The organism is Reinekea thalattae (assembly GCF_008041945.1).
GTDB classification, from domain to species: Bacteria; Pseudomonadota; Gammaproteobacteria; order Pseudomonadales; family Natronospirillaceae; genus Reinekea; species Reinekea thalattae.
The window spans coordinates 865,073-922,743 of sequence record NZ_VKAD01000001.1; the positions used below are offsets into that span (position 1 = coordinate 865,073).

Annotated in this window: 46 protein-coding genes and 1 pseudogene (1 of these 47 cut by a window edge); 27 read left to right on the forward strand and 20 right to left on the reverse strand. The window is 46.2% G+C overall.

Annotation, left to right across the window (positions count from 1 at the left end; genetic code table 11):
- The 10 genes and pseudogenes from smc to ccmA all read right to left on the reverse strand — a co-directional run.
- Positions 1-2,776, reverse strand: the 5' portion of a protein-coding gene (gene smc, locus FME95_RS03960; protein WP_147713123.1) for a chromosome segregation protein SMC. Its footprint begins 722 nt before the window's first position; the window shows 2,776 of its 3,498 coding nt (coding positions 1-2,776); its start codon is at positions 2,774-2,776; the stop codon falls past the left edge of the window.
- Between the two features lie 215 nt (positions 2,777-2,991).
- Positions 2,992-4,215 carry a c-type cytochrome biogenesis protein CcmI gene (ccmI, locus tag FME95_RS03965; RefSeq protein ID WP_147713124.1) on the reverse strand — a complete coding sequence of 408 codons (1,224 nt, stop codon included), beginning with the start codon at positions 4,213-4,215 and terminating at the stop codon, positions 2,992-2,994.
- Positions 4,215-4,697 (reverse strand): cytochrome c-type biogenesis protein, encoded by a 483-nt coding sequence (locus FME95_RS03970; protein WP_222709902.1) that lies wholly within the window; start codon positions 4,695-4,697, stop codon positions 4,215-4,217. Before FME95_RS03970 ends, ccmI begins: the two co-directional genes overlap by 1 nt.
- Entirely contained in the window at positions 4,684-5,217 is a 534-nt protein-coding gene (locus FME95_RS03975; RefSeq protein ID WP_147713125.1) for a DsbE family thiol:disulfide interchange protein, read from the reverse strand. The genes FME95_RS03970 and FME95_RS03975 overlap by 14 nt, the downstream gene beginning before the upstream one ends.
- A 9-nt stretch (positions 5,218-5,226) precedes the next feature.
- Positions 5,227-7,263 (reverse strand): heme lyase CcmF/NrfE family subunit, encoded by a 2,037-nt coding sequence (locus FME95_RS03980; protein ID WP_147713126.1) that lies wholly within the window; start codon positions 7,261-7,263, stop codon positions 5,227-5,229.
- A gap of 19 nt (positions 7,264-7,282) precedes the next feature.
- The gene (ccmE, locus tag FME95_RS03985) at positions 7,283-7,717 is read right to left on the reverse strand and encodes a cytochrome c maturation protein CcmE (protein WP_147713127.1); all 435 of its coding nucleotides are present in this window, start codon (positions 7,715-7,717) and stop codon (positions 7,283-7,285) included.
- Positions 7,714-7,887 (reverse strand): heme exporter protein CcmD, encoded by a 174-nt coding sequence (gene ccmD / locus FME95_RS03990; protein WP_147713128.1) that lies wholly within the window; start codon positions 7,885-7,887, stop codon positions 7,714-7,716. The genes ccmE and ccmD overlap by 4 nt, the downstream gene beginning before the upstream one ends.
- A gap of 4 nt (positions 7,888-7,891) precedes the next feature.
- Positions 7,892-8,689: pseudogene (gene ccmC, locus FME95_RS03995) on the reverse strand (heme ABC transporter permease CcmC); the annotation flags it as partial.
- 53 nt (positions 8,690-8,742) lie between these two features.
- Positions 8,743-9,417: a heme exporter protein CcmB gene (gene ccmB / locus FME95_RS04000; protein WP_147713130.1), complete on the reverse strand. Its 675-nt coding sequence runs from the start codon at positions 9,415-9,417 to the stop codon at positions 8,743-8,745.
- Entirely contained in the window at positions 9,408-10,073 is a 666-nt protein-coding gene (gene ccmA / locus FME95_RS04005; RefSeq protein WP_147713131.1) for a cytochrome c biogenesis heme-transporting ATPase CcmA, read from the reverse strand. The genes ccmB and ccmA overlap by 10 nt, the downstream gene beginning before the upstream one ends.
- Before the next feature lie 140 nt (positions 10,074-10,213).
- Here ccmA and FME95_RS04010 point away from each other — a divergent pair, with 140 nt between their 5' ends.
- The 3 genes from FME95_RS04010 (at position 10,214) to lnt (ending at position 14,560) form a co-directional block, all read left to right on the forward strand.
- Entirely contained in the window at positions 10,214-12,439 is a 2,226-nt protein-coding gene (locus FME95_RS04010) for a hypothetical protein (protein ID WP_147713132.1), read from the forward strand.
- Complete coding sequence (locus FME95_RS04015) at positions 12,436-12,768, forward strand: EscU/YscU/HrcU family type III secretion system export apparatus switch protein (RefSeq protein ID WP_147713133.1); 333 nt, start codon at positions 12,436-12,438, stop codon at positions 12,766-12,768. Before FME95_RS04010 ends, FME95_RS04015 begins: the two co-directional genes overlap by 4 nt.
- 235 nt (positions 12,769-13,003) lie before the next feature.
- On the forward strand, positions 13,004-14,560 hold the full coding sequence (lnt, locus tag FME95_RS04020) for an apolipoprotein N-acyltransferase (RefSeq protein ID WP_147713134.1): 1,557 nt from the start codon (positions 13,004-13,006) through the stop codon (positions 14,558-14,560).
- 13 nt (positions 14,561-14,573) lie between these two features.
- Here lnt and FME95_RS04025 read toward each other — a convergent pair whose 3' ends face one another.
- The gene (locus FME95_RS04025) at positions 14,574-15,374 is read right to left on the reverse strand and encodes a M48 family metallopeptidase (protein WP_147713135.1); all 801 of its coding nucleotides are present in this window, start codon (positions 15,372-15,374) and stop codon (positions 14,574-14,576) included.
- Between the two features lie 408 nt (positions 15,375-15,782).
- Between FME95_RS04025 and FME95_RS04030 the strand changes: the two genes are divergently transcribed.
- From FME95_RS04030 to FME95_RS04045, 4 genes are read left to right on the forward strand one after another with little or no spacing between them, the layout of a single operon-like run.
- The gene (locus FME95_RS04030) at positions 15,783-16,556 is read left to right on the forward strand and encodes an ABC transporter ATP-binding protein (protein ID WP_147713136.1); all 774 of its coding nucleotides are present in this window, start codon (positions 15,783-15,785) and stop codon (positions 16,554-16,556) included.
- A gap of 15 nt (positions 16,557-16,571) precedes the next feature.
- Positions 16,572-17,276, forward strand: a complete 705-nt coding sequence (locus FME95_RS04035; RefSeq protein WP_147713137.1) for an ABC transporter ATP-binding protein — start codon at positions 16,572-16,574, stop codon at positions 17,274-17,276.
- A gap of 17 nt (positions 17,277-17,293) precedes the next feature.
- The gene (locus FME95_RS04040; RefSeq protein WP_147713138.1) at positions 17,294-18,292 is read left to right on the forward strand and encodes a branched-chain amino acid ABC transporter permease; all 999 of its coding nucleotides are present in this window, start codon (positions 17,294-17,296) and stop codon (positions 18,290-18,292) included.
- Positions 18,289-19,569 carry a branched-chain amino acid ABC transporter permease gene (locus FME95_RS04045; RefSeq protein WP_147713139.1) on the forward strand — a complete coding sequence of 427 codons (1,281 nt, stop codon included), beginning with the start codon at positions 18,289-18,291 and terminating at the stop codon, positions 19,567-19,569. The genes FME95_RS04040 and FME95_RS04045 overlap by 4 nt, the downstream gene beginning before the upstream one ends.
- Positions 19,570-19,737: 168 nt before the next feature.
- Here the strand turns inward: FME95_RS04045 and FME95_RS04050 are convergent, their stop codons facing one another.
- Positions 19,738-20,925, reverse strand: coding sequence for an ABC transporter substrate-binding protein (locus tag FME95_RS04050; protein ID WP_147713140.1), 1,188 nt, complete (start codon positions 20,923-20,925; stop codon positions 19,738-19,740).
- Between the two features lie 540 nt (positions 20,926-21,465).
- Between FME95_RS04050 and FME95_RS04055 the strand changes: the two genes are divergently transcribed.
- The 5 genes from FME95_RS04055 (at position 21,466) to FME95_RS04075 (ending at position 29,908) form a co-directional block, all read left to right on the forward strand.
- A complete protein-coding gene (locus FME95_RS04055) occupies positions 21,466-22,644 on the forward strand; it encodes an acetate/propionate family kinase (RefSeq protein WP_147713141.1) in 1,179 nt (392 codons plus the stop codon).
- Positions 22,645-22,663: 19 nt separating this feature from the next.
- Positions 22,664-24,823, forward strand: coding sequence for a phosphate acetyltransferase (gene pta / locus FME95_RS04060; protein ID WP_147713142.1), 2,160 nt, complete (start codon positions 22,664-22,666; stop codon positions 24,821-24,823).
- 471 nt (positions 24,824-25,294) lie between these two features.
- On the forward strand, positions 25,295-25,987 hold the full coding sequence (locus FME95_RS04065) for a MaoC family dehydratase (RefSeq protein ID WP_147713143.1): 693 nt from the start codon (positions 25,295-25,297) through the stop codon (positions 25,985-25,987).
- Positions 25,988-26,479: 492 nt separating this feature from the next.
- Positions 26,480-28,504, forward strand: coding sequence for a HAMP domain-containing methyl-accepting chemotaxis protein (locus FME95_RS04070; protein ID WP_147713144.1), 2,025 nt, complete (start codon positions 26,480-26,482; stop codon positions 28,502-28,504).
- Between the two features lie 210 nt (positions 28,505-28,714).
- A complete protein-coding gene (locus tag FME95_RS04075; protein WP_342783513.1) occupies positions 28,715-29,908 on the forward strand; it encodes an ABC transporter substrate-binding protein in 1,194 nt (397 codons plus the stop codon).
- A 115-nt stretch (positions 29,909-30,023) separates the two neighbouring features.
- Here FME95_RS04075 and prmC read toward each other — a convergent pair whose 3' ends face one another.
- Genes prmC through hemA form a run of 3 tightly spaced genes read right to left on the reverse strand, consistent with a single transcriptional unit; the run spans position 30,024 to position 33,194 of the window.
- Positions 30,024-30,845 carry a peptide chain release factor N(5)-glutamine methyltransferase gene (gene prmC / locus FME95_RS04080; protein WP_147713146.1) on the reverse strand — a complete coding sequence of 274 codons (822 nt, stop codon included), beginning with the start codon at positions 30,843-30,845 and terminating at the stop codon, positions 30,024-30,026.
- The gene (gene prfA / locus FME95_RS04085; protein ID WP_147713147.1) at positions 30,842-31,927 is read right to left on the reverse strand and encodes a peptide chain release factor 1; all 1,086 of its coding nucleotides are present in this window, start codon (positions 31,925-31,927) and stop codon (positions 30,842-30,844) included. Before prfA ends, prmC begins: the two co-directional genes overlap by 4 nt.
- Positions 31,928-31,934: 7 nt before the next feature.
- Positions 31,935-33,194: a glutamyl-tRNA reductase gene (gene hemA / locus FME95_RS04090; protein WP_147713148.1), complete on the reverse strand. Its 1,260-nt coding sequence runs from the start codon at positions 33,192-33,194 to the stop codon at positions 31,935-31,937.
- Between the two features lie 169 nt (positions 33,195-33,363).
- On the opposite strand from hemA, the gene FME95_RS04095 reads away from it, so the two are divergent.
- The 11 genes from FME95_RS04095 (at position 33,364) to FME95_RS04145 (ending at position 44,412) form a co-directional block, all read left to right on the forward strand.
- Complete coding sequence (locus FME95_RS04095) at positions 33,364-35,070, forward strand: tetratricopeptide repeat protein (RefSeq protein WP_187265433.1); 1,707 nt, start codon at positions 33,364-33,366, stop codon at positions 35,068-35,070.
- Between the two features lie 53 nt (positions 35,071-35,123).
- Positions 35,124-35,609: a lipoprotein insertase outer membrane protein LolB gene (gene lolB, locus FME95_RS04100; RefSeq protein WP_147713150.1), complete on the forward strand. Its 486-nt coding sequence runs from the start codon at positions 35,124-35,126 to the stop codon at positions 35,607-35,609.
- Positions 35,610-35,708: 99 nt separating this feature from the next.
- Positions 35,709-36,569, forward strand: a complete 861-nt coding sequence (gene ispE / locus FME95_RS04105; RefSeq protein ID WP_147713151.1) for a 4-(cytidine 5'-diphospho)-2-C-methyl-D-erythritol kinase — start codon at positions 35,709-35,711, stop codon at positions 36,567-36,569.
- A 103-nt stretch (positions 36,570-36,672) separates the two neighbouring features.
- Positions 36,673-37,611: a ribose-phosphate pyrophosphokinase gene (locus tag FME95_RS04110; RefSeq protein ID WP_187265434.1), complete on the forward strand. Its 939-nt coding sequence runs from the start codon at positions 36,673-36,675 to the stop codon at positions 37,609-37,611.
- A gap of 156 nt (positions 37,612-37,767) precedes the next feature.
- Positions 37,768-38,382 (forward strand): 50S ribosomal protein L25/general stress protein Ctc, encoded by a 615-nt coding sequence (locus FME95_RS04115; protein ID WP_147713152.1) that lies wholly within the window; start codon positions 37,768-37,770, stop codon positions 38,380-38,382.
- 62 nt (positions 38,383-38,444) lie between these two features.
- Complete coding sequence (pth, locus tag FME95_RS04120; protein WP_147713153.1) at positions 38,445-39,038, forward strand: aminoacyl-tRNA hydrolase; 594 nt, start codon at positions 38,445-38,447, stop codon at positions 39,036-39,038.
- Between the two features lie 96 nt (positions 39,039-39,134).
- Complete coding sequence (gene ychF, locus FME95_RS04125; protein ID WP_147713154.1) at positions 39,135-40,226, forward strand: redox-regulated ATPase YchF; 1,092 nt, start codon at positions 39,135-39,137, stop codon at positions 40,224-40,226.
- A 239-nt stretch (positions 40,227-40,465) separates the two neighbouring features.
- A complete protein-coding gene (locus FME95_RS04130; RefSeq protein WP_246109317.1) occupies positions 40,466-41,587 on the forward strand; it encodes an ATP-grasp domain-containing protein in 1,122 nt (373 codons plus the stop codon).
- Between the two features lie 126 nt (positions 41,588-41,713).
- Positions 41,714-43,504 (forward strand): bifunctional lysophospholipid acyltransferase family protein/GNAT family N-acetyltransferase, encoded by a 1,791-nt coding sequence (locus tag FME95_RS04135; RefSeq protein WP_147713155.1) that lies wholly within the window; start codon positions 41,714-41,716, stop codon positions 43,502-43,504.
- Positions 43,455-43,961, forward strand: a complete 507-nt coding sequence (locus FME95_RS04140) for a DinB family protein (RefSeq protein ID WP_147713156.1) — start codon at positions 43,455-43,457, stop codon at positions 43,959-43,961. The genes FME95_RS04135 and FME95_RS04140 overlap by 50 nt, the downstream gene beginning before the upstream one ends.
- Before the next feature lies 1 nt (position 43,962).
- Entirely contained in the window at positions 43,963-44,412 is a 450-nt protein-coding gene (locus FME95_RS04145; protein WP_147713157.1) for a YHS domain-containing (seleno)protein, read from the forward strand.
- A 163-nt stretch (positions 44,413-44,575) separates the two neighbouring features.
- On the opposite strand, the gene nfuA is transcribed toward FME95_RS04145, so the two are convergent.
- A complete protein-coding gene (gene nfuA / locus FME95_RS04150; protein ID WP_147713158.1) occupies positions 44,576-45,166 on the reverse strand; it encodes a Fe-S biogenesis protein NfuA in 591 nt (196 codons plus the stop codon).
- 259 nt (positions 45,167-45,425) lie between these two features.
- Here nfuA and metH point away from each other — a divergent pair, with 259 nt between their 5' ends.
- On the forward strand, positions 45,426-49,109 hold the full coding sequence (metH, locus tag FME95_RS04155; protein WP_147713159.1) for a methionine synthase: 3,684 nt from the start codon (positions 45,426-45,428) through the stop codon (positions 49,107-49,109).
- Positions 49,110-49,218: 109 nt separating this feature from the next.
- Here metH and FME95_RS04160 read toward each other — a convergent pair whose 3' ends face one another.
- Positions 49,219-49,839, reverse strand: a complete 621-nt coding sequence (locus FME95_RS04160; RefSeq protein ID WP_187265435.1) for a biosynthetic peptidoglycan transglycosylase — start codon at positions 49,837-49,839, stop codon at positions 49,219-49,221.
- 566 nt (positions 49,840-50,405) lie between these two features.
- On the opposite strand from FME95_RS04160, the gene FME95_RS13605 reads away from it, so the two are divergent.
- The gene (locus FME95_RS13605) at positions 50,406-52,280 is read left to right on the forward strand and encodes a methyl-accepting chemotaxis protein (RefSeq protein WP_187265436.1); all 1,875 of its coding nucleotides are present in this window, start codon (positions 50,406-50,408) and stop codon (positions 52,278-52,280) included.
- A 103-nt stretch (positions 52,281-52,383) separates the two neighbouring features.
- Here FME95_RS13605 and tyrR read toward each other — a convergent pair whose 3' ends face one another.
- The 3 genes from tyrR to FME95_RS04180 all read right to left on the reverse strand — a co-directional run bounded on the left by tyrR (position 52,384) and on the right by FME95_RS04180 (position 55,834).
- Complete coding sequence (gene tyrR / locus FME95_RS04170) at positions 52,384-53,916, reverse strand: transcriptional regulator TyrR (RefSeq protein ID WP_147713161.1); 1,533 nt, start codon at positions 53,914-53,916, stop codon at positions 52,384-52,386.
- A gap of 329 nt (positions 53,917-54,245) precedes the next feature.
- Positions 54,246-55,307 carry an MJ1255/VC2487 family glycosyltransferase gene (locus tag FME95_RS04175; protein WP_147713162.1) on the reverse strand — a complete coding sequence of 354 codons (1,062 nt, stop codon included), beginning with the start codon at positions 55,305-55,307 and terminating at the stop codon, positions 54,246-54,248.
- Positions 55,304-55,834: a phosphatase PAP2 family protein gene (locus tag FME95_RS04180; protein ID WP_147713163.1), complete on the reverse strand. Its 531-nt coding sequence runs from the start codon at positions 55,832-55,834 to the stop codon at positions 55,304-55,306. The genes FME95_RS04175 and FME95_RS04180 overlap by 4 nt, the downstream gene beginning before the upstream one ends.
- 216 nt (positions 55,835-56,050) lie before the next feature.
- On the opposite strand from FME95_RS04180, the gene FME95_RS04185 reads away from it, so the two are divergent.
- Positions 56,051-57,139, forward strand: a complete 1,089-nt coding sequence (locus FME95_RS04185; protein WP_187265437.1) for a GNAT family N-acetyltransferase — start codon at positions 56,051-56,053, stop codon at positions 57,137-57,139.
- A 50-nt stretch (positions 57,140-57,189) separates the two neighbouring features.
- Entirely contained in the window at positions 57,190-57,609 is a 420-nt protein-coding gene (locus FME95_RS04190) for a VOC family protein (protein ID WP_147713165.1), read from the forward strand.
- Positions 57,610-57,671: the final 62 nt, after the last annotated feature.

A 57,671-nucleotide genomic window follows, 5' to 3' on the forward strand; every position in this document is an offset into this window, starting at 1 on the left:
GTAACTGTTCTTGCAGGGTTGTGCGTCGTGTCATAACCGCTTGCGCTGCCATACGGCTTTGCTCTAATTCACTACGCACTGTCATGGCTTGCTGGTCGAGCGAATGACGACTTTGTTCCATGTCTCGCATTTTGGCATCTGCAGTTTCTACCACAATACGCTTTTCACCTAATTGACCTTCCAGCTCGACGCGCTGTTCTAACTTTGCTTCCAGTTCTAACTGAATATCGTCATCAGGATCGTCTTTTTGTTGCAGCTGAGCTTTCAGTTTTTCAACTCGTTCAGCGGCACGATTTTTTTGATTTTTGGCACGTTCAAGTGAAGTTTGGAAACTGTTCACTTCCGACTGTAACTGCTGCTGTTTTAACTGTAGCTGATGCTGAGCATCACGTGCTTGGCGTACCAAATCTCGCTGCTCATCGATTGCGATACGGCTTTGTTCACGCGCCGCCAATAAGGCTTCGCGTTCTTCGACATCGTCTTCCATTGAGTCGAGCGATTGCTGCAGTTCTTCGCGCGTCATGGCTAAGGCTTCACGCTCTTCAAGCATTTGCGCTTCTAGCTCTTCGATGTCTTGATCGAGGCGAGCTTTACGCGCTTTAAGCTCTTCTGCCTGAACACGCTTACCGCTAAGCTGTGCTTTCACTTCGGCCTGTTCGCGGCTCAGCTGTTGGAATTCCGCTTGGCGCTGCTCACGTTCGTTTTCGATGGTTTTAAGCTGCAATTGCACGGCGTCGAGGTCGACCGATAAATCTTCTTCGGCGACTTCTAGCTCGTCTACCAACTCTTCCAGTGTTTCTAGTTCTTGCTGCAAACTCAGCAGACCGTTTTGGCTGTCTTCGCCGCTGCGCATACGCAGCCAGTTAGCACCCAACCAAATGCCTTCGGGCGTGATTAGGCTTTCGCCGGCTTTTAGTGTGGCGCGCTTATCCAAGGCTTGCTGTAGGTTTTCGGCAAGGTAAACACTGCCTAACCAACCGCTGAGGTCTGTCGAACTGGTTACCTTAGTTAACAGCGTATCGGCAGTCGCTGCACCGCTATTGCCACGATCTATTAAGGCTAATTCACCGTCTTTAAAACGCGCTAAAGCATCTGGCAATTCCGCAATATTGTCGACCTGAATGGCTTGTAATGAACCGCCAAGCACCATTTCGACGGCTTGCTCCCAGCCTGCTTCGACCTGTAGGTCTTGCGCTAGGCGTTTGGCTTCACGTAATTGATGACTGCTCAACCAGTTTTGCACGCCTTCGGATTCTTCTGCCATTGAGGCTTTAATCAAGGCTTTTACCGTGCTGTGGCGCGCCGACTTTTGTTGCAGTTGGTTTTTTGCTTGCTCTAATTCGCTGCGCTTTTGCTCTACTAATTCTCGGTATTGATGCTGACGCTGCGTCAACTCTTCAAGCTGAGCTTGCACTTGCTCGGCTTTATCGTCGAGCATTTCGGATTCTTCGATCAGCTGAGTTAACACTTCCGATTCTGGGTTCGCTTCAATCTGTTGGCGCTCTTGATGCAACGTTTCTTGCCGACGATGGTATTGGTCGAGCACTCGCTCTAAATGCTGAATACGCGACTGAGCAACTTCGGCTTGGCGCTTAGGGCCTTGTGCATTTTGGTTAAAGGCATCCCAACGGGTTTGCCATTGCGCTTGCTTCTCTTCCAGTTCGGTTAGCTGCTCAGTGAGCTGCTCAGATTTTTCTGCCGCGGCTTCAATTTCGGGCTCTAAAAACTCCAGCGTTTCGCGCTTCTCTTCGACCAGCTCATTGTCTGACTGAGATTCAATTGAAGCCTCATGCAAGACTCGTTCAGCGTCTTGAATGTCTTGCAGCAATTGCGCTGACTGCTCTTGGCGGTGCGCAATGGTTTGCTCAAAGCGAGCGATTTCATTGCCGAGCTGATAAAAGCGCTCTTGCACCTGATTGAAGGCTTCGGAGGCTTCGTGGTGTTGTTCGCGTACCACTTCCATTTCGGTATCGATATGGCGCTGCTGAGTGACAAAGGATTCGTACTTGGTTTCTAGCTCGCTGATGGCAAGTTCGTGTTCACTGACTTCGTTATTCAAACGCTGCCAGCGTAAGGCTGACAGTTGCGCCTTGGTGGTTCGTTCTTCTTGCTTTAGCTTTTTGTATTTTTCGGCCGATTGCGCTTGGCGATGCAAATGTTGCAGCTGACGGTCCAGCTCTTCGCGGATGTCGGTTAAACGCTCTAGGTTTTCATGTGTGCGGCGCATGCGGTTTTCGGTTTCGCGGCGGCGCTCTTTATAGCGTGAAATACCGGCGGCTTCTTCAATGTAAACTCGCAGCTCTTCAGGTTTGGATTCGATCAAGCGAGAAATCATGCCCTGCTCGATAATGGAGTAAGAGCGCGGGCCAAGGCCGGTACCTAAAAACAGGTCGGTAACGTCTTTACGGCGGCATTTGGTGCCGTTTAGAAAATAGCTGGAGTCACCATCACGAGTAACGCGACGGCGAATAGAAACTTCGTTATAGGCGGCAAATTCACCGCGTAAGGTGTGATCTGAGTTATCGAACACCAATTCAACGTTACACTGACTCACCGGTTTACGCGAATTACTGCCGTTGAAGATAACGTCGGTTTTCGATTCACCACGCAAATGCTTCGCTGAAGACTCCCCCATAACCCAACGTACGGCGTCGATGGTATTGGACTTACCACAGCCGTTTGGCCCAACAATGGCCGAAAGGTTGGTCGGGAATGGAATTCTGGTGGAATCGACAAAGGATTTAAAACCAGAAAGTTTGATACTTTTTAAGCGCATTCGGTGTTCTTCTGTGCTGCATAAGAGGTTGATTCTAGCGTCAATCTTACCCGCTGAAAACCTTAAGCAAAAGAGACTTTTCTTTTCAGAAACAACAACTTAAATAATGACGTCAGTAAAATGACAACTGCACCACATTAATGCCCTCTGTCGTACGCTCTCACATACAAACCAGCATGTACTGAAGCAGCAGCTTCTGCCAAATAAATCGCCCACTAGGGTTGGCGAATTGTTAGCTGTAAAACCGCTGGCTGATTTTGCGGAGCAACTAATACCGGTTCGGCTTGCCAGTCTCCCGCGCTGGGGCTTGCAGAGCCAGACAGCGAAATACGGGCAAGCACTTCCAGCTCGCTGAAATCGCCCATTTGCGCACCGGTCATGCTGTCGTTATCGCTCAACAGTATCGACATCTGTTGCGCCGTCACCGCCAAACGCTTTACCGCAATAGGCTGCCGCTCACCCGGGACTCGGGCATAAACAAACAGCGCCGCCTGTGGCGTTAAGCCTTGCCAAGCCTCGGGCAGCAACAGTTTTAATTGCAGCCGTGTCTGTTCGCTGAGCTGGTAATCGATGCCTTGCGCCGCTAAAGCTGCAATGGAGGTTTCGATAAAGCCATCGATTAGGCTCATATCTGCCTCAGGATTAGCATTTTTTAATTGCAGCCAGTAGTCGATTGACTGCTCGTACTGGCCTAATTCATAACTGACGCGGCCAGCTAAGCCTAAGGCTGTGTTGGTTTGAGCCAGCTGTAATGATTGCTCGAACGCTGCCAATGCTTCTGGCCGTTGCGCTAAGAAAAAGTGCATCTCTCCGATTGAAGACAGCAAGCTGGCTTCATCGAGCACATTGTGCTCCACCCTGCGTATTTGGTTTAACAGATGCTGGAAGCTGGCCAGCGCAGGCTGATACAGCTGCAAGTCTTTTTGTAAATTCGCCAGCTGAAACCAACCTTCTAGGTTTTCTGGCTGTGTTTGCAAGAGAGCTTGGTAATCGCTGATGGCGCGATACACCGCTTCGGCGTCGAACTCATCGGCATTGGCAAGCTCGGCAAACTGCTGCTGCACCTTAACCGCACTGGCAGAACCCAACTGCTGGTAAGCGACAAAAGCAGCACTGCAAACCAGCAGCGATAAACCCAACCACCAGCCATAGCCCAAACGACGACTTTGCTGTACTGCTTTATTATTTTGTGGCGCAACACTGAGTGCACTGTCGGCTAACAGAGCGCGTTGCTGCTCTTGCTTAAGCGCATGGTAATCCGCTTCGTTGAGCTGACCTTGCTGATACTGCTGTTCTAGCTGAGCCAACTGTTCACGATGAATATCGATGGCTCGAATGGTGGAATCTTGCGCGCTGATCAGCTGCTTTCTGAGCCGCACGGCAAACAATAAAAATAACAGCGCCGGTAGTAACAACAGTAACATCCATAGGTAAAGCATCAGTCGCGCTCCTCAAGTACCGGCTTCGATAACAGCTCGTCCAACCGTGCTTGCTCAGCGGCACTAAAATCGGTTTGCGGTGTTTGTTTACCGCGCACCGATAAGCGAACCACCAAAATAGAACCCAGCACCAGCAAAGCCAACGGTAACAGCCACAACCAAACCGTAATGAAAGACAGCTGCGGTTTATAAATAACAAATTCGGTATAGCGCTCGACCATGAAATCGATAATTTCTTGGTCGCTATAGCCCTCGCGTATCAGCTGATAGGTTCTTGTACGGATATCTTCGGCAATGGGCGCGTTGGAGTCGGCGACATTTTGGTTCTGGCACTTTGGGCACCGCAGTTCAAAGGTCAGCTGCAAATAGCGCTGTCGTTGCTGCTCATTATCGAATTGCAATAACTCTTCGGCCGACCAAGCCGTACCTTGGCAAAAAAACATCAGCAATAGGCTGCTGATTAAAACTTTAGACCATGTCATCATAAATCGACTTCAGTTGCTCTTGCCAAAGGGTCTCTGTAATGGGCCCTTGAAAGCGATATTGAATGTAACCTTTGGAGTCGATAAAGAAGGTTTCTGGTGCTCCGGTAACACCCAAATCAAACCCTAAACTGCCATTAATATCGTAAATATCGACCGCGTAAGGGTCGGCATAATCACGCAACCAGTTAAGTGCATAATCGCGATGATCTTTATAATTCAAGCCAACTATTTTAACGCCATCGGCAGCAAGCGAATTTAAAACCGGATGTTCGTATTTACAGGCTCGACACCAGGTTGCCCAAACATTCAATAAAAACGGCTCACCGAGCAATTCTTTTCTGGTTACCGAGCTCTGCTCATCTTGCAACATCGGTAGCGAGAATTTTGGCAGCCGCTTGCCCATGAGTGCCGATGGCACTTCATTAGGATTAACGCCAGTGACCAAAGCAAAACCAAACAAGCCCAACAACGTGGCAACAAAAACTAAGGGCAATAAATAAATCATTCTAATTTTCATGGTGTCATCTCACTCTGTTTCTTGTTTGGTGCTTCTTTCGTTTAGCGCTGTTTGTATTGAGCTGTCTTGTATTGCACTTTCTTGTGCTGCACTGCCTTGCATTGTAGTGACGCGCTTACGGTAACGGCGATCGCTAGCAGCAAGCACAGCACCTAAAGACATAATAGCCGCTCCCCACCAAATCCAACTAACAAAGGGTTTTACCTGCACACGCACAGCCCAAACTCTGGCGCTGTTATTCAACGGTTCGGCCATCGAAACATAAATATCACGCAGTAAATTACTATCGATTCCGGCTTCGGTCATAACGCTGCCCTGCACATTGTAATAACGCTTTTCTGGCATCACTAGAGCCACCTGTTGCTGGTCTTTAAACACCGAAACGATGCCTAGTTCCGATACATAGTTTGGCCCTTCAACCGACATAAAGCGATCTACATCGAAGCGGTACGGCGGTAATTCGATAGACTCACCCTGAGCAACGCGGAAGTCTTTTTCAATATCGAAATTAGAAACCAACACCACGCCGGTTGTCGAAACAACAAGACCTAAGTGCGCCAACCACATACCCCAAAAACCCAGTTCGATTTTTTTAATACCAGCCCATAAGGATTGACTGTGCTTAAGCCGGTTCATCAGTAACTGGAACAGGCTGGCGACAGTCCAAAATACCAACGCCATACCTAACCATACTTGCCAATGCAGTTGGCCTGAAATCGTCCAAGGCAGAATCAACGCAACAATAACGGCAAAAGATGCCATCACTAATAAGGTCTTTAGCCAACCCTGTTGGCGATGTTTTTTCCAGCGTAACAGCTGGCCAATACCTAACAGGCTAAGCAGCAATACCATCAACGTATTAAATACACTATTAAAATAGGGTGCGCCCACAGAAAGCTTTCGCCAACCAAAGGCATCTGCCAGAAGTGGCAGTAGCGTGCCAAACAAAACAGCAAAGGTTATGACTAGCAGCAAAGTATTGTTCATCAACAAAAAGGCTTCACGCGAGACTAACTGAAACTGGCCACTGCTTTTTATTTTATGAGATTGCACAGCATAGAGCAGCAAACTACCGCCAATGGTAACGGCAAGAATCATCAGCATAAACAGGCCGCGTTCAGGGTCAGAAGCAAAGGCATGCACGCTGGTTAACACGCCAGAGCGAACTAAAAAAGTACCTAACAAGCTGAACGAAAACGCAAAGATCGCCAACAGAATCGACCAGCTCTTAAACAGGTTGCGCTTTTCTGTCGCTGCTTGCGAATGAATCAGTGCGGTGCCAACTAACCAAGGCATAAAGGAAGCGTTTTCAACCGGGTCCCAAAACCACCAGCCGCCCCAGCCGAGTTCGTAATAAGCCCACCAGCTGCCTAAGGCGATACCCAGCGTTAAAAACGCCCAAGCCATGTTGGTCCAAGGTCGTGACCAACGCACCCATGCCGAATCGAAACGGCCGGTAATCAGCGCTGCGACAGCAAAAGCAAAAGCCACCGAAAAGCCAACGTAGCCCATATAAAGCATCGGTGGATGCAGAATCAAACCGATATCTTGCAGCAATGGATTAAGGTCGGCACCGTCCGGCGGTACATTCGGTAAAATCCGCTCAAACGGATTAGATGTAAACAGTAAGAAGGTCGCAAAACTGACACTCACGATACCCAGCACAGCTAACACGGCAGCTTTTAATTCGATCGTTAGGCTGCGGGCAAAAACTACAACGGCCAATGTCCAAGTTGAAAGCATCAACAACCAAAGCAACATCGAACCTTCATGATTACCCCAACTGGCAGATAATTTGAAATACCAGGGTAAGGCACTATTGGAATTGGCCGCCACTACAGCCACTGAAAAATCGTCGTGATAAAAGGCGTGTAACAACATCGCAAAGGCGAGCATTAAAAAAAAGAAATTGGCGCACGCAAAGGCACTGGCGGTTTGCTGTAAGGCCGGTTTTTTTTGTACTACACCAAGCAGCGGTATCGCCGCAAGTAAAGCCGAAAATAGCCAAGCTAGGATAAGAGAAAACAGTCCAATTTCAGGAATCATAAAGGGTAAAAGCCTTAAATTATTTTGCCGATTCAGCTTGCTCTAATGCGTGGGTAACTTCAGGCGGCATATAGCTTTCATCGTGTTTGGCTAAAACGGATTCTGCCATGAACAACCCGCTTGTTTGCAGCTGCCCCATCACGACTACGCCCTGCCCCTCTTGAAAAAGATCGGGCAGAACACCCTCGTAGCGAACATCAATGGTGGCAGCATAATCGGTGACTTTAAAGTCGACCCTCAGTGAGTCGGCATGGCGCACAACTGAGCCTGGCAACACCATCCCTCCGGCCCGAATGGCTTTATTTTGGGGTGCTAACTGAGCCGAAATTTCTGTCGGAGTATAAAAATAATTCAGATTTTGTCGCAGTGCATAAAGCAACAAAAAGACGGCAATCGCCAAACCAATCACGCCTAATAAAATTAACACTAGCCGCTGTTTTCTTTTTGGGTTCATCCCCGCTCCCGACGCAACTGCCGTTGATATTGTTGAACCAGCTTTTTCTTGGACAGACGCAATGCCAATAAATTCATCACAATCACCAAAGCGCTGATACCATAAGCAAGCCAAACGTATACGCCATGACCGTCCATAAAAATAAATTCACTGAGGTTATTAAATGGCATCGCTCTATTCCCCTTTGCCTTGGCTTTTGACAACGCCATACACTAACTGTGCTATTTCTTGTTGCGCCCAAGCAGCCTTAGTTTCGCGGTGTAATATTTCTAGCCGAGTACGAATAAACAACAAGGCTAAAAAGGATAAATAAAAACCTAAAATCGATAACAACAAGGGTATTAGCATACTGATGTGCATGGGCGCTTTTTCTGTCAGCTTTAACGTTGCTGGCTGATGCAAGGTTGTTACTAGGTTGACCGAAAACTTAATCACCGGAATATTCACCACGCCAACCAAGGCTAAAATGGCTGCGGCTTTATCGGCGCTGGCACTGTGTTCAATGGCGTTATGCAACGCCCACAAACCAACATAAAGCAGCAATAAAATCAGCATAGAGGTAATTCGCATATCCCATACCCACCATTGGCCCCAAGTCGGTTTTCCCCAAATAGCACCGGTGACCAATGCCACAAATGCCATGCTAATGCCTAAACCAATGGCGGCTTTTGCGACATAAAAAGCCAACTTTATACGCCAGATCAAACCTATAGCACCGGCAACCGCAATGCCGATGTATATTGCCTGAGAAAGAAACGCGCTTGGCACATGAATAAAAATAATACGATAACTATTCCCTTGCAGTCGTTCTTCTGGCGCGAAGCCTAAACCCCAGACAATGGCAATAAGGCTAATTAATGCGCCTAAACAGCCAAGCCAAAAACTCCAAGGCTGGGAGATTTGATAAAACCATTTTGGTGAGCTCCAGCGATGAAACCCTTTAACCAACGAGCGCCACATGTAAATACCAAACTCCCAAAAATAGACCTAGGTTAACGAACCGAACCAGCCTAACGAACAAAACACTAAGCCGAATCCGATAGGGTAATTTTTAATGCTGCCACAACCAGCCAAGGCACAATCGCAAACGCCGCTGCGGTATAGGCAGCTAAAAAAGCCAAGTAACCGTTCCACGGTAAATTCAGCGAAGCGGCTTGCAAGGTTGTGGTGGCAAAAATAAGCACCGGCACTAATAACGGCAATATCAAAATCGCCAATAACAGGCCGCCATTACCTAAAGCCACGGTCAGCGCAGCACCAATACTACCAATAAGACTCAAAGCAAAGGTGCTTAATAATAACGTCAACACCAACAAACCGATCGTGTCACCGGGTAAAGCCAGCATCATAGCAAGTAACGGCGAAACAAGAGCCAACGGAACGCCTGTTAGCAACCAATGGCTAACTATTTTACACAGTACAATCATTTGGCTGGAAGCATTGGCTATGAGCATCTGCTCTAACGAGCCGTCTTGGTAGTCGCTACGAAACAATAAATCGAGCGACAGCAAGGCTGCCAACAATGCACAAACCGACAAGATACCAGCGGCGATTTCGGAAAGCTTTGAGGCCTCGGTGCTAATGCCTAATGGGAACAGGCTGACCACCAAAACAAAAAAATAGATTGGGTTTAACAGCTGCGCTCGACGTCGATAAGCCAGTGTAAGCTCACGCCTAAAGGTTGCAGTTATCACAGACATGGTCGCTGCTCTTTTTTAACCGACTGATTAGCTTGACCAATCACCAATTCTTGTACCGACGCATGGTTAAACTCATGATGGCTAATTAAAATGACACTGCCGCCACCTTCAACAAACCTCAACATGTTAACTTCGAGCTGAGCACTAGCGTTAGCGTCGAGCGCATTAAAGGGTTCGTCTAGCAGCCACAATTTGACGTCTGGCAAAGGCAAATAAAGCCGCGCTAATGCGATTCTCTGTTGCTGCCCAGATGAAAGCCGATGCGCAGGCACATCTTCATAACCGGCTAAACCGACATCGGCCAGTGCTTGCCAATAGGCTGAACGGGTTAATGTTTGTTGTTGCAATGCAACGGCATAACGTAGATTTTCTAGCGCTGTTTGCGCAAGCGTTACCGCCGGCCGATGCGCCAAATACCAAAAGCGCTGACCGTCGATACGCTGGCCACGCTCAGAAACTGAAGGATGGAATTGAACATCGCCTTCGACAAAAGAATTCAGCCCCACCAAGCGCCGCAGTAGCGTCGTTTTACCGGCACCATTAGCGCCTTTGATATGCAGAATGTCACCTTGCGAGACGCTAAAGGATAAGTCTGCAAATAAACAGCGATCGTCGCGTTCACAGCGGAGCTTTGTGGCCACGGCCAGCGTTGTCATAGCAACCTTCCTTAAGACGTATGATTCATTATAAACACAGCTTTTCATGCTTATCGAGTATCGACATTCGCACCCAATTCAAATTTGTGCTGCAATATCGATAATTGAGTAAAAACCATTACAGCAAAGGTTGTGTCAGCATGGCTTCAGACGGAATCAAACTTCCAAGTGACAGCACAGTAATAAGCCAGCGAATTAATACCGGTCAGCAAAGCTCGGCCAACCATTCTACGCCGACGCAAACACAAACCAGCGTGCCGCTGACAACGCCATTAGCGACTGTGGTATTAGAGGCAAAAACCATTATCGAAGGTGCCAAAGGTAGCCTGTTTGAGCTGGTGTTACAGAATGACCCCAAGAGCCAGCCTCCCATTACGGTGCAATCAGACAGCTATGTTAAACCTGGCACAACAATGCTGCTAGAGCTTGATGAACAGCAAAATTATCGCAGTACCGAGAAGCCATCGAACGACCAACTAACCAAACTGGTATCTATTGAGTTGGACTATTGGCGCGCTCACGTGTTGCCCAAAGCCGACAACCAAGCCCAGCAAGCACCAACGTTAAACCCTCAACAACTGCAACAGCTCGCCACTCGTTATCCACCATTACAGCCATTGGTTAACTGGCTGACGCAACAGCCAGAAAGTTTAAACGGCAACCAACTGCAACAGTGGATTAGCCAATTCACACCGCTCAGTTCAGAAAAGCCTTGGCCGCAACCTCAGCCAGTACAAGCACCCGCTCAACCGGCTGCGACTGCACCGCCAACAGGTACAGGTACAGAAAAAGGCAGCCAAACGACAGTGCCTGCGCAAACCCCGTTAGCGCAAACAGCCAACCAAACACAACAAAGTACTAGCACTAACAGTACCGCCAACAATGCAGCGGCAACCGCAAACACACCATTAAAGCCAGAGCTGAGCGTGCCTGCAGGTTCGAAAACACCACTGCAACAGCCCATAGCTCCTGAAGCAGCCAAACCTGAGGCTGCAACAAAACCAATCGCTCATGCCTCAGGCACCACTAGCAATAACAGCGCTAACGTACCGCCAGCTGCCTCGACAACAGCAAGCACGCAACCAGCCTTACCACGAACAGTATTTATTCCATTAACGGCCCTCAAACCTGAGAGCAGTGCAACGGCAACCTCGACATCATCCAACACTCAGGTTTCGGCAACACCACAAAATACGGTGCCAGCTGCCGTGCCACCGGCACAAAATACGCAAGCTGGTTTGGCAGCATCGGCATTGCAGCCAACAAAAAATGAGCCGCCCGTACCTGTGCCCAATCCAGCCACGGCAACAAACACGAACACGAACACGAACACGAACACGAACACGAACAGCTCACAGTCTGTGGTTAATCAGACCACGACTGAAGCCAATAAACCGATGCCTGCTAATACTCAACTGAATACTCAGCCAAATACAGCACCCAGTAGCTCTTTAGCGAGTTCTTCAAATAGTACTTTAAATGGCTCTTTGAAGCGTTCTCCAAGCAACTCGCCCAATACCCCATTAAGCAACAGTCAGCTTGAGCCGCCTAAAACCGCCAATAGTCATAACCCTGCACCAAGCCGTGCTGATAAAGCCGAGCCGAGCCAAACACAGAGCCAACAAAAGCCTGTACCACTGGAAATTACGCTCAGCCAATGGATCAACACCCTAAACCAGTTGATGAAATCATCACCCAACGACATGCAAGCTCTGTTAAAACAGGCAGCTGCGGCACAACTCAATAAGGCTGGCGAAAGTCGCGTAACCGACTCTCCTGTGCCTAATGACCAAGCATCACCGAACAACCAAGCCACGTCTAACAATTCGGTGAATACAGCCCAAGCAAACGAGGCGAACGAAGAAAGCGCTCAGCTGCTTAACTTGCGTAATTGGCTAGAAAACAGCCAAGCACGGTTGCAAAACATGGCGATTCAAACCACGGCTTACCAGTGGAGCGCACCAGATCAGCCTCCGGTACAACAAATGCAGTTGCCCCTTATTTGGTTAGGCTTAACCAGCTGGGCCGATATTGAATGGTGGCAAGAACGACCGAAAAAGAAATCGTCACAACAATCAAACGATGAAGAGTCACAGCAACATTGGCGTATGCGTATCTATTTAAAAATGGATCCTTTGGCGCGTGTCTGTGCCGATATCGACTACCACAGCAGCCACACCAACCTGACCTTTTGGAGTGAAGATAGAGCGACGCTGGCGCACATGAATACACTGCTAGGTCACTTAGAGCAATGGACAGCAGGACTCGGTGAGCGCACCTTGCAAACCAAGCATGGCATGCCGAAAAAGGTCGAAACCGAACAACAACATTATCGCGACAATCATCTAGTGGATGTAAGAACATGACCGATGTCAGCAAGGCAGCAACGCTAAAATATCGAGATCGAAAAACACCGATTGTTTCGGCCGTCGGTGAAAACCAACAAGCCGAAGCTATTCTAGCCTTAGCCAAAGAGCATCAGGTGCCAGTTTATGAAGACCCAGAACTGGTTAACCTACTGTGCCAAATCGATGTCGGTAGAGCAGTGCCTGCCGAGCTGTTTGAATGGGTGGCCAGCGCAATCGCCTTTTCTTTTTTTGCTCGTAATGAAGTGCCAGAAGGCTTTTCACCAACGGCGACAAAAACCGCCTACGATCGTGTTAAAAAAACCTACACAGACAACCAGCAGCCCTAAAGCTTAACCTAATTAACGAAACGAGTTAGCATCAAAAAATTAGTATTAACAAAACGAACGGCATCAACGGAATAAATAGCATTGACAGCAATCTCGGCACGCTAAAATAAGTGACCTGATGCAGCTTTAAGTAAATTTGACAAACAATGATGCCAAAACACAACGAATGTCACTTGGGTTCGTTTTCATTCTTCGGTAAAGTGCAGCCGATTCTTTTTTAGGCAGACTTCTGGCCATGACGTTAAAAAAATCCCTACCCTTTGCTGCACTTCTTTTTGGTTTATTACCGCCATTGGCACTTGCGCCTTTCAACTATTGGCCATTGATGGTGGTCGGCATTGCTGGCGCTATCTGGCTCAGTTATTCAGCTCGCTCTACTAAACAGGCGCTATGGCTGGGCTGGCTATTCGGCGTGAGTTTTTTTGGTGTTGGGGTTTCTTGGGTTTATGGCAGCATGCAAACGGTGGATACGCCAGTACTGCTCGCCATTTTGCTAACACTGATTTTCTGCTGTTCTTTAGCGCTGTTTTTTGCGTTTCAATTTTGGTTCTTCAATCGTTTTTTAAAAAATCTGCCATGGGCATTGAGTCTAATCGCACCTCTATGGTGGCTGATCAATGAATGGCTACGCGAATGGGTTCTCACAGGGCTGCCTTGGTTATATGCCGGTTACGCCGCCTTGCCGTTGGCAATGAGTCAACTGGCTGCAGTGATTGGCGTTTATGGCTTGGGCTTGGTGTTCGCCTTTTGCGCCAGCTGGTTAGTCTTGGCGGTGCGCCGGTTTCGATCCGGTGATAACCCCATTGCCAGCAAACCGCTAATTGCGGCACTGCTGTTATTTGTTATCACTAATCTATTGGGCGCACTACTTCCTGCTACTTTATGGACAAAAGACGACCAAGTACTGAAAGTTGCCGCGATCCAATCAAATATCGATCAAAAAACAAAATGGTCTAACAGCCAACAGGCCGATACGTTGAAATTCTACGCTGAAGCGCTGACGCACACAGAACGAGTCGACCTGATGCTCTGGCCAGAAGCTGCTATGACCCGGCTTGAGCAAGATATTTTTAGCTTTATTACCAGCATTGATTCTTACGCTGAATTGCAGGATACCGCGCTATTACTCGGTATTGTCAGCACCGATGGCGAACATTATTTCAACAGCCTAAAAGCCTATGGCCGCGCTGACGGTGAATACCTGAAGCAACATTTGGTGCCGTTTGGTGAATATGTACCGCTTGAGCGTTACTTGCGTGGCTTGATCCAATTTTTTGATTTACCGATGTCGACCATGCAGCCAGCACTGACGACTCAGACTCCGATCTTAGCTGAATCACGTAATGGGCCTTACTTTATTGCGCCAGTGATTTGCTATGAAGCGGCTTACCCGAACTTGGTCAGAAAGTTAGCAAAAGATGCCAATATCATCAGCGTAGTCAGTAACGATGCTTGGTTTGGCGACTCGATTGGGCCGCATCAGCACTTACAAATTACCCAGATGCGAGCGATCGAAAATGCGCGTCCAATGGTACGCGCAACCCAAAATGGTATTTCTGCCATTATTGATGCCAACGGCAATATTTTAAGCCGTTCCGCACAGTTTGTTGAAGCAACGCTGACCGGTGAGATTACCCTGCAGCAAGGCAAGACACCCTTTCAGCACTACAGTACACACAGCTTACCGATACTGGCGATGATGATATTGGTGCTGATCTATTTCCGCCATTCTACGCCGGTTCAGCGACTGGCAGCGTTGAGTTTGCAACTGGTTCAGCGCTTCAAGCGTTAGCCCGTTAGAAAAGTTAGGGCTTGACGCAGTTAGGTCGCTGACCTGCTTCAACCACTTGCAAATAACGCGAATAATATTCGTCTTGTGCTGCCTGTAAATCGCTGATGCGAGTATCGTGCGATGGGTGCGTAGACAACAATTCAGGTGTCGAGCTGCTGGCGTTTTCGCTCATACGAACCCAAAGCTGAGCCGCCTGCCGAGGATCGAAACCGGCGTCGGCCATCAGCTCTTGGCCAATCAAGTCGGCTTCAGACTCATGACTACGACCGTAGGGTAAAATCAATAACACCTGACTGGTGATACCCAAGCCTGCCACCCAAGCCTGCTGGTTCTCGTTCTCAGCCAGCGCCAAGCCCGCCACCATTAAACCTAGCGCAGTCATTTGTTGTGAGCTCAGCCGAGCATTGGAATGATTTGCCAATACATGCCCAACCTCGTGACCAACAACCGCCGCCAGCTGATCGGCATTATCCGCCAACTCAATAAGCCCGGTGTAGATACCAATTTTTGCACCCGGCAAGGCAAAGGCATTAACCGCTTCACTGTCAAAAACCACCACTTCCCATTCTTCAGGCGCATAGCCATACTCTTCTGGCACGACCGAAACAATGGCTTGTGATATGCACTGAGCATAGGCATTGATAGCTTCGTTACGACTTACCTCAAGGTTTTGCTTAAGCTCTTCAAAGGATTGTTCACCTTTGGCAGCCATGCTGGATCGATCATAGAACAGCAATTGCTTTTGCCCTGTCGGCGAAGTCGCGCAACCTGAAATGACTGCAACACAGAATAAGCAGAACAGTTTTACCTTCATGTCACCCTAAACCCTAAATAGAAAAGAGCCTCAATTATTGATGATCGTCGTCATAATTCAACCGTAATCAGCAATTCATAAGCCGCCGATCATGAACTGCAATTGATAATAAATAATCCAAAACAACCAACAAACGCGCAATCTACAACGCCCTAATCATTAAATTCCCCCAAGAACGACAGCCAAGGCGAATAAATTTTATAAAAAGCCAGATCACTAACAAATTATCGTGACAGATTGCTGACCCGCTCTGCGATACAGGGTAAAATCGACGGCCTTTTACGCAGGCATATGAATAGCAACCGCGACAGCGGTATAGCGCATCGTCAGCAAAGGCCAAACCATCCTTTGCGCTCGTCGCTGCTGCACTTTTATATCTGCCAAACGCTTTAATGGGGAACCTAGCAGATGTCATCGATGATCGAAGTAAAGTCGGTCGGTAAGTCCTTTGGCCAGTTAGCGGTCATAAACGACTGTAGCTTTAGCATAGAAAAAGGCTCTATCACCGGCATGATCGGCCCAAACGGGGCAGGTAAATCAACCATATTCAATATTATTGCCGGCACCCTGCCGCTCGACAGCGGCAACATTATTTTAGACGGCGAAGATGTCACCAATCTCAGTGCCGATCGACTCTTCAGTAAAGGTCTATTGCGCACCTTCCAAATCGCACATGAGTTCTCGCACATGACCGCGTTGGAAAACCTAATGATGGTGCCGCCAAAACAGGTCGGTGAAAATCTATTCAGCACCTGGTTTCAACCAAGCAAAGTCGCTAAACAAGAAGCTCGCAATAAGCGAAAAGCGCTTGAAGTGATTGACTACATTGGCCTTAGCCACGTCAAAAACGAACTGGCCGGTAACCTTTCTGGTGGTCAAAAGAAATTACTCGAGCTGGGTCGAACTATGATGACCGACGCCAAAGTGGTGCTACTCGATGAAGTCGCTGCCGGTGTTAACCGAACGCTATTGAAAGGGTTGACCGATAACATTTTACGTATGAACCGCGACTTCGGTGTCACCTTCTTGGTGATCGAACACGACATGGACATGATCGCCAAGCTGTGCGATCCGGTGATTGTCATGGCGCAAGGCAGCGTTATGGTCGAAGGCAAAATTGAAGACATTCAGAACAATCCTCGCGTTATCGAAGCCTATTTTGGCAGTAGCGACATCGCCTAATAGACTGGAGTGATCATGGCAATTATTGAAGCGAAAGACATCCATGCAGGCTACGGCGGCATGAACATTTTAAATGGCATCAACATGGCGGTAGAAGCCGAAGAAGTCGGTGTCATTATCGGCGCTAACGGCGCTGGCAAATCGACCTCTCTAAAAGCTTTGTTTGGTTTGTTGCACGTCAGCCAAGGCAGCATTGAGTTGAACGGCGAAGACATCACCAACGCCGACCCCAACCGTTTAGTTGAATTAGGCATGGCGTTTGTACCACAAGAAAAAAACGTCTTCGTCAGTTTAAGTGTTGAAGAAAACCTAGAGATGGGCGCGTTTTTACGCAAAGATAACTTTAAGCGCACGCTCGACTCGGTATACCACTACTTCCCAGATTTAAAAGACAAACGCCATCAACCAGCTGGTGAGCTTTCTGGTGGCCAGCGCCAAATGGTTGCTATGGGCCGTGCGCTAATGATTGAGCCGAAAGTTCTATTGTTGGATGAACCGACGGCTGGGCTTTCACCTCTGTACATGAATGAAATTTTCGATCGAGTCAAAGCGATTAATAACGAAGGCGTTGGTATTTTAATGGTTGAACAGAATGCCAAGCAGGCCTTAGCCATTGCCGATAAGGGTTTTGTATTGGCCGCTGGCCGCAATCGCTTCACCGACACCGGTGCAAACTTATTAAATGATCCGGAAGTGGCCAAAAGCTTCCTTGGCGGTTAACGGATAGGAGAATTATCTTGAACGAATTAGTCTTTTTTATAAATAAGGTGATGATCTCCGGTGCGGTGATCGGCTCCATTTACGCCATGGGCGCAATTGGTGTGACACTTATTTTTTCAATCTTACGCTTTGCGCATTTTGCTCACGGCGACCTAATGACCACCGGCGCGTTTTTAACCTTTTTATTAACCGCCCTCTTTCCGCATGCTGGCGCAGCTATTGGCATACCGACGGCCTTTTTAATGATGCCGATCGCTATGGCGATCACCAGTTTACTGGCAGTCGGTTTAGACAAGGCCTTCTATAAACCCTTGCGCGCGCATAATGTAAAGCCGGTCGTTATGGTGATGGCTTCTATCGGTGTAACCCTTATGCTGCAGGGCATTATTCGTATCTTTTTTGGTACCAGCTCTCGCAACCTCTTTATTGATGACCGCAAAGAAATTTTCCGTTTGGAATTGCCGTGGGAATTGGCTTCTCGCAAGCTCGTGATTACTGAACCACAGCTTTTATTGTTCTTATTTACCGCCATTGCGGTGGTCGCGCTGCACTACTTTTTAACTCGCTCTCGCTTAGGCAAGGCGATGCGTGCGACATCAGACAACCCAGACTTAGCACGAATTTCTGGTATTAATGTCGACAAAGTAGTGATCGTTACTTGGGTCATTGCTGGCTCTCTTGCGACGGCGGCAGGCACCTTACTGTCTTTGGATGTTGCATTAAAACCTGACCTGAGCTTCCAAATTTTATTACCCATTTTTGCTGCGGCCATTGTTGGCGGCGTTGGCCACCCATACGGCGCTATCGTCGGCGGCTTTGTGGTCGGCTTTGCCGAAACACTGTCCGTTTTCAACTGGGCGATTCTGTTGCGACCACTGGAAAAAGCGATGGAGTGGGATTTGCCCAACAACCTCGCTCTGGTTCCTACGGAATATAAAATTACCGTTCCGTTCTTCATTCTTGTTGCCATCTTGGTGTTAAAACCAACCGGTATTCTGAAGGGGCAAGTTCTATGATCAGCCAACAATCTATTCTGGATTACAAAAAAGAACTCATTCTGTTTAGCGGCCTTTTCGTCATGATCATCGCCATCATGCTGTTTATGGGTTCTGCTTACGGTTTACGCATGCTCGTTGAAGCCAGCTGCTACGCCATTATTGCTTTTGGCCTCACTATCCAATGGGGTTACGCGGGCCTATTTAACGCTGGCATTATGGGTTTTATGGCGCTTGGCGCCTTTATGACCATGCTATTCAGCTTCCCAGTTAATGAAGATTTTTGGTCATCCGGCCTGCCTTCAGAACTCGGCGCTGTTCTGCTTAAACTGATCCTCGGTATTGGTTTAATTTGGGCTTCAACCAAGCTCACGAAAGTTGGTGTTGCGCAAAAATGGCAGCGACTCATTACTGTGTTATTAATTGCCATCGTTTATATCGGCTACATGTCGGCTTTAGGCCCTGTGGCAGAATCGATTGAAAAAGAAGTTGGTTTTATTGGTGGCTTCGGTCTTCCTGGTTGGATGGGTTGGTTGGTTGGCGGTGTTGTCGCCGGTTTAATCGCCTACTTTGTTGGCCACATTTGTTTAGGCTTACGCAGTGACTACCTTGCCATTGCGACATTGGGCATCTCTGAAATCATCAAAGCCTTTCTAAAAAATGCGGACTGGCTGACCAACGGAACACTGACCGTTTCGCCACTACCTTGGCCGACACCAGGACCTGCCGATTTAGGTTTTGAGTTAGCGCGCGCCAGCTATCTTTCAATTACGGCGCTGGTAATTGCCGTGATTTTCTTTTTACTAACGCGTGCTTACAACGCTCCTTGGGGCCGAATGTTACGTGCTATTCGCGATAACGAAGTTTCCTCGCTCGCTATGGGCAAAGATGTCAATAAGCGTCGATTAGAGGTGTTTATTTTTGGCTCTTTCTTGATGGGTTTAGGCGGTGCAATTTTAGCAACCTTTAATGGCCTGTTTGACCCGAACGGCTACATCCCGCTGAACCACACCTTCTTAATTTGGGTGATGGTGATTTTAGGCGGTGCCGGCAACAATCTAGGTACGCTGTTTGGTGCGGTATTTGTTTATATTATTTGGACTATGTCTGAACCCGCTGCGCTGTTTGTGTTTGATATCATTCGTCACATTGGCGAAGCTGCTGGCTGGACTTTACCGGCAGATTTAGACAGCCGCGCATTGCAAGCTAGAGTCTTGGTGATTGGCCTCACCATCAGTTTGGTGCTGCGTTATGCACCTAAAGGGCTAATCCCTGAGCGCCTAACGCAACACCAATAACAGCCAAACCGAACGACCAGGCTATAGTCATAAAAACAATGACTGTGGCCTTAAAGATTGAATACCCTATTCAAACAGAATTTATTTAAAGCAAAAAAAAGCGCGGTATTAACCGCGCTTTTTAGTTTATGAACTCGCTATTAAATAGCGGCCAGCTATCACTTAAACTTACAGCTCGCCTTTCTCTACGAAAGAGCCGTCTTCTACTAGCATTTCAATAATCAAACCAGGGACATCGCCGTTGGCGTCGAATTCATGATCGCCAGCTGCGCCTTGGTAATTGATATCTTTGCCTTCAGCAATCAGCTTTTTCGCTTTCGCCCATTCACCTGGCAAAATAATTTCGCCTGGTGCGCTAGCGACTGTGCGTAACGCTGCGCTTAGGCCTTCTTTATCTGCCGTGCCAGATTGCTCAATCGCTAAGGCAATCAAGAAAGCAGCATCATAGGCTTGGCCAGCAAAAACTGCGTTTGGATCAAGCGATTTTGCTCTCATTTCTGTTTCGAAAGCACTTTGTCCAACCACTTCTGGGGTACCCGGTTTGGTAGCAATCATGCCTTCTAGAACGTCAGCACCAACCGCTTCAACCAAAGAATCACCCACCATGCCATCACTACCAACAAACTGAGTGAAGTCACCGCTTTCATAGGCTTGGCGTAAAATGGTTTGACCTGAGGTGTCGGCATAAGCAATAACCACAAGAGTCTCAACACCATTAGAAGCTAAAGAACCTAGCTCTGAACGGTAATCGGCTTTGCCGTCTTCATGTGCTTCACTTGCCGCAACGGTACCACTGAAAGCAGCTTCTAGGCCTTCGGCGAAGGGCTTGCCATAATCGTTATTGACGTAAGTAATGACGATTTCATCGATACCTTTAGATTCTAGCAACTCAGCCATCTTAACAGCTTGGAAAGAGTCGGACGGCGCGGTGCGGTAAAATAAATCATTATCCGCAAGGCCACTAATAGACGGTGATGTTGAAGCTGGTGAAATCATTAGCACGCCAGCCGGTACAGCAACGTTATTTGCCGCAGCAATTGAAGAGCCAGAGCACAAGGCACCGACGATAGCAACCGCGCCTTCAGAGTTGATCAGACGATCCGCACCGTTAGAGGCTGCTGATGCATCGATACAACCAGTGTCTGCACTTGGCATAACAATGCTTTCGCCGCCGAGCAAACCACCTTGAGTATTAACATGCTCCATTGCCAGCTTTGCGCCCTCAAAAATTGGCGGCGTTAAGCTTTCAATAGGGCCGGTAAAGCCACCTAAAAAACCTACCTTTACTTCTGCTTGTGCTGCGTAGGCGACAGACGCCATAGCAACCACACCTAGGGTTTTCTTGAAGTTCATCATTATCTCTCTTTAATCTGCCATTGAAGGTCGTTCAGCATGTTGCGAAACTTTACTCAGAAATTCAAGAACTAGTGACAGATTGATGACAAAGGATATCGACTGCTTGTTCAGCTTTAAGTCATTAGGTCCATTAAAAATACGTCTGGTGTTGTTGCAGCCAAATTGCTGCCTTTTATTGACAAAAAAAACATTAGTTGCTGACTTATTGATCCAGTTCCAAAAATAGCACTTATTTTTACGCCTAATTTTTATTTTTTACTTGAGCAAACTGATGAAAAGCGTATCCTCCTTGAGCCAAATTTTTATGAAAATTAGTGATTGTAAACGGCTGATTCAGCGTAATTTCGCTGAACTTTCGAGAAGTTAAACTCTTTTTGCCTTTACCCTGCTACTGCACTCAAACAACGATGCATGTTGCGTGTTCTGAATTCATATTAATGTTTTTAATTCATATTAAACTGGATAACCGTTTAATTCTTATAGGCAGGGGCGCCGATAACGCCCTACTTTCTTTCAACCTAAATACAGTCAGGCTGGTAAATGTCCAATAATATCCTTGTAATTAACTCTGGTAGTTCTTCTGTTAAATTTTCTTTATTCGATATGTCGTCAGAAAGTGAGAGCGCAAGTGGCTTAGCCGAGCGCCTAAACACTGCTGAAGGTGAAATCACAATTAAGTCTGCAGAAGGCAAAATTAATCTTAAGTTAGAAAAAAGCGATTACCGCTCTACTCTAGAAGTCATCATTAATACGCTTACCGAGCAAGGTTTGTTAGAAACATTGCCTGTTGCCATTGGTCACCGTGTTGTACACGGCGGCGAATTCTTCAGCGATCCTGTGCTTATTAACGATGATGTTTTAGGCAAAATCAAAGACTGCATTCCACTTGCTCCTTTGCACAACCCTGCTGCCGTTTCTGGTATTGAAGCGATGACCAGCCTATACCCTTCTATTCCTCAGGTTGCGGTTTTCGACACAGCATTCCACCAAACTTTACCGCCTGAAGCCTACCTGTATGGCGTGCCTTACGAGCTATACGAAGAATTAGGCGTACGTCGCTACGGCATGCACGGCACCAGCCACCAGTATGTCGCTTCTGAAGCAGCTAAACGCCTTAACCTACCTGCAGAGCACGGCATTCTAACCGCTCACCTAGGTAACGGCTGTAGCTGTAGCGCCGTTGTTAACGGTAAGTCAGTTGATACCACCATGGGTATGACTCCACTTGAAGGCCTGTTAATGGGTACTCGAAGCGGTGACGTTGACCCTGGTTTACACCAGTTTTTGCATGCACAAAAAGGCTGGAGCATCGATGAAATCACCGATGTATTAAATAAGAAAAGTGGTCTACTAGGTATTTCTGGTGTCTCTAACGACATGCGCTCAGTTGAGCAAGAAGCTGAAAAAGGCAACAAGCGTGCTCAATTAGCGCTGGACGTTTTCCACTTCCGTCTAGCACGCCAGCTAGGTGGCCTAGCAGCTTCGCTACCTCGCTTTGACGCTTTAGTGTTCACTGGTGGTATTGGTGAAAACTCTCGTGAGACACGTGCTCTAATGCTTAACACCATTAAGATTTTTGGTATCGAATTAGATGAAGCGTTGAATAAAACCAACGGTGACGAGCGTGGCGTTATCTCTAAAGGTAACGGCCCAACGGCGATTGTAGTCAATACTGCCGAAGAACTTATGATTGCTCGCGCGGCACAAGCCCTTATCTAATCAAACAGGAGATTCGTCAGTGAAATATACCTATTTTGTCGCGGCGACTGGCACAGGCACGGGCTTAACGTCCGTCTGCCTAGGCTTGGTTCGCGCTTTGGATCAACTGGGTGTACGCGTTGCTTTTGCAAAACCTATTGCTCAGCAATTCGGTACCGAAAATGAGCCTGAACGCTCTACTCACTTAGCCAATGCAACGCTAGGTCTTAAGCCTGCTAAGCCAATTGAGCTAGCCTATGCACAGCAGCAATTGGCTGCTGGTCAATCTGATCCGCTTATGGAAGATGTGATCCAGATGACGCAAACATCGGCTGAAGATGCTGATGTATTGATCGTTGAAGGTTTGGTGCCTGTTTCGGATGAAAACTACATCCCAGAATTGAACCGCAATATGGCCAAAGCGTTAGACGCCGATGTTATTCTAGTCGCTGCCAAAAACGCCGACAGCACGGCTCAGCTAAACGAACGTATTAAGATGAGCGCCAGCCTATTTGGCGGCATCGAAAGTCGTCGAGTTATCGGCTGCATTCTTAACAAAGTCGGAGCTCCAGACCCTTCTAGCCAGCAAGTTATGGCAGAGGAAGACCCAACAGATGCTCGCAATGTTAAAGAAGGTGAAGCGCTAAGCGTAGAAGATTTCACCAAAATCCTGCCTGTGTTCCAAAGTGACGACTTCAAATGCTTAGGCGCTATCCAATGGAATCCATTGTTAGTCGCGCCTCGTACCAGCGATGTTGCAAACCACTTGGGCGCTGCCATCATCAACGAAGGTGAAATCGCTGAACGACGCGTACAAAGCATCACTGTATGTGCACGCACCATGCCGAACATGCTACAAACACTCAAAGCAGGTGCTTTGGTTGTAACACCAGGCGATCGTAACGATGTCCTGTTAGCCAGTTCAATGGCGGCCTTAAATGGCGTACCGCTAGCGGGTGTTGTGCTAACTGGCGATCTAACACCGCCTGAGTCAGTGATGAACCTGTGTCACGCTGCCTTTAAAACAGGCCTGCCGGTGATGACCTCTAAACTCAACACCTTCAGTTCTGCTCAACGTTTAAATTCTATGAACACTGAAGTGCCTGCTGATGACATCGGCCGCATGGAAAATGTAATGGATGACGTTGCCAGTGCAATCAATGCCAAATGGTTAGCAGAACGCGCTGAAGTGATTGAAGAGCGTCGCCTATCACCACCTGCGTTCCGTCACCTGCTTGTTCAACAGGCGCGTGCAGCAGCAAAACGCATTATCTTACCAGAAGGCACCGAGCCACGAACTATTCGTGCTGCAGCGATCTGCCAAGAAAAAGGCATTGCTCACTGTGTGCTGTTAGGTAACCCAGACGAAGTACGTCGCGTTGCTCAAACACAAAATATTACTCTGCCTGATAGCTTAGAAATCGTTGACCCTGAACAGGCTCGTAGAAAATACGTTGAGCCAATGGTTGAGCTAAGAAAGCACAAGGGCTTAACCGCTCCTATGGCAGAAGCTCAGCTGGAAGACTGCAACGTACTTGGCACCATGATGCTAGCGTTGGATGATGTTGACGGCCTCGTTTCTGGCGCAGTAAACACCACAGCAAATACAGTTCGCCCAGCACTGCAGCTGATCAAGACTCGTCCTGACAGCAGCTTAGTATCATCGATCTTCTTCATGCTATTACCAGAGCAAGCGGTTGTTTATGGTGACTGTGCGATCAACCCAGACCCTAACGCTGAGCAATTAGCCGATATCGCAATTCAATCGGGTGATTCTGCTAAGGCTTTCGGTATTGAACCACGCATCGCCATGATCAGTTACTCTACCGGTCAGTCAGGTACAGGCAGTGATGTTGAAAAAGTCCGTGAAGCCACGCGTATTGCTAAAGAGCGTCGCCCAGATCTATTGATCGACGGCCCGCTACAGTACGATGCAGCATCAACGCCATCAGTAGCCGCCTCTAAAGCGCCTGACAGCGATGTAGCTGGTAAAGCCACTGTGTTCGTGTTCCCAGATCTAAACACCGGTAACACAACTTATAAAGCAGTACAGCGTAGCGCCAACGTCGTCAGTATTGGCCCAATGCTGCAAGGTTTGCGTAAGCCTGTAAACGACCTGTCTCGTGGTGCGTTGGTTGAAGACATTGTCTACACCATTGCGTTAACTGCGATTCAAGCGGCTCAAATGAGCAACAGCTAAACGCAGCTAAAGCCTAAGCTGTTCCACTTAGAGAACAGCCAAAAAGCCAACCTATTGAGTGATTTCAGGGTTGGCTTTTTTTATGGCTGATAAAACTGAAACAGAGCCCAGCGCAGGCTTTATGATACCGCCCAAAAAACAGAATCACTCTTTCAAAAAACCAAAACCTCTCTTTTTGAACACTGAAATGGCAGTAACCAGAGGTTTTTAAAGCGAAAATCTGGCCACATAATCGTTTTTATTAAGTATTTTTACTCACAACTGTGATCACCCTAGCCAAGCCAATCCACCTGCAAAGCCTTATAGGCTCTGGCATTGCCTAAAATAGCGACTGAACGGCAAAAAAGAAGACATCCGTATATTAATAATCAGCTGCTGTAAACTGTATTTATAGCCAATATAATAGCTCGAACGCCTTAATGACCGAGTCAGTAAACACCTTATTGTCGAGTCATCCAATGGGAAGCCGCTATGAAAGTTTTAGACATCATTAGAGAAAAAAGTGATCAGCTGACAAAACAACCAGCTGAGTTTTTTGATCGCCTAAACCCTCAGGTGCGTAGCTATTTATCCGATGCGATGCACAGCGCCAAAAATAGCCATTGGTTTAACTGGTCTGCGGACGCAAAAAACAACGATGCCAATCTCGACGACTCAGTGATGAACGATCAGCATTGGCAACATGAAACTGGCTCTCCGGTTCACGCCGCCTATCAACGCTTAAGTGAACATCTGAATCAAACCACTTACGTCAGCGACTGGGTTGAAATCAATCAAGAACGAATCAATCTCTTTGCTTCGGTGACCGAAGACGAACAGTGGATACACACAGACCCTGAGCGTGCCAAAACCGAATCTCCCTATCGAAGTACTGTAGCGCACGGCTTTTTAACGCTGTCGCTTATCCCTCGATTAATGAGCAGTGTTGGCGATTCCGATGTATTGCGAACCTCCAACGCGAAGATGATCATCAACGTTGGCCTTAATCAGGTGCGCTACCTTTATCCTGTGAAGGCAGGCTCTAATGTGCGTGGATCAAAAAAGGTCATCAGCGTGCAACAGGTTAAGCGTGGTTTAGAAGTGACCGAACAGGTTACCATCGAAATCGAAGGCATTCGTCGTCCAGCCTGTGTTGCAGAAACGGTATCACTGCTGGTTTTTTAACTCGCGACCTTCTTCTTCCTACCCATTTACTCGAAAAAACCTAAGCTAGCAAAGCTGGCTTAGTTTAGCTCGCCTGTAAAATACAGCTCAGTATATTTATTACTTCCAAATACTAATCAAAAATCCTCAATTTAAATCACACATGATTTATAAAATATCAAATGCTATCGAGTTTTCATAAACACTCATGATAAAGACGGCTGCCGTGTCATAAAAAGATAAAAATAACTCATTTTAATCTTAAAATTAGCCTTATATTTCACTCGCCCATGCCGATACCTCCCTTACACCCAACGGATATTAGGCAGCAATGGTAATTCTAAGCGATTATAATTGGGCTTGATCATTGCTGATTATAATTGATTAATCGAATAGGCTTAGGATAGCGCCTTAACAGATGAGCCGTTCCTTTATTAGATGAAAAGCTCCTTTAATAGACGGGTAGCACCAGCACATCGTAATTCATAACTTCAAAGCTAAAAGTTGAGACATATGGATATTAAACTTTCAACCAAAATCATTATCTGCTTTTCACTTATTGGCCTGCTGTTTATGGGGTCATCTTGGCTCGGCTATAAAAGTCGAGATAACGTTATCGATAGCCTAACTATTATCACCGAGTCATCGACGCCAGTGGTGAAGCTTTCTTCTGATTTAAGTTTGCATGTTCAGACCGCAGAACTTTTGATACTAAAACTTTCTGACGCAAAAGATCTGAACGAATTTACTCAGAAACTACAGGACGTAAACGAGAACAATGCTCTGATTCAAGCAATGCTGACTGAATTAGAAGACGCACCTATCGACAAATATGTTCACACTGCTATCCAGCCAGACTTAGATCGCTTAAATACAGTTATTGAGCAAATGCTGGAATACTCAGACAAACTGGTTAGCCATGAAAATGAATACTTACGATTAACTCTCGAGGCGGAACGAATCTCAGAAGAGCTAACCCTTTTACGCGATAAGGTAACCCCACTGCTAACCAATATTCTGTTAGAAGTTGAGGCAGAAAGTGTTATCTCAGTCGTCAATCAAACCAACGCTTCTGTTACCGCAGGTATGCTAATTATTGAGCAGCTAGTAAATACCGATGACATCGCACATTTACAACAGTATCGAGATAGTTTCATCCACTGGCAAAATGCTCACTCTAGCTTACTTCCATCACTTATATTTTCTTCTAACGATGACAATTTCGAACAATTTGTATCTGAGCTATCACTGCTCACGTTATCGATCTTAGATGCTGTTGAGGGTAATAATGGCCTGCTAGAAATACAAAGAAAAAGATTAGAGCTTGCCGAGCTTTCACAAAACGATTCCAACATGCTCGGAGAAAGAATCATTTCAGCAGAAGAAGCAACTCATAGCTTACTTGATACTGCCTTTATCATTAACGATGATCTTGCTAACAACATCCGTAAAGATGCCATTCAACAAAATACGATTAATATCTTCTTAGCGATATTAATTTTAATTGCCGTAGCCGCTATATCCATTTGGATCAGTTCGTATCTCAAGCGATCAATTAAAGTGCTGATGGAGCAATTAAATTCGTTATCAAAAGGCCATTTAAAACGAATCAAACCAACACGCCGAAAGGATGAATTTGGTCAATTAAATAACTATATGGTGAACGTCATTGATGGACTTAGACAAACCGTCAGCAGCATTGACCAGTCATCACACATTGTAGAAAGCTCGGTTCAAAGTGTTGCCACTAGTGCGCAAAGCACCTTGGATATTGTCACCAAACAAAAGACAGAAATAGACCTAGTCTCAACAGCGCTCGTTGAAATGAGTTCAACAGCCAATGAGGTGGCAAAACATACAGAGCAAACTCACGCCCAGGTACTTTCTGCTGCCGAACTATCGAAAGAAAGTCGCGGCCACGTACAATCAAGTTTTAACAGCATTGAGCAAATATCACTTCAAACTGGTCAAGCCATTGGTGTTATTCAAGAGTTGGACAGCGCTGTTACAAGCATTGAAGGCGTTATCGATACTATTACAGAAATTGCAGACCAAACAAATTTACTAGCATTGAATGCAGCTATTGAAGCCGCTAGAGCAGGCGAGCAAGGCCGAGGCTTTGCTGTCGTTGCGGATGAAGTTAGGACACTGGCAACCCGAACACAGGAGTCGACACAAGAAATTCAAGATAAGATTCAGTCTATGGTGACTAATTCTAGAATGGCTGTCGATGTTATTAAGCAAAGTGAACTTAAGGTCGCAGAAAGCTTAGAACAAGCCAGAATTTCTGATCAAAGTATTGTTCAATTTGAAGGTCAAATGAACGAAATACGTGAGCTTTCTTATTTAATTGCCACAGCAGCTGAAGAGCAAGCACAAACCGCATTAGAGCTGGAGAATAGTTTAACTAAAATCGCTGACCTGACTGATGAAACCCGGACCACTGCCGAATCTGCAAAAAATGCTGCTGTATCGCAAGTCGATGTCGCGCATTCGCTGCAGGAAAATGTTTCCAAATTCCTTCTGGATGAGGCCTAATTCATTATGCTAATTTCTAATAAGCTAACTCTTACGTTACCAGCTTTTACAACGACAGCTGTTAAACTTATACCCCGCTACTTTGTTTGTATTTTATCAAAAACTAAAAAGCTTTCGGCTGCATTATTTTTTATCGCCCTGAGTGCTGCTTCTTACAGTTCTGCGGTAGAGCTTAATATCGCCACCGTTAACAACGGCCATATGATAGAAATGCAGAAGTTAACCTCAGAATTTGAAAAAGCATATCCGGATATCACGTTAAAGTGGAATATCTATAACGAAGGCAGCTTACGCATGCGTGCTATTGCCGACATTGCCTCCGGTGGTGGCCGTTATGATGTATTAACCATTGGTATGTATGAAGCACCCATTTGGGCAGAGCGAGACTGGCTACAGCCGTTAGATTTCGATTCTTCTTATGATATGAACGATCTACTACCGTCTGTACGCGATGGCTTATCCTATAACGGCAAGCTCTATGCGGCGCCCTTCTATGGCGAAAGCTCTATGCTGATGTATCGAAAAGACCTTATGGACAAAGCTGGTATTACCTTAGATGAACGGCCAACTTGGCGATCCATTTACTACGCGGCACAAAGTATTCATGACCCAGAAAATAACCTTTACGGCATTTGCTTACGTGGCAAACCCGGCTGGGGTGATAACATGGCGTTGATCACAACGATGGTCAATAGCTTTGGTGGTCAGTGGTTCAACATGTCTTGGACCCCTCAGCTAGAAAGTACGCCATGGCAAGAAGCGGTTTCATTTTATATTGATCTACTCACTAGCTACGGCCCGCCTAACTCAGAAAAAAATAGTTTTAACGAGATATTGCAGCTGGCTCGCAATGGTCAATGTGGCATGTGGATCGATGCTTCTATTGCCGCATCCTTTTTAACTGACGGCAATCAAAGTGACTACGCTGACAACTGGGCGTTTGCCCAAGCGCCTTATAAAACCACAAGCTCTGGTGCTAACTGGTTATGGGCTTGGTCTTTGGCGATTTCCAAAAAATCTCAAAATGTTGAAGCAGCGAAAACCTTTATTAGCTGGGCAACGTCAAAAGACTACATCAAACTTGTTGCCAGCAAAAACGGTTGGGCAAACATTCCGACAGGTACTCGAACCTCTACTTACCAACAAGAAGAATTTTTGTCTGTTGCAGGTGATTTCGCAAAAGCCGAGCTAGAAGCGATGAGAACAGCCGACCCAGAAAATAGCACCCTACTGCCCTCGCCTTACACCGGAGTTCAGTTTGTTTCTATTCCTGAGTTTGTTGCTATTGCCGGCGCAACTGGGCAACAAATTTCTGAAGCATTAGAGGGTAAGATAACAGTACAACAAGCACTTTCTAGATCGCAGACCATTGCACTACGAGAAATGCGACGCTCTGGTAATTAAGCAACAAAAACGGCTCAGTATTTTTATAATCATTTTGCTTGATAACAAAAAGGCGTCTATCTAAGACGCCTTTTTTAGTAACCATATTAGGACAAGCCACAAAGAAAAATTTTCATCATTTAAGCTGACCATAAGTTACTCGATCATTACCTGCATAATCTTTAACACAACCAACTTCGCTAAAACCTGCCTCGATCATTAGTTGGCGAACGTCGTCCGCCTGCTGCCAACCGTGCTCGATGTAAAGCGCTCCCGCTTGCTTTAAACAACGACGAGCCTGTTGCGTTATTATTCGAATATCCGCTAAGCCGTGCTCGTCGGCAACCAACGCACTTTTCGGCTCAAAACGCACATCACCCTGACTTAAATGTTCGTCTTCGGCATCAATATAAGGAGGGTTGGAGACGATTAAATCGAGCGACTGATCGACTACCGATTGACACCAATGCGCCTGATAAAAGTGCACATCAAGCGCTAGCTGTTGAGCATTTTGCTTAGCTAACACGACGGCTTCTGGCATGCGGTCAACGCCAGTAACTCGCCAAGCAGGCCGTTCAACTTTAAGCGCTAAAGCAATTGCGCCAGTACCGGTACCTAAATCTAAGCATTGGATAGGTTCGGCTGAATGGTTTTGCAGTACGGTTTCGACCAACACCTCAGTGTCTGGCCGTGGAATCAAGGTCGCTTTAGAGGTTTGAATCGGTAACGACCAAAACTCTCGCACTCCAGTTAAATAGGCGACAGGTTCACCCGATAATCGCTTTTCTACCAACGACTGAAATGCACTAAGCTGCTCAGCACTAAGCTGTTTTTCTGGCCAAGCTATCAAATAGGTTTGGCCTTTATTAAGCTGATGCGCCAATAACACCTGGGCGTCTAAACTATCCAAACCTTTCGCCTTGGCATAGCTTAGCGCCTGTTCAATGGTTTGGCTCAAGACTGCCCCATTTCAGCAAACAACTGCGCTTGATGCTCAGTCAACAACGGCTGAATGATATGTTCAAGCTGACCAGCCATCACTTCATCGAGCTTATAGAGCGTCAAGTTAATGCGGTGATCGGTGACTCGACCTTGCGGATAATTATAGGTGCGAATACGTTCCGAGCGGTCACCACTACCGACCAACGATTTACGTTGATCTGCTTGTTCTTGCGCCGCTGAACTCTGCTGCGCATCCTTTAGTTTTGCCGCCAATAACGACATCGCTCGTGCTTTGTTTTTATGCTGCGAACGCTCATCCTGACACTCAACCACCATACCGGTTGGTAAATGCGTTAAGCGAATTGCAGAATCGGTTTTGTTAACGTGCTGACCACCAGCACCAGAGGCTCGAAAAGTATCAACGCGTAAATCGTTTTTATCGATCTCAACTTCTTCTAATTCATCTGCTTCTGGCATTACTGCAACGGTACAGGCCGAGGTATGAATACGGCCCTGACTTTCTGTTTCTGGAACACGCTGTACTCGGTGAGCGCCAGATTCAAACTTTAATTGCGAGTAAACGTTGGCACCACTGACGCGAGTAATCACCTCTTTATAACCGCCGTGTTCGCCCTCGTTAGTGGATAATATTTCCAGCTTCCAGCCCGCTTTTTCAGCATAACGGCTGTACATACGTAACAGGTCGCCAGAGAAAATTGCCGCCTCATCACCGCCAGTACCGGCGCGAATTTCTAAGAAGACATTTTTGCCGTCGTTTGGATCTTTTGGTAACAATAAAATTTGTAGTTGCTGGTCTAGCTCTTCAATTTTTGCCTGAGCAAGCTGTAATTCTTCTTTACCCATTTCACGTAAGTCAGGGTCAGAATCGCTGGTCATCAGTTCGGCTTCTTCAACATCCGATTCCGCTAAGCGGTATTGTTCAAAACACTTCACCACATCTTCAAGCTCTGCGTACTCTTGAGAATATTTGCGAAAAGAATCCTGATTAGAAATAACATCCGGTTGCGATAACAGCATGCCGACTTCTTCGTAACGCTCAGTTAACTCGGTGAGTTTTAATTTTATTGAGTCTTTCATATTTACCTTAGCTATCGATATCGAATATCTGCCGTGTCCATTCATTGACATCAGGCATATCGTTTTGGTGAGCATTCTTCAACGCAACGGTTGGGTAATGCATCAGTTTGTTGGTGATGTTATGCGCCAACTGTTTTGTCACTTGGATAGGGTCAGCACCACTGGCAATAGCTTTTTCGGCCTTCTCTATCTCTGCTTGTTTAATTTTATTAGCATGTGCACGGATGCTTTTTATGACATCGCCAGCGTTTCGTGCGTTCGACTTTTGAATAAATTCATCGGTCTGTTGCTCGATAATTTCTTGTGCTTGCACGGCGGCTTTTTCACGGGTTCTAAAATTATCTTCAATGACGTTCTTTAGGTCATCGACCGTGTACAAAAACACATCTTTTAACTGACTAACTTCTGCTTCAATGTCACGCGGCACTGCAATATCAGCCATAAATACCGGCTTATGTTTGCGAACTTTTAGCGCACGCTCGACCATACCTTTGCCGATTAACGGCAGTTGGCTGGCTGTCGATGAAATAACAATGTCTGCCTGTGGCAATACATCTGGGATGTCGGACAGCAAACAGGCTTTGGCATTAAACTGTTGCGCTAATGTCTCTGCTCGGGTCAGGGTTCGGTTAGCAACTGTAATTTTACCGATACCCTTATCTTGTAAATGACGAGCCACTAAGTCGATGGTTTCACCCGCGCCCACCAACAATGCATGACATTTTTGCAAGTCGCTAAAAATACGACTCGATAAACTCACCGCGGCATAAGCAATGCTGACGGCATTTTCACCTATCGCGGTTTCGGTACGTACCTGCTTGGCGACTTTAAAGCTGTGCTGGAACAAAAAGTTGAGCTGCGGGCCTACCGAGTTAAATTCTTTTGCTACGGCATAAGCCGATTTTAACTGACCAGATATTTGCGGCTCACCTAACACAAGGCTATCCAAACCCGAAGCCACTCGGCTGATGTGTGCTACGGCGTCACGGTCATAAAAGGTATACAGATGCTGCGCCAGTTCGTGCTTGGCAATGGCAAACTCTACTGACAGCCAAGACACCAAGGCGTCGACCGTGTTTTCAGTATCGTTAACATCACAATAGAGCTCTGAACGGTTACAGGTTGAGACGATTGCCACTTCGTTCACAGAACCGATCGAACGCGCAGCACGCAAAGATTCGGACATGGTTTCAGGTGCAAATGCCACCTGCTCACGAATCTCAACAGGTGCCGTATTATGATTAATGCCGATGGCCACTAGTGACATGCAGTACCGATACTCTTGAATTTGGGAATTTGTAAAAAGGTGAATTTGTAAAAAGGCGGTATTCTAACGACTTTGCGGAAAAAGGGCGACCTAGGCTATGCTAATATCGCTTCAAAATGTTACGCCAATGACAATATTACACTCTTATTCTCGGTTGACTAGGTGCCTTATGCCAATTACATATTTCCGCCGATCATGCTCATTGCTTCTGGCCTGTACCGTACTTTACGGCTGTGCTGGCCTATCTAGCCAACAGTCCACTGGAGCCAACAAAGAGTCCGAACAAGCGCTGATCAATAGCGAGCAACTGACTGGACAAAACCTGTTTCAACTACTGTTAGCCGAAATCGCAACAAATCGTCGTGAATTAGGTGTCGCTGCTGAGCTATACGGCCAAATCGGCGAAGACTATAACGATGTCGAAGCGCTGCAGCGCAGTGTGTTGCTCAACCAAGCAATCGAAAATTATCAACAAACTTACAGTGCCGCAAAAAAGTGGGCTCAGTTACGTCCAAATGATGCGACGGCACTGAGTGCTTTAGCGCTTTCTGCGACGGCAACTGGCCAAGTTGAAGAAGGCGCCAGCGCCTTAGAACAGCTATTGAGCGACAACAAAAAGGCCGACGTACAATTTTTACTCAGCGCACTTACATCTATTAACTCAGCGCAACGCCAACAGTTCAGCCAACTGCTGGCCGACGTGCAACAGCAATACCCAAAAAATGCCTCACTTTATTATCTAAGGGCGCGCCTAGCTTTCGAACAGCCAACGACCTCTTTGGAATTGACCGAATCTTCCATTGCCATTGAATCCAGTCTAGAAGCAGAGCTTTATAAGTTAGATCTGCTGCAACTACTCAAACGATTCGATGATGCCAAACTGCAAATTCAACAGCTGCGCAAAAAGCACCCAAAAAACAATCAGGTTGCCGTACTCTATGCGCGCTACCTTTATCAATACCAACCAAATAACATTGATGCGTTAGCCGAACTGCATACGCAATTTTCAACTGAGCCAATCATTAGCCGCACCTATGCCAGAAGTGCGTTTAATCTTGGTGAATTTGATACCGCACGCGCTATTTATGCACACCTACTGTCAATTGGAGCACTGGATGATGAAGCCTTTTATTTTCTAGGCAGAATCGATCTAGCAAATAACCATATTGAATCCGCAGCGGACAATTTTCAGCAGGTACAGTACCCACCCTATTTATTACCGGCTATTGCCGAGTGGGTACAACTGGCCATAGTAGAAGATGAAACCCGCATCATGGCCAATATCGAACAGGCCAAGCTTCAGGACCCAGAAAACGCAGCCGACTACTGGGGCTTTGCTGCCAGCTATTATCAAAATACCGGCAAGCTGGCATTGGCAAAACAAACCCTGACACAAGGCTTAGCAGAATACCCAAACAGCGTACCGTTGTTGTATAGCAAAGCCATGCTGGCTGCTGCCGAAGATAACAATGAACAGATGGAAGAGATTTTATTGCAGGTGCTAGCCATTGAGCCGGACAACGTCGATGCACTCAACTCTTTGGGTTACACCTGGGCGAACCTGAGTAAAAACCTCACGGTTGCGCACGATTACATCAATCGCGCTCTGGCTCACAACATCGAAAACCCTGCCTTCCAAGACTCTAAAGGCTGGATTCTATATCGCTTAGGTGAGTTAGAAGAGTCACTGGTTTGGTTACAAAAAGCCTATGCACAATACCAAAACGACGAAGTGGCCGCTCACGTCGCTGAAGTCCAATGGCAACTTAAGCAGTTTACCGAAGCAAAACAGACGCTTGAGCAAATCAAAACCAACTATCCAGACAGCGACTACATCGACTACCTAAGCAACCTATTTGAGGCGTCAGCACCGTGAAAAAACTTGCCAGCCTTAGTTTTTTGCTTTTGTTATCCAGTTGTAGCCTATTTATGAATAAACCCGAGCTCGATGCAGATTGGGCTTTTAAAGGCAAGATGGCGGTAAACAGCGCGACCGAGTCGAGTAGTTTTAATATTCAATGGCTACAACAGGGCGATTACTATCAGATTGAATTAAGCGGCCCATTACGCCAAGGCTTAATCACCATTCAGGGCCAGCCTGATTATGTCGAGCTAAATCACAGTAACGGCACACTTTACGCCGAAAGCCTGAGCCAGCTGGTCAGTGATAATACCGAATTTGACCTACCGTTAGACTACTTACAGTTTTGGGTGCGAGCAGTACCGGCGCCCTTTGAAAAGTTTCAGCGTACTCTCGATGACAATGACCAAGTAGCGACTATTCGCCAAGCGGGTTGGCGCGTCAGTATCAGCGATTATTTTACCGACGACTCTGATCTGCCTCGAAAATTAGCCTTCGCTAAAGCCGATCAACAGGGTAAACTCATCATCCGTGAATGGTCGATCCAACCCTAACGCTCGGCGTTAAATTCGTGCTCGACTAATCACTGATCAACCAATAGGCGATCAGCTAGATCGCACGAACACCCTTAGCTAACCGGATTAGAGACTCACGTGCCAGCACCCTCAGTCACGATACCTGCGCCCGCCAAACTGAATCTATTTTTGCACATCACTGGGCAGCGCGATGATGGCTACCACAACTTACAGACTCTGTTTCAGTTGTTGGATTACGGTGATCAGCTGCGCTTTACCGCCGCCAACAGCGGAGGCATTCGCTTACGCTGTAACAACCAAGCCTTGCAAACCTCAGACAACCTGATCATTCGAGCCGCTCATGCGCTGGAGCAAGCAAGCGGAAAAACGATTAACATTGATATTGAACTGACCAAACGCCTTCCTATGGGCGGCGGCGTCGGCGGTGGCAGCTCCGATTGCGCCACTACCCTGCTGACGCTCAATCAGCTATGTAAACTTGAACTTTCTAGTACCCAACTGATGACTATCGCGGCCTCTCTAGGTGCCGATGTTCCGGTATTCGTTGCAGGTAAAACCGCTTGGGCTGAAAGCATTGGCGACAAACTGACTGCGTTAGAACTGAGCGAGCGCTGGTTTGTTGTGCTGCACCCGCAGGTGCATGTATCGACCGCAGAGCTGTTTAAGCACCCTCTTTTAGAAAGAAATCATCCAGCAATAACTTTTGATGATCGGCTAATTGATCAAGGCCAAAATTGTTTTGAAGCTGTCGCTCGCAAGCTTTACCCAAGCATTGAGCAGGCGTTCCAACTGGCGCAAACCTTCGGCCAAGTCAGATTAACCGGTACCGGTGCCTGCCTATTTCTCAGTATGAACGATAAGCTCAGTGCCGAAGCCGCTTGCCAAGCCATTGCGCAGCAACAGGCTGATTTATCACCCTTTATTGCTAAGAGTGTGAACACTTCACCAGCGATTACGGCGCTAAATAATCTAAGCTAACAGGCTTAGATAAAGAATCTGATCGATGCTTGGCTGACCATAAATGGCGCCGGACAACGCCGATCAACAACATTTAATCAACTAACCAGAAGGGCCTGACACTGTGTCAAACATGATGATTTTTACCGGTAATGCGAATCCTGAACTCGCCAACAAGGTGGTCGACCGTTTAGGTATACCCCTAGGTGAAGCGACGGTTGGTAAGTTCAGTGATGGCGAAGTGGCAATCGAGTTAACCGAAAATGTGCGTGGCGCGGATGTATTTATCATCCAATCGACCTGCCAGCCAACCAGCGATAACCTCATGGAAGTGCTGTTTATGGCCGACGCTTTACGCCGAGCTTCAGCAGCACGCATTACTGCGGTTATCCCCTACTTTGGCTATGCTCGCCAAGATCGACGCCCACGCTCTTCTCGCACCCCCATTTCTGCCAAGGTCGTCGCAGACATGCTGACAGTAACTGGTATCGATCGCATCTTAACGGTTGATCTTCATGCTGAGCAGATTCAAGGCTTTTTCAGTATCCCGGTCGATAACATTTACGGCTCACCAATCCTGCTCGATGATATTCAAAAACAAGGCTACGAAAACCCAATCATTGTTTCACCCGATGTCGGCGGTGTCATGCGTGCCCGCGCCATTGCTAAGCAATTGGGCGTTGAACTGGCGATCATCGATAAGCGTCGACCCAAAGCAAACCAAGCTCAAGTCATGCATATTATTGGCGAAGTGAAAGATCGCACCTGTATTTTGGTCGATGATATGGTCGATACAGCCGGAACATTGTCGCAAGCATCGAATGCCTTGCTAGAGTTTGGCGCTAAAAAAGTAGTCTGTTATGTCACCCATCCAGTACTGAGTGGACCGGCCGTAGAACGCCTAAACAACTCACCTATCGAACTGGTTTGTACCGATACTATCCCGCTCTCGCCGGAGGCGAAAAACTGTGATAAGATCCGCCAGCTTTCGATGGCAGGGGTCCTCGCAGAGGCCATTCGCCGCGTTAGTAACGAAGAGTCCATCAGTGCAATGTTTCGTTAATTCACTGCATTTTTGCGGAATTTAACGTCACTTTAACTGAACTTAAGGTCTCATAGAGATGGCATTCGGTAGTTATTAGCACACTCTTTATAACTACTCTGTGCCTAGCAGCATTGGTCGCAAATGCTGTTTATTAAATTTTTGGAGCAATATTAGATGTCTACTATTTTTGAAATCAACGCAACTGTTCGCGAAGAGTTAGGGAAAGGTGCGAGCCGCCGCCTACGTCGTGAGCAGAAAGTACCTGGTGTTATTTACGGCGGTGCTAAAAACCGTAAACCTCAAAGCCTAACGCTTGAGCTGAAAGAACTAGTTAAAGCGCTAGAAAACGAAGCGTTTTACTCTCACGTTCTAGATGTGAAGATCGGTGACAAGTCTGAGCAAGCTATTGTTATGGACCTACAACGTCACCCATCAACTGGCTTCCCTATGCACATTGACTTTGAGCGTGTTACTAAGTCAACCGTTGTACACAAGCGTGTACCTTTGCACTTCATTAACGAAGAAGTTATCACCAAAACTGGTGCAACTGTACAGCGTTCTGCTTCAGAAGTTGAAATCACTTGTAAAGTGGGTAGCCTTCCAGAATTCATCGAAGTGGATGTTGCTAAACTAGAAGTCGGTTCTGTATTACACCTTTCTGAGCTAAAACTGGCTAAAGGCATTACTTTAGTAGAACTTAACAAAGGCGCTTCTCACGATGCGGCTGTTGTTTCTATTGTTAAGCCAAGCTCAGCAGCTGAAGAAACAGAAGAAGCTGCAGCGGAATAAGCTTTATTATCCGTTTTTAAAAGGGCCTTTTAGGCCCTTTTTACGTTATAGCGACTTATTATATGAACGATTCCATTCAACTTATTGTCGGCCTGGGCAACCCTGGTAGCGAATACCACCAAACGCGGCATAATGCAGGCTTCGATTTTTTAGATTGCCTAGCACAGCAGCAGGCTGGGCAATGGAAAAAAGACAGCAAGTACAAGGCTGAGATCTGCTCAATCAACCTAAAGGGTCATAAGGTTTGGCTTATGAAGCCGATGACTTTTATGAACCGCAGTGGCCAATCCGTTGCCCCCTTCGCCAACTTCTACAAAATACCGGCGGATCAAATCTTGGTGGCACACGATGAGCTAGATATAGAAGCCGGCACCGCACGCTTTAAAAAAGGCGGCGGCCATGGCGGACACAACGGTTTACGCGATATTATTGCAAGCCTTGGCAACAACAAAGATTTTTACCGCTTACGACTGGGTATTGGTCATCCTGGCCAAGCATCGGAAGTGGTTAACTATGTACTGCGCAAAGCGCCTGCTGACGATTACATTGCGCTAGAACGAGCCATCGATTGCGCTATCGATCAGCTACCGTTAGCGATATCTGGTGATTGGGCAAAGGCCATGAATCACTTGCACAGTTTCAAATTGGGTGAATAATCCAGCAACTCACTATTCAATGAATTGCACCATAACAGACTTAACAGATTGCGTTGATCTACAAACGCTTTAATTATTTTTAGGGGAGATACAAATATGGGAATTAAATGCGGTATCGTTGGCTTGCCTAACGTCGGTAAGTCTACGCTGTTTAATGCCTTAACTCAGGCCGGCATCGATGCAGAAAATTTCCCATTTTGCACCATTGAACCGAACACAGGTGTTGTACCAGTACCAGATCCTCGTCAGGACAAAATTGCCGAAATCGTTAAGCCTGAAAAAACCATCCCGACAACTATGGAGTTTGTCGACATTGCCGGTCTGGTTGCAGGCGCGGCCAATGGTGAAGGCTTAGGCAATAAATTTTTGCACAACATCCGTGAGACCGACGCCATTGCTCACGTAGTGCGCTGCTTTGATAACGACAACGTCATCCATGTTGCGAACAAGGTTGACCCTCTGGCGGATATCGAAGTGATTAACACCGAGTTAGCGCTTGCTGACTTAGACAGTGTTGAGAAGCAATTAGTGAAACTACTGAAAAAAGCCAAAGGCCAAGACAAAGAAGCCAAACGTTTGGCCGATTTATTAGAAAAAATTAAACCACACCTCGACCAAGCTAAGCCGGTACGTTCAGTAGAGCTGACTGTTGATGAGCTAAAAGACTTGCAGCAATTTCAACTACTAACCAGCAAACCAACACTGTACATCGCTAACGTCAATGAAGACGGTTTTGAAGACAACCCTTACTTAGATCGTGTTCGCGAAATCGCCGCAGCAGAAGAAGCCGAAGTCGTGGTCATCTGCAACAAGCTGGAAAGCGAAATTGCTGAATTGGACGATGAAGAAAAAGCCGAGTTCTTAGGTGATCTAGGCATGGAAGAACCCGGTCTAAACCGAGTGATTCGCGCAGCCTACAAGCTACTAGGCTTGCAAACCTTCTTTACCGCTGGCGTTAAAGAAGTTCGCGCATGGACGGTAAAAGTCGGTGCCAGCGCCCCCAATGCCGCAGGTGTTATTCACACCGATTTCGAAAAAGGCTTCATTCGTTCTGAAACGATTTCTTACGCTGATTTCATTGAATTCAACGGCGAATCTGGTGCAAAAGAAGCCGGTCGTTGGCGTTTAGAAGGTAAGGATTACATCGTACAAGATGGCGATGTGATGCATTTCCGATTCAATGTCTAACGGTTAAAAAATACCTTAACTAGGCTATTCAGTTCGGCACTTGCTATTAAAAGATGCTTATCAAAAGATAGCTATCGATAGTAAAGAGCCGCGCTGCTTAGCTAAGTTCAACCACATCATCGCTTCAGGCTAAGTAATACAAACGCCTACCCGTTAACAAATTCAACACGCCAGTGGAACTTTCTGTCACCGTCATCGTCTACACTGATTAACAACTTAATCAATATGTGGACCGATGAATGCCAAGTACTAAAACAGCCGCCGATAGCAGCTACGTCTGCCCAGGGATGCCTCCGTTACAACTCGGAAAAACGACGTCTTTTTTTGAATTTTGGCCAACTTGGCTGATGTACTTTCCCATCTCTATTCAGTGGTTAGCACTGTCTATTCGATATCGCTCCCTCACCTTGCCGCTTATCGCAAACCCCCAATTACCACTCTCCGGTATGGTTGGCGTTGGTAAAAGTGAACTCCTCAGTCAAGCCCAAGGCGACTTAAATAATGTCATCCTGCCTTGGTTCACCGTGACAAAAACGGAAGCTCCATTAGAGCAACAGGTTGATCAACTCAAGCTTGCCGTCACTGATTCTGGCTTTGCATATCCGTTTGTCTGTAAACCTGATATCGGCTGCCGAGGCATTGGTGTCAAGTTGATTAAAAACGAACAACAACTAATTGAAAACTTCACCAGCTACCCAGAAAACGCCAAATTATTTATTCAAAAATTAGCCGACTTTGAACCCGAAGCAGGCGTTTTCTTCACTAAGCATCCCAATGAAAAAAACGGCAAAATCATTTCAATGGCATTGAAATATACGCCTTATGTTATTGGTGATGGTGAAAAAACCTTAGGCGAGTTAATCGAAAGTGATCAACGTGCCGGACAGCTCATTCATCTATATCAATCACGCCATCAACAGCATTGGAACCAAGTCATTGCCAAAGACCAGCCTTATCGTTTGGTGTTTTCTGCCAGCCACAGTAAGGGTGCAATCTTTAAACAGGCAAACTATTTAATCACTGACGCATTAAGTGAAAGGCTAACCCAACTCTTGGCCAACCTACCCGACTTTCACTATGGCCGCCTCGATATTAAATTTAAAGACACAGAATCATTAAGCCGCGGCGAACATATTCAGATTGTCGAGATCAACACCGCCAGCTCTGAACCATTGCATATATGGGACAGCAACACGCCTTTTAAAGAAGCTGTGCGCGCCCTGTTGTTTCAATATCGAATTTTATTTGTCTACGGCAACGAAAATCGTAAAAAAGGTTTCACACCGCCCGGCTTTAAAAAATTAATTCAGCACTGGAAACTAGAGCGAAATTTATCTCGCTTCTATGGTGAAACCGACTAATAGATTTTGATTATCGACATCTGTTTGCAACAAAGACGATACAACATTGCTATGGGTTTATTGCAAAAAAACTAATGCAGATCTGCATGAATCCATTATTACTGACTTTGATTTTGAGATATTAGAATGAACGCAACTCAAAACCCATTCAAACTGGGGCTTAAACCAAGCTGGCTTGCTGGTTCAATCGAAGGACTCCTCGGCCTTACACCCTTGGCGCGTGCCTATGATGCTCGCGCAGAGAACCTCAATGCTGAGCAATTTTTAGATCACACACTCAGCTCTCTGGATTGCTCTGTGATGCTCGAGGGGCAATCACTAAACAGTGTCATCCCAGAAACTGGTCCGGTTATTGTGGTGGCAAACCATCCTTACGGCGGTATCGAAGGCGTTGCTTTATCGCGTGCGTTATTATCGGTTCGGCCTGACACCAAAGTCCTGACTAACCAGATGCTGTCGTCCATCCCTGAACTGAGCGACATTTTTTTAGGCGTTGATGTTCTAGGGAAAAAAACAGCACATAAAAACACCGCCGGTGTACGAGCGGCACAACAACATCTGCAAGATGGACATCTATTACTGCTGTTTCCTGCCGGTCAGGTTAGTGCTCGCACTTGGAAAAACAAACAGGTTTCGGATCGCGACTGGAATGCCATGGTCGGCCGCTTAGCCCTAAAGACTCAAGCCAGTTGCGTGCCTATCTTTATTGACGGACACAACCCCGAATACTTCCAACTGGCAGGCCTCATCCACAAGCGTTTACGCACCCTACTGTTACCACGTCAATTGAGTAACAAAAAAGGTAAGGTTTTACGCATGGTTGTTGGCAATGCCATTGATAAACGCGATTACGCGCAACTTAATTCGGCAAAAGCCATTACTCATCTGTTGCGCATGTCGACCTATTTATTAGCGCCAAACAAATCCAACAGCTACAAACCTGTGATCGAACAACTGGCAATCAAAACTCAATTCAATAGCCCAGTTATTGAACAGGAATTACAAACGCTGGCTGAATTTAAATTGCTCAGCAAAGGCAGTTTTGATGTTTACTGCGCGCCTTACGAAAAATTAAATCATACCTTCGATGCCATCAGCGAAGCGCGTGAACACACCTTTCGCGCAGCCGGGGAAGGCACTGGAAAAGATAAAGACACCGACCAATTTGACAGCCATTACGATCATTTATTTATTTGGGACAACGAACAAAAAAATATTGTTGGCGGTTATCGACTGGGTCAGGTAGATCGCATCATCGAACGCTTTGGCGTAAACGGTTTATACAGCCGAAGTCTGTACCGTTTTGATGAGCAACTACTTAACGAGGTGGATGGCGCGTTAGAAGTGGGCCGTTCATTTATTACCGAAGCCTACCAACGCCACCCTTCAGCACTGGATGCATTATGGCGAGGTATTGGTCACTACTTGGTAAAAAACCCACAATACAAAACGCTTTTTGGCTGCGTCAGTATTTCTTCTTCTCATTCTAAAATGGCTCGCGCTTTTATTAGCGATGCCATGATGGAAAATTTTAAAGCCGAACAGGTTTTTCTTGAACAGGTGAAACCAATCGTACCGCTAAAGGTCAAAGGAAAAGTCTGGACAGCAGCGATGCTGGCATCAATTAATGATATCAGTGTGTTTAATCGCTTAGTTGGCCAATGTGATCCGGGCAAAACCATTCCTGTGTTATTGCGTCATTACCTTGCACTGAACGGACGCTTTGTTGGGTTTTCCATTAACCGTGGTTTTAATGATTCTCTCGATGGACTCATTATGGTCGATGTAACCAAGATGCCAGCTCGATATGTTAATCGTTACCTCAGTAAAGCTGGTGCTGTTGAATTTTTAAATTATTGGAACAAGCATGAACAATCTTTGCCAAGCGAACATCGAAGCACTCAACCAGCTGGTTGATCTAATCAATAAAAGCAAAACTATTTATAAAACCAAAACCGATGCAACGGCGAGTATTGGTGAACACTGCCGTCACATTCTCGATCATTATCGGGCGGTACAAAAGGGCCTCGAGAATTGCTGTATCGATTACAACTTACGGACTCGTAACAGCGCTGAGGAAACCCAGTTTGAAAGCGCTCTCGACAATATCGAGCAGATCAGCGCTTGGCTGAATAATCTACAACAGTCCGACTATTCCGATGTTGCAGTTATTTCAGAAATTTGCCTTGATCAAGAACAGAGTGAAACACTGTCGTCTAATCTTGATCGGGAACTACTCTACCTATTGAACCATTCGATTCACCATCTTGCTTACGCTTCATTGTCGGCAAGAAACTTAGGCATTGAGTTACCCAAACATATTGGTTTAGCTCCTGGAACCGCAACCTATTTACGTCACAAAGAGGCCAGTTAATATGATTATTCGCAAAACCTTGCTGTTAGCTTCAACATTATTTGCCTGCGCAACACGCGTTTTCGCAGTCGAGCCTATTTTTACCCCTTGGAACAGCGACCTTGCTATTCGCGGTTACGACACCGTGGCTTACTTTACACAGAACAGCGCTGTCGAAGGACTAAGCGATTTTGAATACCAGTGGCAAGGTGCTACTTGGCGCTTCAGCAATGAAGATCACCTGAAACTGTTTGCTGAAAATCCAGAGAAGTATGCGCCACAATACGGTGGTTATTGCGCCTATGCGGTAGCAAAGAACTCGACAGCCAGTATCGATCCAAGCCAATTTTCTATCATCGATGGCAAGCTTTACCTCAACTACAACGCTAAAATTCAACAGCGCTGGCAAGAAGATATTGCCGGCTTTATTGATCAAGCCGATAAAAACTGGCCAGGTCTTCTAAAAAAATAAGCTCTTCAAAAGAAGTGCTTTAGCTAAGTAACCTTTTTAATTTTTTAATAAACAAAATTTAAAATAATAAGAGCCATATAAAACGAATCGTCAGAATACAAAAAGCCAGCAATTGCTGGCTTTTTTAATTAGGCTAAACATTTATTAAACTGCTTTTTTACCGCTATTGATAGTAAGCGTTATCCGTTACCGTGTGATCGGTTGCATCACGCACACCTGTCAGCTGCGGTAAGCGTTCAAGCAAGGTTTTTTCAACGCCATCTTTTAACGTTAGGCTGACGGCAGAACAACCTTGGCAACCACCACCAAAGCGTAAGATGGCCACACCCTGTTCGGTAATTTCTTCTAGGGTGACATCACCACCATGCGAGGCCAAACCTGGGTTGATTTCAGTGAATAGGATGTAGTTCACCTGATCTTCAAGCGGGCTATCTTTATTGACCTTCGGCATTTTCGCATTCGGCGCCTTAATGGTGAGCTGGCCACCCATACGGTCTTGTGCGTAGTCAACTTCGGCTTCGTCGAGATAAGGCTGACTGATTTTTTCTAGGTAGACACGAATATGCTCTAACTCCAACAGCACATCGTCGTCTTTCTCTTCGCCTGGCCGACTGTAGGCTAAACAGGTTTCCGCGTACTTGGTACCCGGCTGAGTCACAAACATACGCACTGCCATACCGTCGGTACTTTGCTTCGCCAAAAGCTCTGCAAGGTATTTTTGTGCTGACTCAGTAATCGTTAATTCTATATCCATGCTCAGTCCTAAATTTTTCTTAATTTTAAAGTGCCCTCAGTTTTTAAAGTGCACTTTGTTTATAACGGCTAGTTTAACGTATTTTTCTTGCAGACTAAATAACCAACTAAATCACTCAAGTATAAAGAAGCCTCTTCATCATCCGCTTTTTGTAGGAGTCGAACAAATTCTATATCAAAATTATTTGATATAGCTTGATATATTGCTCATTTTAGGCTTTCATTGCAGCTTACGGCATTTGCATAAAACAGAGACGGTTATGACAACAAGAACGCATCGCATCCAACAACTCCACGCAGCTATAAAGGATCGAATCCTGATATTAGATGGCGCGATGGGCTCGCTCATCCAAAGTTATCAACTCGAAGAGCAGGACTATCGTGGCGATCGCTTTGCCGATTGGAACAGCGATATCAAAGGCAATAACGACCTCTTATCGATTACCCAGCCCGAGATCATCAAAACCATCCACAAAGCCTATTTGGATGCTGGCGCCGACATCATCGAAACCAACACCTTTAACTCGACTGAAGTCTCTCAAGCCGACTACAACATGCAAGAGCTGGCATTTGAGCTCAATAAACAAGGTGCTGCCATTGCACGCCAAGTGTGCGATGAAAAAAGCCTAGAAACCCCCGATAAGCCGCGCTGGGTCGCCGGTGTGTTGGGGCCAACCAGCAAAACCCTGTCGTTATCTCCTGATGTGAATAACCCTGGTTATCGAGCAATCGATTTTGATAGCCTCGCCAGTGATTATAAAAAAGCCACGCTGGGCCTCATTGAAGGCGGTGCGGACATCATCTTGATCGAAACCATCTTCGATACACTCAATGCCAAAGCCGCAATCTTTGCCACTCAAGAGGCGTTCGAAGAAGCAGGCATTGAATTACCTATTATGATCTCCGGCACCATTACCGACGCTTCTGGCCGCACACTATCTGGCCAGACAACGGAAGCCTTCTACCACTCTGTACGCCATGCCAAACCTCTTTCCATTGGCTTAAACTGTGCTTTAGGAGCCAGCGAATTACGCCAATACGTTGAAACACTGTCCAACATTGCCGACTGCTCGGTTTCTGCACACCCGAATGCGGGCCTACCTAATGAGTTTGGCGAATACGATGAGTCACCTGAAGAAATGACCGAAGTGGTAACCGAGTTTGCCCAGTCCGGTTTTTTAAACATCATCGGTGGCTGTTGCGGTACCACGCCTAAACACATCGAGCTGATTACTCAGTCGATGGCACAACAAAAGCCGCGTAAAGCACCAAGCATTAAACCACTCATGCGACTTTCTGGCTTAGAGCCGTTTACTGTTACTGATGAGCTGAACTTTATAAACATCGGCGAGCGCACTAACGTTACCGGCTCGGCAAAATTTAAGCGTCTTATCAAAGAAGAGCTCTATGATGAAGCGCTGGCCGTGGCTCAAGAGCAGATCGAAAACGGTGCTCAGATTATCGACATCAATATGGATGAAGGCATGCTCGACTCCGAAGCTGCGATGACGATTTTCATGAACCTTATCGCTTCTGAGCCCGATATCGCCCGCGTCCCTATCATGGTCGACTCATCCAAGTGGAACGTCATTGAAGCGGGCCTCAAATGCGCTCAAGGCAAATGCATTGTGAACTCAATCTCGCTAAAGGAAGGCGAAGCTAACTTTTTACAGCAAGCAAAACTGTGCCAACGCTACGGCGCTGCCGTCGTAGTCATGGCATTTGACGAAACTGGCCAAGCCGATACCCGCGAGCGTAAACAAGAAATCTGTAAGCGCAGTTACGATCTCTTAGTTGCAAACGGTTTTCCACCTGAAGATATTATTTTTGACCCCAATATTTTTGCGGTAGCAACAGGTATTGAAGAGCACAACCGTTACGCAGTCGACTTTATCGAAGCCACCGAGTACATCCGCAAGGAGCTTCCCTATGCCAGTGTCAGCGGCGGTGTTTCTAACGTCTCGTTCTCGTTCCGTGGTAATAACCCAGTACGTGAAGCGATCCACTCGGTATTCCTCTACCATGCCGGTCGAGTCGGACTCAACATGGGCATTGTCAATGCCGGTCAATTAGTCATCTACGACGACATTCCCGACGAATTACGCGAACGGGTTGAAGATGTCATTCTCAATCGTCGCGACGATGCCACCGACCGTTTATTGGAAATCGCCGACAACTATCGCGGCGATGGTACTGTTGCAGCGAAAGAAAGTTCGGAATGGCGTGAATTCCCAGTGGTCGAACGCATTGCCTACTCGCTGGTCAAGGGCATCACTAGCCATATTATTGAAGACACCGAAGAAGCACGCCTGCAAGTCAACCGCCCTATTGAAGTTATCGAAGGGCCGTTAATGGACGGCATGAATCAGGTCGGTGATCTGTTCGGTGCTGGCAAGATGTTTTTGCCTCAGGTGGTGAAGTCCGCTCGTGTTATGAAACAAGCAGTCGCACATCTGATTCCATATATTGAAGCCGAAAAAACAGAAACCACGCGAGCCAAAGGCAAAATATTAATGGCCACGGTTAAAGGCGATGTTCACGACATTGGTAAAAATATCGTTGGCGTTGTACTTGCCTGTAACAATTACGAAGTGGTCGACTTAGGCGTCATGGTACCGGCTGACAAAATACTCAAGACCGCGATCGAAGAAAAAGTCGACGTTATTGGTTTGTCTGGTTTGATTACACCCAGCCTCGATGAAATGGTGCACGTTGCACGTGAAATGCAACGACTCGATTATCAATTGCCATTACTGATTGGTGGTGCAACAACGTCTAAAGCCCACACCGCAGTTAAAATTGAACCGCAGTACAAAAATGACGCCACTATTTACGTCACCGATGCATCGCGTGCTGTGTCTGTTGTGCAGTCGCTATTAAGCGACGAACGCAAAGCCGACTTTGTTGCTGAACGCCGTAATGAATATGAAAAAGTCCGAGAGCGTAATAAAAACCGTAAATCCAAAGCGCTGTTCAATTATCAAGACGCGATTGCCAACGCACCTCAACTTGACTGGCAACATTACACGCCACCTAAACCACAATTTACTGGCACGCGTGTTTTTGAACAATACGATGTTTCAGAGCTGGTCGACTACATTGATTGGACGCCATTTTTCATAACCTGGGAACTGCACGGCAAATACCCGAAAATTTTAAACGATGACAAGGTCGGTGAAACCGCAACCAGTCTGTTTAACGATGCTCAGGTGATGTTAAAACAAATCATCGATGAAAAATGGTTAACGCCAAAAGCCGTCATTGGTTTTTGGCCGGCGCAGCGCAGTGCAGCAGATACCATTCAGGTGACTAACGGTGATCAAGCCGTTAACTTAGAACAGTTACGCCAGCAAAGTATTAAACCCAACCAGCAGCCGAATTTGTCGCTCGCCGATTACATCGCACCAACGGGCACACAAGAAGATTACCTCGGTGGCTTTGTCGTCACCGCCGGTCACGGCGTTGACGAGCGAGCGGCGCAATATGAAGCCAATGGTGACGACTATAACGCCATTCTATTGAAATCACTTGCTGACCGACTCGCAGAAGCCTTTGCCGAACGTATGCACGAACGTGTGCGTAAAGAGTTTTGGGCTTATGACAGTAACGAAAGCCTAAGCAACGAGCAGCTCATTAAAGAAAGCTATCGCGGCATTCGCCCTGCTCCTGGTTATCCTGCTTGCCCTGATCATACCGAAAAAGACAAGCTGTTCGATCTGTTGCAGGCTACTGAAAACACCGATGTACACCTTACCGACGCCTACGCGATGACGCCGACGGCCAGTGTTTCAGGTTGGTATCTGAGCCACCCTGAAGCTCGCTACTTTGGTATTGGTAAGATCAGCAAAGATCAGGTTGAGGATTATGCCGAACGCAAGGGAATGTCTCTAACAGAAACTGAACGCTGGCTTAGCCCAGTGCTGGCGTACGAGCCCTCTGCATAGAATATTCAGATAACAATATCAATCTATCTGAAATAAAAAACGGCTGCCTCATGCAGCCGTTTTTTTATTCTACGTTAATAATTCAATAGATTGATCTATCAATTCGCGATTAAAAATATTGCCAATTGAGATAACGACGGTACTGACTTGGACTGATGTATTCTTTATACAGCATGTCAGACAACACTCGCTTCAACTTGCGCTGATGTCGCGGCACCAGGTTTTGATTCTGAAAAATACTGTAATGATACTTTCTTGGCGACGGCAGCATTAAAGCTAAAAAAGCCCCTTCTGCTGCGTTAATCTGGCCCACCGGCTTAGAGAAATAATATTTTGCGGCATGCGACACGCCATAGATATCTGGCCCAAACTCAGCAACATTTAAATATAACTCTAATATTTCATTTTTCGTCAATTGCGCTTCTAGCTCTCGGGTTACAAAGAACTCAATAAGCTTACGATGCAGTGATTTTGTACTGGAACGAATAAATACATTTTTTGCAACCTGTTGACTGATGGTGGAACCACCAAAGCTAAGTTGCCGACGTTTAATATTTTCACCAATGGCAGTAATTAGGGCGTCCCAATTAATGCCCTGATGTTCAAAGAACAAGCCATCTTCACTCATCACCACTGCGTATAGTAAATCACGATTCACATCGGCCAAGCGAACCCAATGATATTCTGCTCGCTTAGATCGGCTGTCTATTTTTTCCAAAACGCTGTTCACGCCTAGTTCTCTGAGTTGCTGAAACTCAACGTTTTTTAAATCCGGAACCTGATTGAAAATAAAATAAAAATAAACCGCTATCATTGATACTAATAACCAGACAAAAGATCCAGTTATGATGAGAATCATTTTCAAATAAGACAGCGGGCGTTTTATAAACATTGAGGTGAAACGAGACAAAAACTGTTGTGATCGTTCTTTGAGCGGAGCTTTGGTCTTCCCAGACTGATTGGAGATCATTACACATACCTACTCAGATTAAGCCAAAGACTCACCAACATAATTTTAATATTGGCAAGCTAACATGACCTTTTTAATTAAAATATTGTCTTTTTACAACAAATGGCCTCTTTTCTGAAATTTAACATAAAGTATTCAGTTGCCCTGCCGTTACTTATTTTGATTTTTTAAGGTTTTAACCTAGCATTTTTAGGTATACCTAAAGCTTCATCAAAAAGACGTTAAAGACTAACGCTTGCTATTGGTCAATTATGAGTTCTATCTCACATACGCTCATTGAGAAAGACTTTAGGCTATACATAAAGGATCCAAAGGACCTAAGAATTATGAAACAATTTAAACTTCAAGTATTTTCAGCCCTAGGCTGTATCGTAGCGGTAATCATTTTGATTATTGCTCTACTCGACTTCTTGTCGTTCCGATCTGAAAGCCGTGATCTCAACAAGCAGATTCTGATTGAACGAAACCTTGCTCTAGAAGCAGAAATGACTGAAAAGTTTAACAGCTATGTCGACGTTTTTGCATCGATGGAGATGGGCGGTCACGATGTTAATGAAGAACATCTAAATGAGCAAAATGTTGCGACGATGTCATCGGTTTATGAAATTTTAAAAAATCGAAGCAATGGTGTTTACCTGTTTGACACCTCCGGTTCAGCCTATCGCCGCTCTGGTGAAAAGATGTCGGCCAACTATAAAGGTCGCAGTTACTACAACGCGATTTTTGAAGACGGCAAACAATTTTACGTTGGCTCACCGTACACAAACAAGAGTAACAACAAAGTCTCTTTTGCTATGGCGTATAAGTTAAAAGCTGATACCGCTCTAATGATAACGGTGCATCTAGATATCTTCATCAATCATCTTGCAGAAAGAAAAAATCTCTTTATGTATACCGACAATGGCACCATTGTAGTGGCGCCGAATGAAGAGCTAATTGGTCAAAAGATTTTCGAAGCTATTCCTGAATTCGAAGAATTTAGCGAAGAGTCACCAGAAATGACTTACGTTGATCGCTCTGGTGGTAAGAAGGTTGAGTACACTGCTTTTTGGGGTCAAATGGACATCAACGGCTGGGGCTATGTCAGCTTGGCTGAAAACGATGTTATTTTCAAAAGCGCCAACCAGCAGCTAATTACGTCTCTATCAATTGGCCTTATCTCATTCATCATTGCCATTGTCATCCTACACTTTGTACTAGAAAAACTGGTATTACGACCAATCGGTGGTGCACCGCAACACATCGCCTCACTGATGGAAAAAATGGCCTCTGGCGATTTAAAATTGAACCTTCGTGCCACAGCAAAAGATACTGGTATTTATCGTTCACTGATCGAGTTGTCATCTCAGCTGCATGAACTGATTGGTAAGTCGACAGCGGTTTCAGACAGTGTTTCATCTTCGTCACAAGAACTTAACGTCGTGATGAGCGAAACGCTAACCAACATGGAACACGAAAAACTGCAGGTCGAGCAAATTTCAACAGCAATTTACGAGCTTTCCAGTACCTCACAAGAAGTTAGTGATAAAGCGGTCAATGCTGAAGAAGAAACCAAGCTTAGCCAAACAACCATTGCAGACGGTAAAGAGACGCTTGAGAAAAACATGGCGTTGGCAAAAGACATCAACCACTCTGTTACAGAAACAGCAACCATTGTTGATGAGCTACGCAAATTCTCAATCGAGATCGGCACTGTAACTGAAGTTATTAACGGTATTTCAGAGCAAACCAACCTACTGGCACTGAACGCCGCTATTGAAGCAGCACGAGCCGGTGAAGCAGGTCGAGGCTTTGCGGTTGTTGCTGACGAAGTACGTGCTTTAGCATCGAAAACCCAGCAATCGACTGTCAGCATTCAAGACATCATTCAGAAGCTGCAAGAGAAGTCTGAAACGGCAAGCAGCAACATGACTCAAAATGTTGAACTGATCGAAAGCTCGGTAGAACTGACCGAACAGGTGAGAGAAGCGTTCGAAGAAGTCTCGCTAGCGATTAACAAAATTTCTGAAATTAATGCCATGGTTGCCACCGCATCGGTTGAGCAAACCGGTGTTACCGAAGAAATTTCGCAAAATACCACCAAAGCATCCGACTTGGTTCAGCAGAACGTATCTGCAATCAATCAGGCGCTACAGGCATCTACCGAACTGGCAAAACATGCTCAGGCTCAAAAAGACGCCCTAGACTACTTCAAAGTCTAATCAACCGGTTAGAACCAAAAAAAAGCGAGTCTCGGCTCGCTTTTTTTATGCTTAACTTTTTACGAATAAACGGTTTAATTGCCTACGAATAACAGGATTCGCACTAGCCGTCTGCATGCTTACCAATACGATATTCACGTAGCTTATTAGCAATCGCGGTATGGGACACACCCAGCTTTTTCCCCAACTGCCGACTGCTTGGATAAGAGGGAAACAGACTCTTTAGAAGCTGAGCTTCAAAACGCTTCATGGTTTCATCTAAGCTTCCATCAAAGCTATCAATCGACATCAGAGCATTATCCTGACTTTGAGGCAATTCAAGGTGATCCGGTTCCAATACGTTATCTTCTAGCATGAGCACAGCACGCAATAACGCATTTTCTAACTGACGAACATTGCCTGGCCACGCGCTGGCTTTAAGTGCATCCTGAAAAGCCATCGACATCTGAATCGGTGTTTGTCGAGATTCAGCATAACGATTCACAAATTTAGCTGCGATCGGCAAAATATCTGCCTTACGTTCGCGCAACGGTGGAATGTGTAACTTGAGCACATCCAATCGATAATAGAGGTCTTCCCTAAACTGCCCTGCTTGACATAGCTCGATCAGATTCTTTTGTGTCGAGCAAATAATCCTGACATTGGAGCGATATTCTTTTTCATCACCGACACGCCGATAGCTGCCATCTTGCAACAGACGTAAAAATTTATTTTGCAGCAATGGCGACATATCACCAATTTCATCTAAAAAGACGGTGCCTTCTTCAGCCAACTCAATGATGCCTTTTTTATCGGCACTGCCAGCAAAGCCAAACAATTCACTTTCGGCAGCGTCATCTGGAATAGCGGCACAGTTTAAAACTAAAAATGGCTTTTCACGCCGCAAGCTGTTTTGGTGGCAGGCCTTAGCCAATAACTCCTTGCCCGTTCCTGTCTCACCGGTAATGAGCAACGGTGCATCTAAATCCGACATTCGCTGCGCTTGATCGACCAGCTTTTTCATCGCTTGGCTCTGCGCTACGATTTGGTCAAATTGATTCGACTGCTGATGGTAAGCATTAATTTGTCGCCCAAGGCGCTCTGGTGATTTAAAGGTCATCACGGCACCGGCGATCAATGGGCCTTCTCCTCCATCGGCTAAACGTATGGGATACAGATCGGCTAAATAATCCTGCCCTTTTAAATCAACATTAACAGCCTGTGATTCAGGGTGATCACTATCCAACCAACGATTAAGATTAAAGCCTTTTAGCCAATTCTTTAGCGGTTGCTCTCGCAGTTGCGCAGCAGACAGCCCTAATAAGTTTTGAGCAGCCTCATTGGCAACAATTACTAAACCGCGGGTATCAACTGAGATAACAGGCTCAGGCAATGTCGCTAAAATGGTTTTGTAAGCCTGCTGCTCGCGCTCCATCGGGCTGTATTCAATCAGTGATACATCCTCAACACCGACAATAAGCCGTATTTCAGGCATCAGCTGCTGAATCGTTGAGAACTCAACGTCCGGCAATTGCAGAAATATTTCATCCGCCTTAGAGGTCTCAATACCCACCAGATCAATCTGGTGTTGAACAACGATCTCTAAGATTTCAGCACAGATACCTAGTCTCTGCTCACAACGTATATGCAGTTTCATTAACCGTACACCCAAGCCCAATAAGGATCATCGAAACAGCATTAAAGCCGCTTGCGACACAAAGCAGTGAAACTGCCCTAAGCCTTAGCGAATGTCAACTAATCGTTACAGCGTAAAGCTACTGGCTTTCCTCAAATAGTGGCTTTCTTTAAATGGTGTTTTTTTTATTTAAACCTAGCTTGGTTGAGGTGCTGTACAGGCTCTGCTGGTTGCATAAAGCCACGCCGCGATAACAACGAGAATGGATTAAAAAGACAATATTTTGGCAAAAAAAAGCCCTTACTGACCATCATTGCCAGTAAGGGCTTTTTATATAGGTTGTAGCAGTGCTAAGAAACGCTGACTAACGGTGCGTAATCAATATCATCATGTGGGAACACCACACCTTGCCACGCTTGCTGCACAAGTGACTCTACCGACTGCTGAGGGTATTTTAACAGCCATTGCGCTAACAGCGCTGGTACGTCGCTATAATTAACTTGACTGTGACGCGCACTGGCTAAAAAGCGCTCAATCGCCTGAGGATTAATTTTAGTCGTCGATAAACCTAAGCCCAACTGCGATAAAGCTAAAGCATTAGATGCTTGCTCCATCTGGCCTTTCAATGGTTTAACCATGATTTTACGGCCCAAACTTAAAGCTTCTGAAGCCAGTTCAAAGCCTGCGTTACAAATAACACCATCGGTTGAATGCAAGCTGTCTTTAAAGCCGTCACGACTAAAGCCGCGTACCAATACATTGCCGTATTCACCCGGAGCAATATCACCACAGTGATAAATAAACGGATGCTCAAACTGCATCAGCACGCTTAGTACTTGCTGGCTCTTCTCGAACGGCAAGTACACTAAGGTACGATTCGTTCCTGTGCAGGCGTGGCTGTCGCGCTCAATGATAGGTGGTAACACAGGAGCGCCAAAGTGATGCCAATGTACGCCAACACCTAGATCTACCGGTGCAAACCATTTCATGATGGCTTCACTGGCGATTGTATTCTCTGCTTTCGGTATGTCTTGATCAAAAGCGTATTGATGGCCAATGCCGATACAAGCAATGTTTTTCTTACGTGCCGCCCATGCAACCACCGGCTCAAAATCGGTGACGACCAAATCATAATGCTCGACGTTCAGCGTCCGTATATCTTGATACATCTGAACAAGCGAAGCTTCTGCAAAGGTTTTAATTAGATCAATCTTACCTGCACGAGTGGCAAAGCTAAGGCCTTTAAAAACCTTATAGTCACCAAAGGCTTGCATATCAAAGAACTTATCTTTGTCGCGACCAGAAAACACCCAATCGACTTCGATTCCCGCTTCTGCCAAAGCCACCTGCATGGCACGTGCGCGAGTAATATGACCATTACCCGTACCTTGAACTCCGTACAAAATCTTCACAAAAACGCTCCATAATTCAATACAACAATACCGACACTCGACCCTAGCACTGCACCCACTACCGTATCGGTTGGAAAATGTACGCCTAAAAAGATTCGAGACATGGCAACAAGAACGGCCCAACAAAGTAAAAGCGGCATCAGCGCAGGAAACAGATATCCGACAAAGACCACAAACAGAAATGCTGCCGAGGTATGGCCGGATGGAAAACTGAATTTATCGGAAGGCACAATAAAGCTTGAGAAGTCGTCAATCGCATCGGCTGGGCGATGACGTTTAAAACCGTTTTTAAGCACAAAGTAAATTAAACGCTCAATAACAAAGGCAGATAAAAAGTATTTCAGATAATGTGCGCCGTGAGGCCAATCAATGGCAGCATAGGCAAACACGAACAATGCATAGACCCAACCGTCGGCTGTTTTGGAAATTGCACGACCAATATTGGTTAGCAGATGGCGACGGCGGCGGGCCATACACCACTGAAACATGGCTAAATCTAAGTTATGTACTGGCTGAAATAATTTCATAGCAAACCCTCTTATACATAGAGGCTATTATTCATCGAAATATTTCACTTAGCTGACATTGATGTGAAAGTTTCATGACAACGCATATTTACCGCCAAACTGGCTTTTTGCGTCAATAGGAAAAAGGTCATCGGAATAAAACGTTCAGGCAGCTTAAATTCACTTGAACCAAACACTATAATGGCGCTAGCGCCGATTAAAAAAAGTGAGGATGCGTTGAACTATAAGCTTCTAGAACAGTGGCAACCGATGGCATTAGGCGACGACAACCCCTTTATTTCAAACGCCTTTTTATGCGCATTAGAGTCAGCTGGTATTTGCAGTGCCGAAACTGGCTGGCAACCGTTACATATTGAGTTAGATGAGCGGCTTCGCTTACCGGCCTACATCAAAGACAACTCTTGGGGCGAATATGTTTTTGATTGGTCATGGGCAGACGCTTACCAGCAACACAACCTAGACTACTACCCTAAATTATTAATCGCTGCGCCCTTTACGCCCTCGGTTGGGCCTCGACTGATTAACGCCAATGAGTCGGATGCCACTATGCTTTTTGATAGCCTCAAAGCCATCTGTAAAGAACAGCAGCTCAGTGGCTTTCATATTTTATTTGCCAACCAACAAGACCAACAACTGCTCGACAAGCTGCCTTTATTGCAACGCCACGACATTCAATACCACTGGCAAAACCAAAACTATCAAAGCTTTGAGCATTTTTTGCAGCGGTTTAAATCACGTAAACGAAAAAACATTAAAAAAGAACGCAAAGCCGTTTCAGACCAGGGTATTCGTGTGGCGACCATTCAGGGGGCAGAAATCAGCCAAGAACAGCTGAATGTGTTTTACCACTACTACCATGCCACCTATTTGAAGCGAGGCCGACAAGGCTATCTCAACCGTGCTTTTTTTCAGCAAATATTACAGGCCATGCCCGAAAAGCTGGTGCTCTTTATGGCCTACTTAGACGAGCAACCAGTGGCGGCCGCGCTCTGCTTTCAAGATCAAGAATGCCTGTATGGCCGTTACTGGGGCTGCTTGGAAGAATACAACCAATTGCATTTTGAGGTTTGTTATTATCACGGTATCGACTATTGCATTACCACCGGTCGAAAACGCTTTGACCCCGGCGCGCAAGGTGAGCACAAAATTAGCCGTGGCTTTGAGCCGGTCATAACCCGCTCTTATCACTGGCTGGCGAACAAAGACTTTTTTGCCGCGGCAGAAAGCTTCTGCCAAAGAGAAAAACAATACGTCGAAAAGTATCGCGATGACGTTATACAATCGTTACCCTTTAGCGAACAGTAGGCTAACAACAGCCTGCCGGTGACGATTCAACTTAAGCGTTAGGAGCAACTATGAAATTCTTACATACTATGGTCAGAGTGAAAGACTTAGATCAATCCATGCACTTTTATTGCGACCTTTTAGGCCTTGTTGAAACTCGCCGAAAAGAAGTTCCCGAAGCTAAATTCACGTTAGTTTACTTAGCAACAAAGCCTGGCGAGCCCGAAGTGGAACTAACTTACAACTGGGACAGCGATGAAGACTATGGCGATAGCCGCCACTTTGGTCATTTAGCGTTCGAGGTTGAAAATATTTATCAGCTCTGCCAGCAATTACAGGACGCTGGTGTCACCATTAATCGACCACCTCGCGACGGCCGCATGGCATTTGTTCGCAGCCCAGACAATATTTCTATTGAACTGCTACAGGCTGGCGACAAGCTTGAACCGCAAGAGCCGTGGCTGAGTATGGAAAGCATCGGTCACTGGTAAGTCATACCACTGATAATTGGCATATCACCAGTAGGCTAATCTCGACACCGAATCAGCTGCTT

What these genes read in the sequence shown, in the direction of transcription:
- ccmI (WP_147713124.1), bottom strand. Translation starts at nt 4,215, where the DNA reads ATGCTTTACCTATGGATGTTACTGTTGTTACTACCGGCGCTGTTATTT.
- FME95_RS03970 (WP_222709902.1), bottom strand. Translation starts at nt 4,697, where the DNA reads ATGACATGGTCTAAAGTTTTAATCAGCAGCCTATTGCTGATGTTTTTT.
- FME95_RS03975 (WP_147713125.1), bottom strand. Translation starts at nt 5,217, where the DNA reads ATGAAAATTAGAATGATTTATTTATTGCCCTTAGTTTTTGTTGCCACG.
- FME95_RS03980 (WP_147713126.1), bottom strand. Translation starts at nt 7,263, where the DNA reads ATGATTCCTGAAATTGGACTGTTTTCTCTTATCCTAGCTTGGCTATTT.
- ccmE (WP_147713127.1), bottom strand. Translation starts at nt 7,717, where the DNA reads ATGAACCCAAAAAGAAAACAGCGGCTAGTGTTAATTTTATTAGGCGTG.
- ccmD (WP_147713128.1), bottom strand. Translation starts at nt 7,887, where the DNA reads ATGCCATTTAATAACCTCAGTGAATTTATTTTTATGGACGGTCATGGC.
- ccmB (WP_147713130.1), bottom strand. Translation starts at nt 9,417, where the DNA reads ATGTCTGTGATAACTGCAACCTTTAGGCGTGAGCTTACACTGGCTTAT.
- ccmA (WP_147713131.1), bottom strand. Translation starts at nt 10,073, where the DNA reads ATGACAACGCTGGCCGTGGCCACAAAGCTCCGCTGTGAACGCGACGAT.
- FME95_RS04010 (WP_147713132.1), top strand. Translation starts at nt 10,214, where the DNA reads ATGGCTTCAGACGGAATCAAACTTCCAAGTGACAGCACAGTAATAAGC.
- FME95_RS04015 (WP_147713133.1), top strand. Translation starts at nt 12,436, where the DNA reads ATGACCGATGTCAGCAAGGCAGCAACGCTAAAATATCGAGATCGAAAA.
- lnt (WP_147713134.1), top strand. Translation starts at nt 13,004, where the DNA reads ATGACGTTAAAAAAATCCCTACCCTTTGCTGCACTTCTTTTTGGTTTA.
- FME95_RS04025 (WP_147713135.1), bottom strand. Translation starts at nt 15,374, where the DNA reads ATGAAGGTAAAACTGTTCTGCTTATTCTGTGTTGCAGTCATTTCAGGT.
- FME95_RS04030 (WP_147713136.1), top strand. Translation starts at nt 15,783, where the DNA reads ATGTCATCGATGATCGAAGTAAAGTCGGTCGGTAAGTCCTTTGGCCAG.
- FME95_RS04035 (WP_147713137.1), top strand. Translation starts at nt 16,572, where the DNA reads ATGGCAATTATTGAAGCGAAAGACATCCATGCAGGCTACGGCGGCATG.
- FME95_RS04045 (WP_147713139.1), top strand. Translation starts at nt 18,289, where the DNA reads ATGATCAGCCAACAATCTATTCTGGATTACAAAAAAGAACTCATTCTG.
- FME95_RS04050 (WP_147713140.1), bottom strand. Translation starts at nt 20,925, where the DNA reads ATGATGAACTTCAAGAAAACCCTAGGTGTGGTTGCTATGGCGTCTGTC.
- FME95_RS04055 (WP_147713141.1), top strand. Translation starts at nt 21,466, where the DNA reads ATGTCCAATAATATCCTTGTAATTAACTCTGGTAGTTCTTCTGTTAAA.
- FME95_RS04065 (WP_147713143.1), top strand. Translation starts at nt 25,295, where the DNA reads ATGAAAGTTTTAGACATCATTAGAGAAAAAAGTGATCAGCTGACAAAA.
- FME95_RS04070 (WP_147713144.1), top strand. Translation starts at nt 26,480, where the DNA reads ATGGATATTAAACTTTCAACCAAAATCATTATCTGCTTTTCACTTATT.
- FME95_RS04075 (WP_342783513.1), top strand. Translation starts at nt 28,715, where the DNA reads ATGCAGAAGTTAACCTCAGAATTTGAAAAAGCATATCCGGATATCACG.
- prfA (WP_147713147.1), bottom strand. Translation starts at nt 31,927, where the DNA reads ATGAAAGACTCAATAAAATTAAAACTCACCGAGTTAACTGAGCGTTAC.
- hemA (WP_147713148.1), bottom strand. Translation starts at nt 33,194, where the DNA reads ATGTCACTAGTGGCCATCGGCATTAATCATAATACGGCACCTGTTGAG.
- FME95_RS04095 (WP_187265433.1), top strand. Translation starts at nt 33,364, where the DNA reads ATGCCAATTACATATTTCCGCCGATCATGCTCATTGCTTCTGGCCTGT.
- lolB (WP_147713150.1), top strand. Translation starts at nt 35,124, where the DNA reads ATGAATAAACCCGAGCTCGATGCAGATTGGGCTTTTAAAGGCAAGATG.
- FME95_RS04115 (WP_147713152.1), top strand. Translation starts at nt 37,768, where the DNA reads ATGTCTACTATTTTTGAAATCAACGCAACTGTTCGCGAAGAGTTAGGG.
- pth (WP_147713153.1), top strand. Translation starts at nt 38,445, where the DNA reads ATGAACGATTCCATTCAACTTATTGTCGGCCTGGGCAACCCTGGTAGC.
- ychF (WP_147713154.1), top strand. Translation starts at nt 39,135, where the DNA reads ATGGGAATTAAATGCGGTATCGTTGGCTTGCCTAACGTCGGTAAGTCT.
- FME95_RS04130 (WP_246109317.1), top strand. Translation starts at nt 40,466, where the DNA reads ATGCCAAGTACTAAAACAGCCGCCGATAGCAGCTACGTCTGCCCAGGG.
- FME95_RS04135 (WP_147713155.1), top strand. Translation starts at nt 41,714, where the DNA reads ATGAACGCAACTCAAAACCCATTCAAACTGGGGCTTAAACCAAGCTGG.
- FME95_RS04140 (WP_147713156.1), top strand. Translation starts at nt 43,455, where the DNA reads ATGAACAATCTTTGCCAAGCGAACATCGAAGCACTCAACCAGCTGGTT.
- FME95_RS04145 (WP_147713157.1), top strand. Translation starts at nt 43,963, where the DNA reads ATGATTATTCGCAAAACCTTGCTGTTAGCTTCAACATTATTTGCCTGC.
- nfuA (WP_147713158.1), bottom strand. Translation starts at nt 45,166, where the DNA reads ATGGATATAGAATTAACGATTACTGAGTCAGCACAAAAATACCTTGCA.
- metH (WP_147713159.1), top strand. Translation starts at nt 45,426, where the DNA reads ATGACAACAAGAACGCATCGCATCCAACAACTCCACGCAGCTATAAAG.
- FME95_RS13605 (WP_187265436.1), top strand. Translation starts at nt 50,406, where the DNA reads ATGAAACAATTTAAACTTCAAGTATTTTCAGCCCTAGGCTGTATCGTA.
- tyrR (WP_147713161.1), bottom strand. Translation starts at nt 53,916, where the DNA reads ATGAAACTGCATATACGTTGTGAGCAGAGACTAGGTATCTGTGCTGAA.
- FME95_RS04180 (WP_147713163.1), bottom strand. Translation starts at nt 55,834, where the DNA reads ATGAAATTATTTCAGCCAGTACATAACTTAGATTTAGCCATGTTTCAG.
- FME95_RS04190 (WP_147713165.1), top strand. Translation starts at nt 57,190, where the DNA reads ATGAAATTCTTACATACTATGGTCAGAGTGAAAGACTTAGATCAATCC.